Source organism: Helicobacter magdeburgensis, from assembly GCF_000765825.2.
GTDB classification, from domain to species: domain Bacteria; phylum Campylobacterota; class Campylobacteria; order Campylobacterales; family Helicobacteraceae; genus Helicobacter_C; species Helicobacter_C magdeburgensis.
On record NZ_JRPE02000005.1, the window covers coordinates 1 to 57,671 of the forward strand.

Consider the following 57,671-nt stretch of genomic DNA (forward strand, 5'->3'; position numbering starts at 1 on the left):
TTAAAGCGTCGTCGGGTGGGGGATACATAAGGGGGAGGGGTGACTTCGCGTGTAGCGAAGCAAACCCGTTTTACGCAAATTCAAACCCCTCCCCCTTATGAAAAAAGAAAAGATTTTAGTAATAACAAAGACACTTCGTTTTATTCTTTCAAACCCTCTTTAATCGCCAAACGCATATTTTCAAGCACATTTAGGCAGGTGTTAATCTCATCTTGTGAAAAACGCGAAAAAAGCAAAGATTCTAGTTTTTTGATTTTATCTTTAATAAGATTGAGTGCATTTTCACCATTTGGTGTAAGCATAAGTAGCATAGTGCGTTTATCACAAGAATCTTGTGTTTTTACAAACAAGCCCTTATTGACAAGGGAATTAGCCTCGCGTGAAATAGTCGCCTTATCCTTATGCAACTCCCTTGCGATATGGCTAATGTGAATCTTGGGATTTTCTGAGACCATAAAGAGAATGACACCTTGCTCAAAGCTAAGATTATGAGCCTTAAGCTCTTTAATGAAAAATTCCTGAAAACTCCTAGCCGTTCTACCGATGTGATGCCCGATGAGATATTGCGTATCATTCTGCAAAATTTAAGCCTTTTTAAAGTTAGATTGCGGGTATTGTAACAAATTTTGCTATAATTTGCACTTAGGCATAGTAGGTGGTTGCTTTTGTTTAACAAAAGAGGAAAGTCCGAGCTACAAAGACAGGATTCCATTTAACAAATGGCTAAGGCAACTTAAGGGAAAGTGCAACAGAAAACAACCGCTTTTGCAAAAAAGTAAGGGTGAAAAGGTGGGGTAAGAGCCTACCGATTTTGCAGCAATGCAAAATGTCAATGCAAACCCAATCCGTAGCAAGAAGAGTATGGTTATCGTCTTACACTTCAAACTCTTCGCTTGAGACATATTGTGAAATATGCCCTAGATAAATAGCCACCCACGACAGAACTCGGCTTATCGCTATGCCTAGTTTGACACATATTTAATGACTATACATTTTTTCAAGCTAGAATCCAAACTTCAAAAAAGTGAAACAAAACTTACAATGGCAATACCCGCCAAAGAAAATGCGGAAGTATTTTTGAACAATTTTTTGGGTTGTGTAGCTTTTTGTGTAAGAAGCTACCTAAAGCGGTAGTGCCGCAACACAAAAAGCAAACTCCCAAAAAAGTGGCAAAAAGACAACGCATTATATGGAACAAAATATGCTTGAACAATCAACAAGATTCCAAAGTGAAGAGGTCAATATGCAAAATATAATCGCCACAATGCAAAAGCACCAAAAGGACATAGAAAAGCAATTTAGCCAAGATTCTAATACGCAAAGCATACATAAATTTAGCGAGGATATGAAAGGGGCAAATGAGTTTATAGGAGCATTGCAAACGGCAAATGTGGCGTGTAGAAAGATTTTGAAACTAGCAAAAGATTTGGGTGCAAACAGCCTTTCACAAGATTCACAAGACTTGCAAGACATTATAGGAAACACCGCTTTTATGGGGGTCAAGCTCTTTAACACACAGCTTAGCACGACACTCAATGCGACTTCTTACACATTTTGTATTGATAATCCTATGCCACTGCTTCAAGCAGATTCAAATACACAAGCCCTTATCGCCTACATAGAGGAAAAATCACAGGAAATCACACAATTACTTCTAACCCTTAGCGATGCGTTAATAGAATCTAGCACACCTAGCACATCAAGCGAGAATTACAACTTTAATGAGTTTAATGCCAAGGCGTTTAGCCAAATGCTTAAAGGATAAAAATGCTGCGTTTTGCTCCATCTCCCACAGGTGATATGCATATAGGCAACCTGCGGGCTGCGATTTTTAACTACATTATTGCCAAACAAACTAACCAAAAGTTCCTTATCCGCATTGAAGATACAGACTTAGCAAGAAATATTGAAGGCAAGGATAAGGAGATTCTATCTCTTTTAAATCTTTTTGGCTTGTTGTGGGACAATCTAGTCTATCAAAGCCATAATTTTGACAAGCACCGCCAACTCGCACAATATCTCATAGAAAAAGATTTAGCCTTTTATTGCTACTGCTCTAAGGAGTTTTTAGAATCTAAGCGAGAAGAGGCAAAAGCACAAAAAAAGCCCTTTCGCTACGATATGCAGTGGGCGGAGCTTGAAAAGCATACAAATAAAAATCCTGTTATCCGCATTAAAGGGGCAAGTTCTACCATTAGCTTTGAAGATGCTATCAAAGGACATCTAAGCTTTGAACCCCACGAGATTGATAGCTTTGTGATTATTAAAGAAGATGGAATCCCAACTTATAACTTCGCGTGTGCGGTAGATGATATGCTTTATGATGTAAGCTTTGTGGTGCGTGGGGAAGATCATACAAGCAACACACCTCGTCAGATTCTAATCCATCGTGCTTTGGGTTATGAAAAAGTCTTAGGCTACGCACATTTGCCTATTATTTTGGGGGAAAGTGGCAGCAAGATGAGCAAACGAGATAGTGCTTCATCTGTGGCGTGGCTGCTTGAGCAGGGCTTTTTACCCCAAGCGATTATCAACTACCTCATCTCAATGGGGAATCATACGCCCCAAGAAGTGTTTAAACTGCAAGAAAGCTTTGCGTGGTTCGATATAAAAAATATCGCTAAATCGCCTGTGAAGTTTGATATTAAGCGATTAAGATTCTTAAATAGAGAGCATTTAAAAATGCTAAACGAGCAGGAATTTGCCCTGCTTGTTGATAGCAAAGATTCAAGTGTGGGGGCATTAGCAAAGCTACATTTGCAAGAGGCAAGCACACTTAATGAGATAAGAGAAAAGTTAGATAAGATTTTTGCTCCAAAGTGCATAGAGAGGGCTGAAAATGGAGAGAGTTACATAGAAGAATGTAAAATTTTATATGCGATTTTATGCGAGATGATAGAATCTAAGGACTTAAATTTACAGGATTATGAAAGCTTAAAAAATGCCCTAATGCAACGCTCAAACTTAAAGGGCAAAAAATTCTTTAAGCCTTTAAGGATTCTGCTCACCGGGCAAACGCACGGCTTAGAATTAAGCGAGATTTACCCCTATTTGCGATTTTTCTTAAAAGACATTGTGCGGTTAGATAGCAATGCCATTGCGGATTCAAATGCAGATTCAACACAAGCTATAAAAAACCAAGCCATAAAAAACTAGGAGGAGATGATGGTAGTAGGCACTCTCTTAAATGCGGTTGCTGTGATTTTGAGTATGCTTATAAATCTTTATGTGTGGGTGATTGTGATTGCCGCACTTGTAAGCTGGGTAAGACCTGATCCATACAACCCCATCGTGCAAGTGCTAAATCGCCTAACACAGCCCCTTTATGCTAGGCTACGCTCCATTATACCAACAGCGATAAATGGCATTGACTTTGCCCCACTTATTGTGGCGGTGCTACTTAAATTTATTGATTTATCTCTTGTGCAGATTTTATTAAACTACGCTAAAACTTTGCAAATTTAAGGATAAAAATGAGAAGTTTAATCTTACTGCTTTTAGCCCTTTGTATTGGCTTTGCCAAAACGGATATTACACTTGAATTTTTAGAATCTAAGCCAAAAGGCTTGGCAAGGGATTTTTACATCTGGCAATTTTTATCAAATGAGCATACTTCATTGCAAGATGCACTCAAAGCCTATGAGCTTATCCACCGCAAAACTTCAAAGCTTGATAGCCTTATGAGTGCTAAAGGAAAAGTCAGCGAACTCCCACGCAAACTTTATTGCCAACGCTTGAGCTTTGAAAGTCTAAAAAAGCAAGACAAAGATTGTATAAAATCAGGGCTAAATCTCGCTAATGTCCCCACAATGCCACAGAAAAACAAAGACTTTTTGCTCAAAACCTTTCAAAATGATCCTACATACAAAAAACGCATTGAGATTCTAAGCAAACCAAATATTCTAACAGGTATGCTAAATAGCGATGCGGCGACTTTTGCAGCCTTGTATTATGCACTAAGAGATAACCAACGCTTACAAATTATTAATCAAACCATTAAACCCCAAGCACTCAAAAAACTTGCTGATGAAAATAACAAATCTTTTAATAATATGCTACAAAAAATCATCGTTACGCACGATAACAGCTATGCAAAGTTTAAAAAATCGCTTATTGGTGCAAAAATTACAGGGGCAGATTCTTACACACTTTTTTTACTAGGGCTTAATGAGATTTTACACCAAAAGCCCAAAGCGGCATTAGAATATTTTAGACTTTCAAGTAAAAATGCCCCAACAGCTATGCAAAAAAATCGTGCTTTGTTTTGGGAATACTCCCTAAGCCACGATAACAAAGTCTTAAAGAATCTTGCTTCAAGCACAAATGTGGATCTCTACACCATTTATGCTAATCAAAAGTTAGGCGTAAAACCAAGCTACGAAGTAGTAACGGATTTGGGCAAACTCTCACCTAAAAAACCTGATTTTGACATTAAAGACCCATTCCAATGGCAACTTTTAAAAGATAATCTCTCGCAAGTTAAAAGCGATAAAGACTTAGAAGAGTTAAGCAAACATTTCACCTATGAAGATACAAGCGCACATCTAGCTTATGTTTTAAATCAGCTCAATAAATTTAAGATTCACTATTTTATCACGCCTTTTAGCGACAAGCTTAAGTGGAAAAGTGATCACGAAAAAGCCTTTACCTATGCTATTGCCAAGCAGGAAAGCACCCTTTTGCCTGCTCTTGTCTCAACTTCTTATGCGTTGGGTATGATGCAGATTATGCCTTTTAATGTGGAGCCTTTTGCCAAAAGCTTAAAACGCGACAATATCACGCTTGAAGATATGTTTAACCCCATAACCGCCCTAGAATTTGGGACATTCTATCTTAATGATTTGGGCAGGGAGTTTAAACACCCACTTTTTGTATCTTATGCTTATAATGGCGGTCCGGGCTTTTTACGTCGCACATTAAAAACAAAAAAATTCTTTTTGAAAAATCGCAACTACGAGCCGTGGCTCTCTATGGAGCTTATCCCCTATAAAGAATCCCGCGATTATGGCTTTAGAGTTTTAGCAAATTATATTGTTTATCAAGAGAGTTTTGGCAATACTATCAATCTTGAAGAATATCTCAAGCAAACACTCATCAACTAAGGAGATTCTATGATACATAAATGCTTATTTCCCGCCGCTGGGTATGGCACACGATTTTTACCCGCAACAAAAGCTATGCCAAAAGAAATGCTCCCTATTCTTACAAAGCCCCTTATTCAATATGGTGTAGAAGAAGCTTTGGAATCTGGTTGTTATGAGATAGGTATTGTTACAGGGCGGGGCAAACGCAGTATTGAAGATCATTTTGATATAAATTATGAGCTAGAACATCAAATCTCTGGCACAGATAAAGAAGAGCTACTCTCCAGCATTAGAAAACTCACAAGCTCTTGCACCTTTTCTTACACAAGACAAAATGAAATGAAAGGCTTAGGACACGCTATTTTGACAGGCGAAACACTCATTGGCAATGAAGCTTTTGCCGTAATCCTTGCTGATGACTTGTGTCATAATGCAAAAGGTGCGGGTGTGCTTAGCCAAATGGTAGCTTTATATAAAAAATATCGTTGCTCCATTGTGGCCATTGAAGAAGTGGATAAGAATGAAGTGGATAAATACGGCATTATCCAAGGCGAAGAGATAGAATCTGGCGTGTATCGTGTAAGCGATATGATAGAAAAACCAAGCGTTGATAAAGCCCCTAGCAATCTTGCCATTATTGGTCGCTATATTTTAACGCCTGATATTTTTGATATTCTGCGTGTTACAAAGCCGGGTAAAAAAGGGGAGATTCAAATCACTGATGCCCTTTTAGAGCAAGCCAAGCAAGGCAGAGTATTAGCCTATAAATTTCAAGGCAAACGCTATGACTGCGGAAGTATTGATGGCTATGTAAAAGCAACAATTGATTTTTATGAGCATTTTAAGCACTAGAAGCCATTAAATGTTTAATATTAGCTTTTATGTTGTTTGTTGGTTAGTGTTTTTTCTGCTATGCTTACCTGTTATCTTTGCTGGGCTTTTGGCTGTTGCACTTGAGAATGATAAGACAGAGATAAAAGAAAGTCGCCTAAATGCTCTTTCTCAAGAACTCAATGAGTTTGCAAATGACAAAGCTAAACTTAAGCCATTGCTTGATGAATTTTTACGCTCTTTTAAGACTTATCCAAAGAATGGCGAAGAGTATGGCTTGTGGATTGAGCTTATCTCTGCCTTTGCCGTAAATATGAATCTTATGGAGGTTGATGAAGTAGTAAATTTTCAAGATAGCCTTGAATCTGCCAACCCTGAAAGCAAAGCAAATATCAAAGAGGCGATTGGCAGAGCCTTACAAAAACGCGAAAGCAAATAAGCACAAACAAAAGGATAAGAAATGGATTTTTTACAAATACACAAAACTCCCAAGATTCAAGGAAGCATTAGCATTTCTGGTGCGAAAAACTCCGCCCTGCCCATACTTGCAGCCACACTTCTTAGTAAAAACGAAGTAGCAATCAGCAATCTGCCTGATGTAGCTGATGTCAAAACCCTAGCTAAACTTTTAGAACACCTAGGCGTGAATCTTGAGTGGCTTAATCCCAACACGCTCAAAGCTCAAGCCCAAAACATCGTGCATACTAAAGCCATTTATGATATTGTGAGAAAAATGCGTGCATCTATTCTTGTGCTTGGACCGCTTTTAGCACGATTTGGACATTGCGAGGTGAGTTTGCCCGGTGGCTGTGCTATCGGTGCGCGTCCTGTGGATTTGCATATCAAGGCTATGGAGAAAATGGGTGCAACAATTCAAATTAAGGGCGGATATATCATCGCTGAAGCCAAAGGCGGACTAAAAGGGGCTGATATTTTATTTGATAAAATCACCGTTACAGGCAGTGAAAATGTCATTATGGCAGCAGCCTTGGCTCAAGGCACAACGCGTATTATTAATGCTGCTAAAGAGCCTGAAGTCGTGCAACTATGCGAGATTCTAGCCCAAAGTGGCATTAAGATTACAGGGATTGGGACAAATGAGCTAGTTATTGAAGGTAATGGCGGAGAATTGCTTGATTTTAACCCTATTGAAGTTATCCCTGATAGAATTGAAGCTGGGACTTATCTATGTGCCGCGGCAATCACAAACTCTTCTATCACGCTTGAAAGGGTGCAAAATACCCACCTTGGAGCCATCACGGATAAACTAGAAGAAATTGGCTTTAGCTTTAATAAGCACGATACATCACTTACCATACTTCCAGCACAAAAGCTAAAGCCTTTTGAGATTATTACCACTGAATATCCCGGATTCCCAACTGATATGCAAGCGCAATTTATGGCTCTAGCGACACAATGTGAAGGCACAAGCGTGACTGAAGAGCGATTATTTGAAAATCGCTTTATGCACGTGAGTGAATTGCAACGCTTAGGAGCGGATATTTCACTCAAGGGCAATCACGCCACGATAAAGGGCATTAGCCCCCTTGTTGGAGCTGATGTAATGGCAACAGACTTAAGGGCAAGCTCTGCCCTCATCGTTGCTGCCCTTGTGAGTGAGGGGGTAACAAATATCCACAGAATCTACCACCTTGATAGAGGCTATGAACAAATTGAAAAAAAGCTTCTTAATCTAGGTGTCAATATCACACGCCTAAAAGGCTAGTTCTAGGTCTATGGGGAAAATCTAAGGGGGACAAGTGATAAAAAATGTGATAAAAAGAATCTTTTTAGCCTTAAGCGTAGTCTTTGCTTTCACAACACTTGCAGCACAGAGTGAAGCAAATGAGCTAGAATTAAGAATCTCCTACACAGGGAGCAAAGATTCACCTATCACCATAAAGACACAATACTGCAAAGGCACAACGCTCAAATGTGGCAAACAAATTAAAATCGCACCAAATGGCGTTGTGATTTTCCGTGCAAATTACATTAATGATAAATACAATGGGCTTGTCCGCTCATACTACTTAAATGGCAAACTTAAAGAATCACGAGAGTATATTGAAGGCAAGGAGACAAATACTCGCACACTTTATTATGAATCTGGCAAGATTGAAAGCTCACAAATGTATGTGGATAATAAACGCGAGGGTGAGGGCAAAAAATACTATGAATCTGGCAAAGTAAAAGAGCAGTTTTTTTATAAAAATGATATGCGTGAGGGCGTAAGGCAGGAATTTGACAAGTATGAAAAGCTCACTTTTGAGACAATGTATAAACAAGGCAGGAAGCAGTGGGTAAAACAATATGATACAAAAGGCAATGTCATTAATGAAACAAGCTGCCGCTGGAATCCGTGCTACTAAAAGGAGGGAAAATGACAAAGGGCAAAATAATAACAAAAGCTTGTAGCTTTCTTATCTTTTGCTATGTGTTAGGGTTTTTGACCGCCTGCCAACAAGAGCCAACACCGCAAGAAGCCACAATCTCAACCCCCGCAAAAACGCTCACTCAAAAACAAAACGAAAATGCAAAGTCTAAGCAAAAGCAGCCCACTCAAAAACCTACTCAAACTTCTGCTAAAAATGCCATCAAAGATTCTATCTCAAACCCTGCCCAAAACCCCACAAATGAGTCAAACACAAGCACTCCAAGCAGTCAAAAAGAGCAAGATTTTATGGCTTCCACAGAGCCTTTATCTCCACAAAAAAGCCAAACCCACAAAAAAGCCTACACACAAGAAATGCTTGAAAATATCACAGGAGAAGAAAAAAACGAGCAAATACAAGAAGATGGACGCACATATAACGCCCAAATCACTTACAAAAATGGCACAAAAATCAAGCACGGCAAAGAGATTCTATACTACCTTGATGGCGGTGTCGCACAGAGGGCATTTTATGTTGATGGCAAAAGAGAGGGGTTATTTCAAATGTTTAGCCAAAAAGGTGTGCTGATTTATGAAGCCCATTATCGTAATGGGCTACTTCACGGACCTTGCAGACTTTTTGATGTAACAAGTGGCAAGATTAAAAGTGAGATGAACTTTGCCTATGGTTTGCAAGAAGGGCAGATGAATATTTATGATATAAAAAGTGGCAAACTTTGGCATCAGCTCCACTACAAACAAGGCAAAAAAGAAGGCAGGGCAGTAGAGTTTGATGAATCTGGCAAGATTGTGCGTGAAGTGTTTTACAGCCAAGATATGGAAATAAAGCGTTAAAACAAAATATGCTAGAATGCAGAGATTGCTACAAAAATTATCACAATATATGAAGGATTTTATGATGAGTATGTTTATTTCCACACGAGATGATAATAAAGATTTAGGCGTTACTTTTCAACACGCAATGCTTAATCCAAATGCCCCACAAGGCGGACTTTATACATTTTCTAAACTTCCTTTGTTTAGTCAAGAAATGCTACAAAGTTTTCAAAATCTCTCATATAAACAATTATGCGAAAGGCTCTTTTTTTCTTTGAATCTCAATCTTAACCCAAATCTTTTGCAACAAGCCCTGCAAAGCTATGATAACTTTGATGATCCTACAAATCCCGCCCCACTCCACACTTTAAGCAAAAATCTCTTTATGCTCAATCTCCATTCTGGTCCCACACGAGCTTTTAAGGATATGGCGTTACAACCCTTTGGTGTTTTACTCTCTTCCTTTGCCAAAACAAATAAAACCCCTTTTATGATTCTAGCTGCTACAAGTGGTGATACCGGTCCTGCGACACTGCAAAGCTTTGCGAATAAAGAGTATATAAAAGTTGTATGTCTCTACCCAAGTGGCGGCACAAGCGATGTGCAAAGACTGCAAATGACAACACAAGAATCTAAAAATTGCAAGGTTATTGGCATTAAGGGGGATTTTGATGATGCCCAAAGTGCGTTAAAAAATCTCCTAGCCAACAAAGATTTTATCCACAAGCTTAACAATCTTGGAATCTCGCTCTCCGCCGCTAATTCTGTGAATATAGGACGCATTGTTTTTCAAATTGTGTATCATTTTTGGGCATATATGAGTGCGGTAAAAAATGGCAGTATCACCTTTGGAGAGAAGCTATCCATTGTCGTGCCTAGTGGGAATTTTGGCAATATTTTAGGGGCATTTTTTGCTAAAAAAATGGGCTTACCCATACACAAGCTTGTGGTTGCCTCTAATGTCAATAATATCTTAAGCGATTTTATAAATATGGGTGTATATGATATTTCTTTTCGTCATCTTATCAAGTCAAAATCTCCAGCAATGGATATTCTAAAAAGCTCAAATGTAGAGCGAATGCTGTATTTTTACTTTGGGGCTAAACGCACAAAGGAGCTAATGGAGAATCTTGCAACACAGGGTAAATATAGCCTTTTAGATTCTGAACTTGCTCTTGTGAGAGAAGATTTTAGTGCGATGAGTTGCGATGATACACAATGTCTGCAAAGTATCGCAGAATGCTTTAAAAATGGCTATGTGCTTGACCCACACACGGCTATTGGCTATTATGTAGCAAAGACATTGCAGGAAAAAGGCGTGATAAATAAAAGCATTATTTTAGCCACAGCGGAATGGAGTAAATTCGCCCCGAGTGTAAGTGCTGCTCTAACACAAGAGCAGATTCTAGAATCTTCCCAAAATATTTGTGATGAAGAAGCCATTAAAACAATCTGTGCCAAAGCTAACTGCACAATCTCAAAACAAATCACAGATCTTTTTAGCAAAGATGAAGTGCAAAAAGATGTGCTTGATGTGGCAGAGCTAGAATCTTGCATTATAGAGTGGCTAAAGACATTCTAAGGCACACAAGGAATTAATACAAATATGCTAGAATCCGCACATTTTAAAAGAGCCAAAAGGAGTGAAAATGGACTTTGTTAGCGTGATTATGGGGAGTAAGAGCGATTGGAATGTGATGAGTGAATGTATAGAAGTATTTAAAAAATTTGATGTGGCTTATGAAGTGATTATAAGCTCGGCTCATCGCTCACCGGAACGCACAAAAGAATATGTCAAAGACGCACAATCTCGTGGCGCACAAGTTTTTATCGGTGCAGCGGGAATGGCAGCCCATCTAGCCGGGGCGATTGCCTCTCAAACTTGTAAGCCTGTGATTGGTGTGCCTTTAAGCGGTGGGGCAATGGACGGACTTGATGCCTTGCTTTCAACGGTGCAAATGCCTAGCTCTATGCCTGTGGCAACGGTGAGTATTGGTAAAGCTGGGGCGATTAATGCGGCGTATTTAGCTATGCAGATTCTAAGTCTTAAAAATGATGAGCTAGCTGGGAAACTCATTGAAGATCGCGTGATGAAAGCCAAAAAGGTAGAGCTAGATTCAGCAGAGATTGAAGTGAGAATCTAAGGGGGATTTATGGAAAATACGACAACTTGGCTAGAACTCCACGAGTTTATTAAGCTCTCTGGGCTTGATGAAACAAAGATTATGGACTTAATCAATGAGGGGAGCATTAAAAGCAAGGAGGAGGAAAATAAGATTTTTGTTGATGCAACTTCTGGGACTTCCGCCCTTGTGAAAAAAGTAGAATCTGGGCTAGTCTCTGCGGATATGAATGGCAAGGAACTTGATCCCGTCTTTGTAGAAAAGACAATCTCCACTATCCTTGGACTGCACGATAAGGTTATTTCAGCAAAAGATGAAACCATCAGTGCCTTTAAAAATGAAAACTCGTTTTTAAAAGATGCCCTGATTTCTATGCAGGAAGTGTATGATGATGATAAAAAAACAATGGAGACTTTGCGTTTGGAATTAGAGCGTTCAAGGGAAGAGATTGAATTTATGAAACGCAAATATCGCTTGATGTGGGGCAAAGTCTCCAATATGACAGAGACAAAATGATAGCACAAGAGATGTGTTTTGACTGCTTACAAAGGCAGATTAAAAACTTTTCAAAAATGCTTCCAACGCATAATTTACAACCCTTGCAAGAATGCGTTGAAAAAAAACTTGCATCTCTTAAACAAAGCTATATCACACCAAATAAGCAAGATAATCTTCTCACACCCCCACAAATTGCTATTGATATTTATAAAGATTTATCCACCACGCTACAAAATGATGACCCATACGCACATATCAAACAAGAGAGCATACAAAAAGCCTTTCATATCTGCCAAGAGCTTATCTCACGCTACCCTGCCCCAAAGCTTGAGCCACAAATACATAATGAAAAAATAGTATGGAGTAAAGATTCTATCTTTACTCGGCTAGATTGGGCGGTTAGAATGGCGATTTTAGGAAATGTTATTGACTATGGCTCACAGCATAGCTTTAGCTTTGACAATGCAGATTTTGATTTTAAATCTTTGGACTTTGGGGCGTATGACTTAAAGCCTTTTATCTCAAAATTAGAATCTGCTAAAAGTCTTTTATATATTGCGGATAATGCGGGGGAAAATATCTTTGATGCTCTACTTATTGTCACGCTTAAAGCTATTTATCCACATCTTAGCATAAGCTATGCGGTGCGTGGCAGGGCGATTATCAATGATTTGACATTGCAGGATATGCTTCACCCATTAGCACAGCCTTTATTAGAATCTTGTGAAGTTTTAAGCTCAGGTGTGAGAAGTCCGGGCTTTGTGTATGCTGATGCGAATTCTCAAACCCAAAGCCTTTATGATTCTGCGGATATGATTCTAGCCAAAGGTATGGGGAATTTTGAATGTTTAGAATCTTATAAAGATGAGCGACTTTTCTTACTTTTTAAAATCAAATGCGATGTCGTGGCAAAGTTTTGCAACAAAGCCAAAGGCACGATGATGTTTTTACACAATACACATTATATAAAGGAGTGATATGCTTAGTTTTTCAGATATTTTATTACAATTGCAGGAGTTTTGGAAAAATCAAGGCTGCCTTATCGTGCAACCCTATGATATTCCCGCAGGAGCTGGGACATTCCACCCTGCTACTTTATTAAGAAGCCTAGATTCAAAGCCGTGGAGTGTAGCCTATGTCGCCCCATCTCGCCGCCCCACAGATGGACGCTATGGGGAAAATCCCAACCGCCTAGGGAGCTACTATCAATTTCAAGTGCTTATAAAGCCTAGCCCCGATAATATACAAGAGCTGTATTTACATAGTCTTGAATCTTTGGGACTAGATATAAAGGCTCACGATGTGCGTTTTGTAGAAGATAATTGGGAATCCCCAACACTTGGAGCGTGGGGGCTAGGCTGGGAAGTATGGCTAGATGGTATGGAAGTAACGCAATTTACATATTTTCAGCAAGTGGGCGGTATCCCCTGTCGCCCTGTGGCAGTGGAGATTACCTATGGTGTGGAAAGACTAGCAATGTATATTCAAGGCAAGGAAAATATTTTTGACATTGTGTGGAATACTAATCCGCCAATGCTCTATGCCGATGTGCATTTGCAAGGGGAATATGAGTTTTCAAAATATCACTTTGAAGTGGCAGATACGCAAATGCTTTTTAGCATTTTTAATCAATACGCTAATGAAGTCAAAAACTGCTTGGAGCAGAAAATCCCCCTTGTAGCCTATGACTACACAATGCTTGCAAGCCATTGCTTTAATGTCCTTGATGCAAGAAAAGCCATCTCGGTAGCTCAAAGGCAAAACTACATTTTGCAAATTAGAGAACTCACTAAATCCTGTGCCTTGCTGTATAAAGAAATGGAGAGTGAAAGGGAGCATAGAATCACAAAGGCAAAAGGGCAGTAATGCGTTTTATCCTTGCTTTTTTTCTTACTTTCAATGCCCTTACACATCTGCTTTATGCGGAAAATCTCGTGCGGGATTTTGAGCTTTATAAATTAAATGAAGGCGATAAAAATGCACCGACCTTATTGCTTATGGGTGGGATTCACGGCGATGAGCCCGGGGCGTATTATTCCACAGATTTATTTTTGCGACATTATAAGATAACAAAGGGGAGTGTGTGGGTTGTGCCTGTGGTGAATCCGCACGGAATGTTTGCCAATATGCGTGGCGTATATGGCGATATGAATCGCAAGTTTGCCGCTTTGAGCCAAAATGACCCAGATTATGAGAGTATCCAAAACATCAAAAAGCTCCTTGCCAACCCGGAAATTGACATCTCTATGCACTTGCACGATGGGAGTGGGTATTGGCGTCCTACTTATCAAAGCAATCTTTTGAATCCACATAAATGGGGCAACTGCTCGGTTGTGGATCAAATACGCATTGATGGAAAATATGGAGAATTAGAATCTTTTGTGGCTCAAATGGTGGCTGATATTAATCTGCGGATTTTAAATCCCATTCATCGCTTCCACGTGCATAATACCCAAACAAAAGCCAAAAATGATGTTGAGCAACTCAAAGCTCTCACTTTCTTTTCACTCTCTTTAAATAAACCCGCCCTTACAAATGAGACAAGCAAAGAGCTTGATGTGCCAACGCGTGTGTTTTATCATCTTTTAGCTATTGAATCTTTACTAGGGCAGTTAGGCATTACTTTTGAGCGGGATTTTGAGCTGAATGTCGCTACGATTAAAACACTGCTTAACACAGAATCTTTATACGCAAAGATTGAAGATTCTATCTTTTTGCCCCTAGATTCTTTGCGTCCTTCACTGACCTATTTTCCCCTGCCAAAGCAGGGCAACCTAAAACAGCTAAAGATTGAAAGCCAAAGTCATCTGCTCGGTATAGTGCCAAACAAAAATGGCAAGCTCAATTTACACTATGGCTCACGCAAACTTAGCACACTTTCTCCGCAATGGTATGAGTTTGAGCATTCGCTTCAAAATGTCAAAATCAAGGTTGATGGAGAGCTACAATCCGTGCCGATAGGCTCAATAGTCTATGCTAAGCAAAGTGTTGAGTTTGAGCCTTTAGCCAATCATAGAGTAAATGTTATCGGCTATGTCTTGCCTAATGATAATAATCCCCTGCCTAATGAAAGCGGTGTAACAATCTACAAAAAAGACTTTAAACCCCAATATAGCCTTGATACCAATGCTTCACATTTTCGTGCGGAGTTTTACCGCAATAATGCCTTTAGCGGTATGATTATCATCTCTTTTGCCAAGCCTAGAGAGAAAAGAGTTTCAACCTTTCAGCAAGTGCTTTATACTCCAGCAGTGCATTCCAAAACTGCTAAAGCCACGCAAACAGCAAAAATTGCAGATTCAAAACAAACCCAAGCAAAGACAACGGATTCAAAAACAACAGATTCACAAGCGACTTTAAAACCTAAGCCAAAACCCACAGAATCTGAATCTACAAACACAGCCCCCACAATACTTGCTGTCAAATCAAATCTCGGGCTAAATTTAAGAACAAAGCCTAGCACAAATTCTGCCATCATCGCCAAATTGCCAAAATATACACAGGTAAAAGTTTTGCAGCAAGTAGGCAAATGGAGCAAAGTTTCAGTAGATTCTATTCCACAAACAAAGCCCACGCAAACATTACAGGGCTATGTGATAAGCCAAGCTCTAAGCAACACGCTTTTGCCCCCACAAGAGCAAAGCCAAGCCCAAAACATAGAATCTACACCACAAAAAGCCCCAAAAACGCCACAAAATAAAGAGCAAGATTCCACGCCAAATCTGCCACAAAAAAAGACAGAATCTTATGCAAAAGTTATCGTCAATACCGCTATGATAAGGGCAAAGCCCAGCACAGATTCTATCATCATCGCTAAAGCACCAAAGGGACGAAAAATGCAGATTCTATCCTTTGAAAAGGATAAGGATAATACACAATGGGCGAAAATTTATTACATCTTTGAATCTCAAAGTGGCAGAAGAGAGATACAAGGCTATGTAGCAAAGCGACTTTTAGAGCCAATCCCGTAAGGATAAGGGTATGGATTTTATCATTAATGAAAATACTTTTCTTATCTCCGATAGCCACTTTGGACATAAAGCAGTGTTGCAAAGAGAGCCTTCACGCCTAAAAAGTGCTAGGGCAAATGGCTATGATGATTTTTATGCGTTTCATAGGGATTTATGGAATAAGGCGGTGGGGAAAAAGGATAGAATCTTACATTTGGGGGATTTGTGTTATCCGGGTGGGTTTCACTACTTAAAAGAACTGCTGGGTAAAAAACAGCTCCTTGTCGGCAATAATGACGTTACGCGTTTTACCAAGCTTAAAACACTTAAAAGTTGGCAGGTGCAAAGGGGCTTAAATTTGCAGATTCCAAATGCTAAGGCAATACGCAAAAAACTCTATGAAAAATACGGCAAGATGATGATAAAAGATGATGTATATCTCAATGCCATTATTGCTGATTGTGGTGGAGAGCGGATTATGTTTTCGCATTTTCCGGTATTTCACCGCAAGGCACACGATAGGTTTGCTAAGAGTAGAGAAAGCCTAGATACGCTTTTTGCCCTAGCAGATTGTAGCTTAAATATCCACGGACATATCCATTCACGCGATACCAATTATTCCTTTTGCTTTAATGTGAGCTGTGAGCGTTTGGGCTTTGAGCCAAAGACTTTAGGCGAGATTCTAAGATTATGGCGGGAAAAAAATAGAATCTAATGGCGGAATAGAATGAAAAAAGTAGGGCTTAAAGGCAAAACTCAAAGGATAAAAGAATGATTTATTTTTACGCACTTATCGCCAATGGCACAAAGCAGATTCCAAGATCATTCCATAATGCCTTTACAAAACTACAAGAATACAATGTCCTTGAAACACAAGGGAATATCCATAAGCTTAAAAGTGATTTTGTCATCGGCAGTGTGGATATTTCACAAAGTGGCAAGGTTTTTCTTAAAAGCTTTAAAAACACAGATTCTGCGGATTTTGTGCTTGAAAAAGGTAAATTTTATAAACTCAAAAAGGGCGATATTATCCTAGCTAAAAGGGGCAAGGCAAAGCAAAAAGGGCAAAAAAGCAAAGCAAAGCAAAAAGCAAATCTTATCACGCTTTTATACGCCACAAAGCCCTACACTATTGCCGTGCTTGTAATGAAAAAGGGGCAGATTCTTGCCCTAGAGTTAGAATCTAGGGGCAAAAAGGGGCGTTACCTTGAGCTAAAACTCTCACAAAAATCACTCAAAGCCCTGCCAAAGCATTGCGTCATAAAAGTGGAAGTGGCAAGTGGCAATATAGTTGAAGTCTTTGGTGTGCTAGAAGATGCAAATATTGATGAAAAAATCGCCCTAAGCACTTATAATCGCACCTATGACTTTAGCCCTAGCTCTAATGAGTTTGCCTTGTCTTTTGGCGATGAAGTGCATAAGGCTATGTATCCCAATCGTGTAGATTTAAGCCATTTGCCCTTTTGTGTGATAGATCCCATTGATGCAAAAGACCACGATGATGCGATTTATTTTGATGTAAAATCCCGCACACTCTATGTGGCAATAGCCGATGTCAGCGAGTATGTGAGCTTTAATAGTGAGCTTGATAAGGAGGCTAAAAAAAGAGGCTTTAGCCTGTATTTTCCACACAAAGTTTTGCCTATGCTTCCCTTTGCCCTAAGCAGTGGAATCTGTTCTTTAAAGCAAAATGGATTGCGTTTAGCAATGGTGTGGGAAATAAGCTTAAACACAAAAGCAGAAGTGAAAAAAAGCAAGCTTTTTGAAGCCCTTATACAATCTCACGCTAATGTCAGCTATGAAGAAATAGAATCTTTTTTACAAAATAAGTCCGCTAAATCCACGCAACTGCCCGATTCTATTACGCAATGGCTCAAAGCCTATGTGCCATTTGTGAAAAAGTGCAGAAAAAACCGCTTAAATGTGGGCTTTGATTTTAAAAGTGAAGAGATAAAATTAAAGCTTAATGAATCTATGGAAATTCTCTCGTGGCAGCAAAGCACTCAAAGTTTAGCCCATAGCATTATTGAAGAATCTATGCTTTTAGCTAATGTGGAGAGTGCTAAAATGCTAGATTCAGGTATTTTTAGAATCCACCCTCCGCCAAAGCTAGAGCGAATAGATGAACTAAGGTGGGATTTAGAATCTATGGGCTATGAAGTGCCAAGGACACAAGATATACATACGCTAATTACGCAGATTCAAGCTCAAGCGGACAAAAAAGATAAAGCCAAAATATCTCAAAATAACAATCAAAGAGCAATAATAGATGGGCTTATCATTAAATCTCTAAGCAAAGCGACTTATAGCTCAAAGCCTTTAGCACATTTTGGTTTAGGATTTGAATCTTACACGCATTTTACTTCGCCTATCCGCCGATATAGTGATCTTATTGTGCATAGAATCCTAAAAGCAATTTTACATAAAGATAAAAATCTGCCATTTTTGCTTGAATCTTGCAATGCCATTACCCACGAACTCAACCTGAAAGAAAAGCAAATAGCCCAGATTGAATCGTATTTTTATCATTTTAAGATGTTGCGATATGCTAAAAGACTACTAGATAAAGGGCTTAGATGCGAGATTCTAGTCAGCAGAGATGAAGGAGAAGGTGTGGCTCTTAATGTCATTCCGCAAGTGAAAATCACGCTTGATAGATTTGTGCCTCGTTTTAGCGTGGTGGAAGTGGAGATTATGGAAGTGGATTTGCTCACTATGAGCGTTTATGCAAAGGTGCTAGATTCACAAACACAAGAACTTATGTCGCAAAACACATCTCAAAAATGTGGCAAAAAATCGCACAAAGGAAAAAAATGAATAAAGCCCAACTTGACACACTATTAAAAGAAAATCCACCTCGTGCGAGTTTTTTATATGGAGATAGCTTTATGGTGGGCTATTATGGTAAGAAAATCGCTCAAAGCTTAAAGAGTGAAGAAAAAACAACCTTTTATTTTGATGAATATAATAATGTCAGCGTCAATACTTTGCTTTCACAAGGCTCACTTTTTGGCACAAGCTCCCTTGTGGTGCTAAAGATTCATCACAAACTTAGCAAGGCGGATGTTGAACTCTTTTTACACTCTTTGAGTGCTAATACACATAATGCCTTGATTGTAGAATATTATCAAGCACAAAATAAGTCTAGTGGCGATTATATGCGTGATTGCAAGGGTATTGCGGGGTATTTTCATCACCCTAAAATGCCAAAAAATAGCGTTGTTGAAGTGCGATTTTTTGAGTCAAATATGAGAGAATGTATAGGCTTTTTACAGGAAAGAAGCAAAGAGCTTGGACTAAAGATTGATGATAGAATCTTAACTCAAATTCTAAATATACAAAATAATGACATTGCTTTAAGCCTGAATGAGCTAGAGAAATTTAGCATTTATGCGGGAAAAAGCATTGATATGAGTGAAGTTAATCTATTATGCGATGGTGTAGGGAGCTTTAGCATAGAGGAGCTGTGCTGTGCGGTTATGGATAAAAAGCCCTTTATTCATATATTGCAAAATATTTATGAAGAGGGTGTGAATGAAATAATGATGATTGGGGAGATTCAGCGATTTTTTTACCAACTTTTTTTATTTTTTGCTTACGCAAAGAGCTATGGGAGTATCAATGCAAGGGAGATTCTAGGCTACAATCCCCCAACACACATTATTGAGCGTTTATCACGCTACTGCATACGCTTTAAAGAGACAGAATATATTCACATTTTTGAGTTACTTTCACTCTGGCGATATGAAGTCAGCAAGGGCAAATCTAAGCAATCTATGGGTGCTTTAATCAAAATTCAAGAATTGATACGCTAAAATCCGCCCCCTATACCTTGCTCTTTTGGCTCATTTAAGCTACAAAAGGGCGGTTACACCAAAAGGAGACATAATGAAATTCTACGAGACGATGTTTATTCTCAAACCGACACTTGTTGAAGAAGAAATCAAGGCAAGAATTGATTTTTTCAAAGAAGTTATTACAAAAAATGGTGGCGAGATTGAAACCTGCCTTGATATGGGTATGCGGAATCTTGCTTATGAAATCAAAAAAAATAAACGCGGATATTATTTTGTTATCTACTTCAAAGCAGAGCCTAGCTTGATTTTGGAGCTTGAGCGAAATTACCGCATTAATGAAGAAATTTTGCGATTTATTGTGATTAAGTATGAGAGCAAAAAAGAGCAGAGTGCGTGGCAATCGCTTGTCAATAAGGCAAATAATAAGCCTGAAGCAAAAGCTACAAAGCCAAAAAAAGAGGAAACCCCAAAGGCAGACACACAGGAAACTCCACAAGCCTAATACACAAAAGGACGCTAGATGTATAACAAGGTAATTATGATGGGAAATCTCACACGAGATGTAGAGCTACGATACTTGCCTAGCGGAAGTGCTCTAGCGACCATTGGATTGGCAAGCAATAGGAGATATAAAAAGCAAGATGGTTCGCAGGGCGAAGAAGTATGCTTTGTTGATGTGAAGCTTTTTGGGCGAAGTGCAGAAGTGGCAAATCAATACCTAAGAAAAGGAAGCAAGATTCTCATTGAAGGGCGATTAAGCTTTGAATCTTGGACTGACCAAAGTGGAGCTAAAAAAAGCAAACACACTATCACAGCTGAAAGTATGCAAATGCTAGATTCTAAATCTATGGGCGAAAGTGGAGCTTATAGCGAGAATGGAGGGGGATATAATAATGCCTACTCCGCAAATCCTGCAAACACCACAAACAATGGTGGATATAATAATCCAAATACAGGATACAATCCTCAAGGCTATAATCAGCCACAAACTTATGGCGGTGGGAGAGAAGCAGCGGGAGGCTATTCTCAAAATATCCCTGAAATCAATATTGACGATGAAGACCTCCCATTTTAAGCGTCATTTCTCATAATTTCTAAAAGGAGACCCAATGGAAAAGAAAAAATACTCAAAACGATACTGCCGATACACTGAAGCGAAGCTTGAGTTTATTGACTACAAAGATGTGGAGATGCTTAAGCATTCACTTTCAGAGCGATACAAGATTATGCCAAGACGCTTGACAGGCAACACAAAAAGATGGCAAGAGCGTGTGGAAGTGGCTATCAAACGTGCAAGACATATGGCACTTATTCCATATATTGTAGATAGAAAAAAGGTGGTTGAAAATCCTTTTAAAATCTAATTTGCCGATGTGAAAGGGCTTTGAATCTTTCACATAGCTGCTTTTGGCAGCATAATCTCTTCATTTTTCTCGCATAACTTTAGCCTTCTCTTATAGCAAAGGTTTTATAATACTTACTTTGCATTCTCTTAGATTCCAAGGCTTAACAATGAACAAATTTGTCTCGCTACACCTGATACTTTTTGTCTGTATTTTTGGCATTTTTTTATGGATTGTAGATTCTTCTAGGATAAGTCAAGAGGTGCTTGATTTATTCCCAGATAACGATAACAGAGCCTTGATTGAAGCCCACAGACATTTTGCAAACTCAAAATATATTCCCTTAGCTTTGCGTGGATTTAATGAATCTTCAAAAAAGCGATTTGAGACACTTCTCTCACAGGTTGAAAAAATTCCCAATGTCGCTTCCATCTTGCAATTCCGCCCCTCACAGCAGCAACAACTCTATGACTTTTTAACCAACCCTAGCTCATATCTCCTTACCCCAGATTCAAACTCACAGGTAGATTTAGATTTTACTCAAATTTTTGCCCCTATATTGCACACATTCCAAACTTCGCAAACGCCACAAATTTTACAAGATTCACGCTCACCCCTTCTTGCCAAAGACTATGAATTTTACGCCCTTGTGGAATTGCGTAGCCTTGAGGATACAGAGCTTAAAAGCACACTCCAAAGCTTCAAAGAGTTAGAATCTAGCTATACGGATATGCGATATTTTTCCACTGATTTTATGCGAGTGGAGAATCTAGGCTTAATTTTACAAGAGGTGAATTTTCTTTTAGGCTTTGCATCGCTTGTATTTATTGTGCTGTATTTTGTGATTCTCCGCATACCACTTTTGACTTTTCACACCATTTGCACACTTATTCTTGCCAATATCATTGCCATTTTGCTCGTGCTGTGCGTGTATCCAAAGGTTACGATTATGGCATTAAGCTTTGGTATGGGGATTTCAAATATTGCCATTGACTATATGATGCACCATCACTTTTTTGGGCTTTATGCGGGGAAAAAAGCAATATTTAATCGTGCTGTGTTTTATGGCTATATCACCACAATGCTAGGCTTTGGGGCGTGTTTGTTTATCCCTTTTCCACTTTTAGCTCAACTTGCCTTGTATGCGATGATTTCTTTAAGCATTGCTTATATGAGTTTTGCTTTTATCTATCCGCATTTGGGCTTAAATCCCCCTAGGCTTTTTGCTTTTATTAGTCATTTAAGAAAGCCTTGCATACCCTCTTTTGTGTTTTTGCTCCTAGCCTTTCTTGGCTTTATTTACGCCGCTTGGCATACAAGGCTTGATTTTGATCTCTCTAAGCTTGACTATCACAACACGCAAATGCTTGAACAAAAAGCATTTTTTGAAAGACTTCACAACGATACACCACAAGTTTTGCTACAAGCTAGAGAGCCTCAAGGGCTTATGCTCTTTGTGCGAGGACTTCTTAGCGAAGGGCTAAATCTAACTTTTAACAAAAAGCAGGGAGAAACGCAAGAAAAGCATTTTTATCTTTTGGCAAATATGACACAAGAGCAGATAAAGCACGCCACTTCACTCCTTGAAGCATTAAAAACAAATTCAAATAGCAACCTTAAGCTATGGAATACAGAAGAGCAAAAGCAGATTCTAGAATCTGATCTTATGCTTGAAACACGCTCTTTGCAAAGCATTATGGATAATCTTGCAGATTCTATTTATAAGCCTATGATGTTTGTTTTGAGCCTTGCCCTAGGGCTTATGCTTCTCTCTCTAGCCCTTAGTTTAAGAAAAGATTTTTTTCACACAGCGGGATTTGTGCTTTTTCCTTTGAGCGTGGCACTTTGCGTTATTGCAAGTCATAGTGAATTTAATATGATGCACCTTTTTGCATTGCTTATCCTTGTGGTGGTAAGTGTAGATTATGGAATCTATGCGATAAAAGAAGGAGAAAACCCACGCACAAACCACGCTATTATTTTTTCAGCCTTAACTACCGGGGCGAGTTTTGGGATTCTAATCCTATCACAAACCAAGGCACTTAATTCCTTTGGGGAAGTGATTTTTAGCGGTATGTGCTGTATGTTAATTCTGCTTGTGTTTGGAAGATTTGGAGAAAGATTCTAGCCTAAGAATCAAGGTTAGAATCTTAAGACATTATCTATCTTTGAGTTTTAGCTCACCGATGAGTTTGGCATAGCGAGTGTATTGTGTTTTCTTAAGGTAGGCTAGAAGTGATTTTCTCTGTCCTACAAGCTTCAAAAGCCCTAAGCGGCTTGAATGATCTTTTGGATTTGCTTTCAAATGCTCTGTCAAATCCGCAATTCTCTGTGAAAGCAGTGCGATTTGCACTTCACTTGAGCCCGTATCCTTACCATCTCTTGCAAATTTTGCAATGATTTCCTTTTTTTTCGCCGTATCTAAAGCCATAATGACCTCCTTGATTGGTATAAAATAAAGCGTGGATTCTAGCACAAATTGCTAAAGATTGGCTAAAAGCGTATCAAATCAGTCAAAATATGCGCCTAATCAACACCAAAGGCAAACAACACCTGCGATTCGTGGATATAGCCAAATATTGGACTTTTTGCGCCATTGGGGAAATAAAACACCCCAAGCCAAGCAGAATCTTGCGCACTATCTTTACTCCTAAATAGCCTCTCTCCCGCATAATACAATCTCGCACCAGCTTCGTTACTAGCCCCTCCACCAAAATCCTTTGCTACACGCTCGCGCTTAATTTGCGTGATGATTGTGCCATTAGGGGATTGGCGTAGGTTGATATAGCTATCTGCAGATTTATATTTCAAACGCAAAGACCCTAAATCTTCATAAGCCAAAGACGAGATAGAAATACCGCTCAAAATCTCCACACGTTCTATATTTGCATAAATCTCGTGTCCAGCATCGCCCTCACCATAGAATCTATAATCCTTAAGCCGCACTTTTGCCCTAGCTGCCACGACACCAAAAATCTTTTTATCTAGCCCAAGCTCTCCTTGCAGTGCCAAGTCTCTAGCATTCAAGATAAGCACGGATCTATTTTCCCTATGCTTTGTGAAATCTATCTTCTTCAACTCATCTACACCCATAAGACTATAATACAAAAATGGTAGTGCCAAATTCTTATCAGGATAGAATCTTAAGCTTATTTGACTCCCCTCCATTTCGCCCTCATAGCCTTTCTCAAGCACACCGGTAAGCTCCACCTCTCCGCCAAAGCTCACTTCTTCTACATCATCAGTCCCGCTAAATGTGAGAGAATCATAGCTCATTGTGCCACTATCACTTAATAGCCCTGGTATGTGTTAGCTTCCTAGGGAAGCCAAAAGCTACCGCCGCTAGCAAACTCATAATCACAAAAATTCTTAGCATTACTTACTAGCTACACCTATTCTTCAATATAATTCTTTAATTTTCTGCCCACTTTTGGGTGTTTGAGCTTTTTAATCGCACTAGATTCTATTTGTCGCACACGCTCACGGGTAACATTGAGTTCCTTGCCGATCTCTTCTAATGTCCTATCACTCTCATCATCAAGCAGTCCAAAACGCATACGGATAACCGCCTTTTCCCTATCATTAAGCTGTTCTAGCACATCATCAATCTGCACCTTCAAATCCTCTTTAAGGATATAGTCCATAGGACCAACAGAGCTTTTATCCTCTACAAAATCCCCAAACTTCCCATCATCATCACTCCCAATAGGCGCATCAAGGCTTACTGGCTCTTTTGTAATCTTAATCACATTTTTGACTTTATCAATAGGCAATCCCACTTCTTTGGCAATATACTCAATATCTGGCTCTTTGCCCGTTTCCTGTATATGCTTACGCATAATCTTGTGGATTCTATTGATCGTTTCTATCATATGGATAGGGATTCTAATTGTGCGTGCCTGATCGGCTATGGCACGAGAGATAGCTTGGCGAATCCACCAAGTCGCATAAGTAGAAAACTTAAAGCCCTTTTTATACTCAAACTTATCCACAGCTTTCATAAGCCCAATATTCCCCTCCTGAATCAAGTCCAAAAAAGGCAACCCACGATTTGTATAACGCTTGGCAATACTCACAACAAGGCGGAGATTTGACTTTGCCATTTTTGCTTTTGCTTTATCGGAAATGGACTTTCCGCGTTTGATTTGCTCTAAAATCTCTTTTAACTTTTCTGGCTCTAGGTTAAACCCCCCCTCACTTGCCTCTTTTGTTTGAAAAAGTTTCTTAAGCTCCATATACACGCTAACCATAGTCGTCTCTGGCACCATCGCGGCAATCTCATCGCGACTCATCACGGTAATATTAGCAAGAATCTTTTGATGATTTTCCACAAGTGTGTCATTAAATAATGGCAGTTTATATTCCAAACGCTTTAATTCACGCTCAAAGCCATCGCCACTTTTTAAGCTATTCTCCATAGCTCTTACAAGCTCATTAATAAGCTTACTTGTAGGTCCCAAATCTAAAAGCTTCATTTTCAAAATATGCTTTTTGTGGGAGAGCAACAAAATATGCCCTAATTCATCTTCGCTTTCACTAATGGGCGTCTCAAGCACTTTGAGCCAATCCTTCTTAGCCTTATCAAGTGCTTTAAAACTCTCCATTACCTTTTCAATTCTCTTTTGATCTTTTTTGGAATTTGCCTTGCGTGAGTTCTCCTCCTCTTCAACAGCATCAAACTCCTCTTCTTCCTCTTCGCCCTCTTCTTCCTCATCATCAAAGCTTTTAAATAACTCTTTTACGCGTCTCTCTCTATTAATCAACGCATCTTTATAGTCATAAATAAAATCAATCAAATACGGCACAGAGCAAATCGCGTCAAGTATAGTATTCTCACCTAGCTCTATATTTTTACTTAAGCTTACTTCCTCTTCTTTTGTTAATAATGGAATCTGCCCCATTTCACGCAGATACATTCTTACAGGGCTATCACTTCTACTCCACTCTAACAGCTCCTTGTCTTTCATAAAATCAAATTCGTCTTCAAGCTCCTCATTGAGTAGTTTCTTTCTATCAGCTTGGCGTTGAATCTGCTCTTTGGTATTGAGCATTTTTGCTACTTCAGATGAGCTCAAAAGTTGTTTTTTATACTTTTTACTTAAATCTTTTATTTTTTTGACTTGTGCTGCTGTGGGGGCTTTGAGCATAATCTGTGCGATTTTCTCATAAGTAATATAATCGCTATCCTCTTCTTTAAAAAGATTTTCTAGTTCTGCATTAACTTCTTTTGATTTTTTGCCTATTTTTTCGGATTTTTCTGACATTTATTGTATCCTTAGCAGTGAAATAGTGGAAAATAAAATCGGCAATTGTATTTAAAATTGCATAAATCTTTGATTAAGACTTTTATCTCCCCAATCCTAAAGATTAGGGATTAGGGATTATTTGGGGTTGATTTCTTCGCGTCTTTGGAGATATTCCCAACGCGCTTCTACATCTTTTTGGAGTTGTGTGATGATATGCTCATTTTCAGGTTTGAAAAGATGTTTGAATCGCCCTTGTGCGCCAAGATAATCACGCACAGGAATAACATTTCTTGGGCGGTATGTAATATGAAGCTCCACACCATTAACAATTTCAAAAAGAGGAAACACGAGAGAATCCACAGCCAAATCACTCACTTCAACCGTCTTATTAGATTCAAACCGCCACTCTGTGGTGCAAGCACTCATCGCATTAATAAAAGTAGGACCCTCTGTGTCAATAGCTCGTTTAATTTTTTTATTCATATCTTTCCACTTATTAGGTGCGACTTGAGCGACATACGGAGAGCCGTGAGCTGCCATAATAAAAAGCAGGTCTTTTTTCTTTTCTTTCTTGCCATAGCTTGAGCTTCCAGCAGGGGTTGTTGAAGTGCTTGAACCAAGCGGGGTAGAGCCACTTCTCTGCCCACCGGTATTCGCATAAACTTCATTATCAAGGCAGATATAAGTCATATCGTGCCCTCTTTCAAAGCAACCGCTAATCCATTGAAACCCAATATCATAAGTCGCCCCATCACCACCAAAAGCAACAAATTTTGGCTTTTCACCGGTATATCGCCCCTTGCGTGCCAAAGCCTTATACATAGCTTCAGCTCCAGCTACTGCCGTAGAGCCATTCTCAAATCCTATGTGAATCCACGGCACATCCCAGCTTGTATGCGGATATACCGCACTTGAAACTTCCAAGCACCCTGTTGAGTTTCCTAAAATAATAGGTCCATCAACAGCACTTAGCACTTCACGCACAATCATTCCGTGCGCACAGCCCGGACAAAGTAAATGCGCACCTTCAAATTTTTTTGATGATTTTTGAAATTCTTTTAGATTCTTGACTTCTTTTACCATTGCATTCTCCTTTTAAAAAAAGCTCATCTTAGGTCCGCGTAAGCCCAGCATTTGCTGAAGTGGGTGGGTAAGCTTACCAGCCTTCGCATTTGCACTAAGCTCAGTAAAAATCTCTTCTAAATGTGCTTGTGTCAAATCGCGTCCGCCAAGCCCATAGATATAGTTTGACATTATAGGGTGTGCCCCAGCTGAAAGGGCTGCTGCGGAAAATTCATTAAACAACATTCCAAGCGTTCCAGCAGGCAAACTTCTATCCAAACACGCCACCGCTTTAAGATTCTTCATCGCTTCGCCAACTTCTTTAAATGGAAAAGGACGCAAAGAGCGGATAGATAGCACACCAGCTTTTATGCCCTTTTGCTCACGCACCTTTTTTGCCGCCACACGCGCAGATTCTACACTTGTGCCAAGTGCGACAATCGCCACCTCCGCATCTTCAAGGAAATAACTCTCAACAAGGCTATACTTACGCCCACTTAGCTTTTCAAACTCCCTAAACACTTCATTAATGACAATATGCGAATCCATAATGCCCTTATGTAGCTGTGCCTTATGCTCAAAATGCCAATCTTCTTCAGTTTGCGCACCATAGGTAATAGGATTAGAAAAATTCAGCATAGGATTATGTGAAACATACTCGCCAATAAATTTATATGCCACCTCATCGCTAAAAGGTCGCACAGATTGTGCTGTGTGAGAGCAGATAAAGCCATCTTGATTTACAATTACCGGCACTCTCACACGCATATCTTCAGCAATTTTAAACGCCATAAGGTTGAAGTCATACGCCTCTTGAGGATTGTATGTGCAGAGATTTATCCAGCCTGTATCGCGGCTAAGATACATATCAGAATGATCGCCATTAACATTAAGCGGTGCAGCTAAGGCGCGATTAACTAGATTTAGCACGATAGGCAAACGCATACCTGAAGCTTGATAGAGCACTTCTACCATCAAAGCAAAGCCTTGAGAGCTAGTCGCTGTGGCTACACGCCCACCAGCAGCCGCAGCCCCCACACACGCACTCATCGCAGCGTGTTCAGATTCCACCATTACAAACTCACCATCAATATAGCCATTACTCACAAAACTCCCATAATTTTGCACAATAGGTGTTGAAGGCGTGATAGGATAGGCTGCCACGACATCAATTTGAGCTTGACGCAACGCTTGGGAAGCAGCCATATTCCCATCCCATACTTCAATATCTCTTACTTCCATTACTTTTGCCATATTCTCCTCCTATGCTTCTGTCTTTTTAGGTTGCTTTTGGGGCCACTCTCTTAATGCCTCATCGTTATCCTTGTGATCATTAAACATAAGCAAAGACTTAGGATTTGTAGGACATACATCTACACAAACACCACAACCCTTGCAATGCACATAATCTACCCCTGCAAGCTTATCGTTGCTTGTCAAAATCGCTGCATCAGGGCAAAATACCCAGCAATTAAAGCAATTAATGCAAATCTCGCTATTATGCACAGGCTTTTCCACACGCCAATGTGCCACACTATCAGTAAATGAGCTATCGCCACTATAAGTTCTCTCACATTTATAAAGCTCCATCGCCCCATCTACACCCTTTTTAAAAGGAAAAAGCACAGAGCCTATTTCAAATTGATCCCAATCTTTTAACTTTTCCATAAAATCTCCTTTATGTTATTTGACTTCCTCATAAGCTCGCCTAATCGCCACCTTATTTGCATCAATCACCTTTTGGGGAAGCTTCTTGCCAAGCACTTTTGAAAAAGATTCTAAAAAATAATCAATCTCAAGCATACCTGAAACTTTCATCAATGCCCCAAGCATAGGTGCATTTGGCACGGATTTACCAATGGCATCAATAGAGATTTGAATACAATCAAGTGTGTAAAGCTCCTTTGTCGCAAGTTCTGGCTTTTTCTCTATAAGCTCTTCCTTGCTTAAACGCGTAGTGATGATGTATTTTGTAGAAGGCTTATCATACAAGCAAATATTTGTGATAAACACCAAGCCCGGGTCAATCACCAAAATATAATCCGGATTCATAAATTTCTCGTGATTTAAAATCGGTTCAGAATCTATCCTGTTATAAGCTGTCATTGACGCACCGCGTTTAGCAGAGCCATAAAACGCAAATGCTTGTACTTCCTTGCCTGTTCCTGCAATCACATCGGCTAGACCCTTCGCACCTGTTACAGCACCTTGCCCAGCACGAGAATGCCATCTAATTTCAAGCATCTTTATATCTCCTTCCATTGTTGGATTTTGTGCGGGGATTCTAGCACAGCAATGCTAAATAAGCGTATCATTTTGAAACATTTTAATTTTATATAAAGAAAAAAGGGGGAGATTCTACACATTTTTGTAAAGAAAAACTTTACCAAAATTTAGGCAGTTTTTTGCTACAAACACAACTTTTCACGCTAAGATTTTAGGCTATAATACCGCCTTGATAATCTTTATCATCTCACAACATTAAGGAATCTTATGACTAACACAGCACAGAGAGAATCTCACACGATAGAATCTAAAAAACGCGTTTTTTCAGGCATTCAGCCCACTGGCAATATCCACCTTGGCAACTATCTAGGGGCAATCAAGCAATGGGTAAGCTCACAAGATGAGTATGAAAACATCTTTTGTATTGTCAATTCCCACGCCATTACCACGCGTCAAAACCCTGCCGAATTGAAACAAAAAACCTTTGAACTCGCTGGAATCTTACTTGCCTGTGGGATTGATACAAGCAAATCAAGCCTTTTTATCCAAAGTCAAATTGATGAGCACCCGGCATTAGCGTGGATTCTAGACTGCCATATCCCTATGGGCGATATGAATCGTATGACGCAATTTAAGGATAAGTCAAACAAGAATCCAAAAAATATTAATGTCGGTTTGTTTAACTATCCAGCCCTTATGGCAGCGGATATTCTGCTCTATCAAGCCCATAATGTGCCTGTGGGCGAAGACCAAAAACAGCACCTAGAGCTAACGCGTAATGTCGCTATCCGCTTTAACCGCGAATACGGCGAGTGCTTTAGGATTCCAGAGCCTATAATCCCTAAAGTTGGTGCTAGGATTATGGGGCTAGATGACCCACATTCTAAAATGAGTAAATCCGCCAAAGGCGAAAATCACGCAATTTTCCTGCTTGATAGCCCAGATATAATCACACGAAAAATCAAAAAAGCCATTACAGATTCACAAACTGAAATTGTCTTTGATGAAAGTCGCACAGGGCTTTATAATCTTTTGTGTATATATGAGATTTTCACGCAAAAAAGCCGCCACGATATAGAATCTGAATTTGTAGGTAAGGGCTATGGACATCTTAAATCCGCCATTGCCGAAGTGTTGGTAGAATCTTTGCGTCCTATTCAAGAATCTTATGCCAAAATCAGCCAAGATAAAGCCTATATCCAAAGCGTGCTTGATAGCAGTGCAGATTCTATCCGCCCCATTGCCAAGGCTACTTATGATAAAGCCAAACAACTCATTGGGTTGGTATAATAGTAGAATCTGTAAAGTCTGTGAAATACTTATCAAGCTTATATTGAAGGAGCAAAATGTCAAAACTCGCTCAACCTAAAAGAATGCTACTCCACGAATATCTGTGGTTTATCCTACTTGGCATTATCGCTACAAGGCTTGTGTATTCTAGCCACACAGGCACAAGCTTGTCTTTTATACTCGCCCTTATGCTTCTTGTGCTGCTCAACACACGCATAACAGCCTTTGTCGTGCGGTTTGGATTCTATATTGTGCTGATGAATGTGCTTTTTGTGAGCTTAAGGGATATTTCGCCACTTATCAACCCACAAGGCAAGGTAGATTCCCTGCTTTATGGGCTTGACACTTGGCTTTGTGGGGAATATCTAGGCAAAAGCCTATTTTCCTACTCGCATTCTCACTTATCACTTTTGCTTGATGATTTTTTTAGCTTTTTTTATTTGCTTTTTTTATTTGAACTGCTGTATTTTTTCATCTATTATCTGCTCTATAAGCCTTCAGCAAGGTTTTTCATAGGTATTATGAGCGTATATGCTATTGGCTTTTTGGGCTATATTTTTCTCCCAGCTATCGGTCCTTACGCTTTTTTACAAGATGAGCTAACCGCTCCGCAAGGCTATTTTTTCTACCCGCTCCTTGCTAAGTATTACACGCTAGGCAGCAACCTAACTGATGTCTTTCCAAGTCTGCATTGTGGAATCTCGCTCTTTATCCTGCTATATAACTTCGCCTTTTCACGCACGCAGTTTAGAATCTGGCTTTTGCCAAGCGTGTTTTTGTGGATTTCTACCATTTATCTGCATTATCATTATGCGATTGACTGCCTTGCGGGATTCATTCTAGCCATTATTTGTATTTTACCTTTCTATCTTAGCACACATCTTAACACAAGGGGGAGAAAATGAATATTTTACATTTTAGCGACAAGGACGCTTTAAAGCTTTCACTAAGCGGTGGCAAGGGGGCAAGTCTAGCTAAAGTCTTTCAAGCGGGATTTGCTGTGCCACAGGGCTTTATCATCACTACTAGAGCTTATGAAGCATTTTTATCAAACGCCAATGAGATTCCATCTTTTCCAAACAATGACTTAGCCCTTTTGGAATCTAAAGCTAATCAATACAAAGAGCATTTACTCACGCTTCCCCTGCCGCCCTCTTGTCTCAAAGAGCTTGAATCTGCCCTCTCTCACTTTAGCCCGCATCAAGCCTTTAGCGTTCGCTCTTCTTCCACACTTGAAGATTTAAATGCCGGAGCATTTGCCGGAGCACACGATACATTTTTAAACTGCGTTGGACTAGAGACAATCGCACAAAAAATCAAAGAATGCTTTGTCTCGCTCTGGCATACCCGTGCTATTGCGTATCGCTGTGAGCTTGGATTCTCCCATAAGGACGCATTAATGGCGGTAGTGGTGCAAACAATGGTGCCAAGTCAAAAATCAGGTGTGAGCTTCTCTATAAACCCCATTACTTGCAACCTTAATGAAGTGCTGATTAACGCCAATTATGGCTTAGGGGAAAGTGTCGTAGGTGGGGAGTTTGATGTTGATGAATATCGCTTTAACACCTTAGAGCAAAAAATAGAATCTAGCCATATTGCTCATAAAACCAAAGGCATTTTTCCCACACACTGCACACAAGATTGCATTGCTCCACAGGATAAAGCTTCACCCCAAAGCCCACAGGATTTAAAAGATTCACAAGATTCTACGCAAGGCACAAGAGAGCGTCATATAGATTCTGCCTTTGCTGATACAGCAGTGCTAAGTGAAAAAGAAATTACGCAAGTTGCTTCACTCAACCTTGCCTTACAGCGATTTTATGGCTTTCCACAAGATATAGAATGGGCGATTGTAGATAACAATCTCTACCTTTTGCAATCTCGCCCCATTACGACTATCCCGCCGCGTTGGAGCAGAGATGAGTCTGCGGAGCGATACCCAAAGGCATTAAGCCCTTTCACTTGGGATTATGTAGATAGGGCGTTTCACATCTCGCTTGATTATTCTTTTAAGCTTTTGGGGCTTCCGCCTATGCAGGGCAAGTGGTTTGCTATGTTTGATAACTATATTTATGGCAATCAAAATGCAGTAAGCTTGTATATGGGGCAAAATACACTGCCCTTTACTGATTTAGATTCACTCATACAAGCCCTGCCCTCACTCACAAATAAGCTAGAATCTATAAAAGCCCTGCCAAAGCTATGGCATCGCGATTTAGCCACCTATCTCCAAGAGCTAGGCGCATTAAAAGCACAGGATTTAAGCAATGCAAGTTTGCAAGAAGTATGGGAGTTTATAGGGCAAATCGTGCGAGTTGGCACAGAGTATTTTAAGCCAAATATCGCTATTTCCATTACTCAAGCTATGCTCTATAAGATTCTATTTGCCCTGCTTAAGCTTATTGATAGCACAAACGCCCAAAGCCTTTTTACACTGCTTACCACCACGGATAACACCAAAACAAGCCTCGTGAATGATGAGCTGTTTAAACTCGCCTGTATGATAAAAAATAATCAAAGTCTGTATGATTTGCTCCATAGCACAGATTCTAAAAGCATTATAGAGCAGAATCTATTGCGGGATTTTGGGGCATTTTCTCAAAGCTTAGAGACATTTTTACACAATCACGGACATCGCGAAGTGGAGTTTGACGCCTATATTCCCACTTGGGGTGAAGCCCCAAATGTCGTGCTTGATACACTTAAACTTCTTAGCACTTCACCCCAGCCCAAAACAAGTGATATTGTGGCAAAAAAATATCAAGCTAAAAAACAGATTCTATCTCTTGTGGGAAGCCAAAGCGTGGAGCTTGAGCTGTTTTTGTATGAATTTTTAGAGCTTGTTGAAACTTATACGATTTTAGATGATGAGGAGCATTATCAAACAACGCGACTTACCCCTATTGTGCGTAAAGGCGTGTATGCCTTAGGTGAGCGGCTTAAGGCTTTAGGTATTGTGAGTGAAAATTTTGATGTATTTTTTGCTAACATCGCCTCGCTAGAATCCTTTGTCAAAGGCGAAATCTCACAAGAACAACTCAAAAGCCATATCATTCAAAATAAACAAACCTATTTAGAAAATGCCGCTAAAACGCCAAAATGGGAGCTAGATTCCACACAAGATTGCTTAGATTCTACTGCAGATAACCGCTCACATATAGAATCTAGCGATACTCTGCAAGGCATTCCAGCAAGTGCTGGGGTGGCAGAAGGGGAAGTGTTTATCGTGCGTGGGAGCGAAGACTTTGGTAAATTTATCCCACAGAGCATTCTTATAGCCCAAAGCACAAATCCCGCTTGGACGCCGCTTTTTTATAATGCCAAAGCAGTGGTAACCCAAAGTGGTGGCGCACTCTCGCACGGAGCGGTTACGGCTAGAGAGATGAAAATCCCCGCCGTTATGGCTGTGCCAAATGTAATGCAGATTCTCAAAAATGGCGATAGAATCCGCGTGAATGGTAATAATGGCAAGGTGGAGATTCTAATCCGCTAGAGAGATTTTCACAGGCACAAAAGACAAGAATCTAAGAAGTAACACAAAGTCATTTTACTTACTTGTGCTATAATCCGCACATTTTGATAAAGGGAGCAAAAATGAGTAGAGTAAGCGTAGATAAGGCTAAAGTGGCGGAGTTTTTTAGATTCTGCGATGAAAATGAAGTGGAGTTTATAGACTTTAGATTCAGCGACATTAAGGGCGTGTGGCATCACGTAAGCTTTTCACGAAGTGCGATTGATGAAGGAAGCTTTGAAGGTGTGCCTTTTGATGGTAGCTCAATCCCGGCGTGGCAGAGTGTGGATAAATCGGATATGATTCTTATACCCGATCCGGTGCGATATTTTATTGATCCTTTTACTGCGGATACAACGGTGGTGGTGTTTTGCGATATTTGGGATATTTATAAAAATGAGCCGTATGAAAAATGCCCTAGAAGCATTGTAAAAAGGGCGATGAAGTTTTTACAAGAGAGTGGAATTGGCGATGTGGCGTATTATGGACCGGAGAATGAGTTTTTCGTCTTTGATTCTATAAAGATAAAAGATGCGGTGAATTGCCAATACTATGAGATAGATTCTGAAGAGGGTGAGTGGAATCGTGCTAGAGAGTTTGAAGGTGGCGTGAATATGGGACATCGCCCCGGGACTAAGGGTGGCTACTTCCCTGTGGCTCCGGTGGATACGATGGTAGATTTGCGTGCAGAAATGGTAAAGGTGCTAAATCAAGTGGGGTTAGAAACCTTTGTGGTGCATCACGAAGTGGCACAAGGGCAAGGGGAGATTGGCGTAAAATTTGGCGATATGCTAGAAGCGGCTGATAATGTCCAAAAGCTTAAATATGTTGTCAAAATGGTAGCACATTTAAATGGCAAAACTGCAACCTTTATGCCAAAACCTTTGTATGGCGATAATGGCAGCGGAATGCACGTGCATATCAGCATTTGGAAAGATAATAAGAATCTCTTTGCTGGAGATTCTTATCAGGGCTTAAGCCAAATGGCATTGCATTTTCTAGGTGGTGTGTTAAAGCACGCAAGGGCATTAGCGGCTTTCACAAATCCTAGCACAAACTCCTACAAACGCCTAATTCCGGGCTTTGAAGCCCCTAGCATTTTGACTTATTCTGCACAAAATCGCTCTGCAAGTATTAGAATCCCTTACAACAGCGGCGAGAAAGCCAAAAGAATGGAGTTTAGATTCCCCGATAGCTCAAGCAATCCTTATCTTGCCTTTGCAAGCTTGCTTATGGCTGGGATTGATGGGATTAAAAACGCCATTGAACCCGGTGAGCCAATGGAGATAAATCTTTTTGAGCTAACATTAGATGAAATTAGAGAAAAGGGCATTAAGCAGTTGCCGCATACACTCCGCCACGCTATTGAAGAAATGCTTGTAGATAGGGCATATTTGAAAGAGGGCGGAGTGTTTAGCGAAGAGTTTATCCAAACTTATAAGGCTTATAAGTTTGAGACAGAAATCTGGCCTTGGGAAGCCCGCCCCCACCCATTTGAGTTTTTAACGACTTATAGTTGCTAGAATATAGAATCTTAGGTGTCTGACACTTGAGATTCTATTGAATTCTGTATAGTTGAGTTTTTTGCGTGTCTTGTTGGAGAAAGCCACTCTATCATCACGCCCAAGCTTTAGCTAGAAACTGCAATAACTTTATTCAACCTGCTTGGATTTGGTGCATTGGGTTTGTTGATATAGCCCTGTTGTGCAATAATACTGCTCTCCATTACAAGTTGCTACATAAGTCTCAGCTACATCAAAAAAGCTTCTTTGTGAGATGACAATATCTTTGGGATTGCAGCCTGTGGCACTTGCAGCGTGTCTTTTGAGATTTGCACAGCCTGTTAAAACACCTATCAACATAAGAACAACACATACATTTTTCATTTGAAACCCCTAAGTTATTTTGCTTCCATTTTAACACAATGCAATCTTATTTTAAAAGCTTTATTTATTTTCCTATATATCAAGTAACTTTTCTATCCAACGCACATTTATGAAGCAGTCTTTTTACCGCGTAGGGCGTTTAGCATTCAGCAAAGCTAGAAGTGCCACGCCCACATCACCAAAGACAGCTAGCCACATATTCGCCACACCCACAACCCCTAGCACAATCAAAAAAAGCTTACTCACAAGGGCAAAGCTGATATTCTGCCAAGTGATTTTGCGTGTGTGTTGAGCGATTTTCAAAGCATTCACCAAGCTCTGTAAGGAATTTTGCTGCAAAATAATATCCGCACTCTCTTTACTTATATCATTCCCACCCTCGCCCGTGTTGATACTCACACCCACATCACTCCGCCTTAGCACGATAGAGTCATTTATCCCATCGCCAACAAAGGCAGTTTTGCCACTCCAACGTCCCATAAGCTCCACAAGCTTTTGTGCTTTTTCCTGTGGCAAAAGATTCCCATACGCGTGGGTAATGCCAAGCTCCTTTGCCACTCTATCCACCTGCGTTTGATTATCTCCACTTAAAATCGCAAAATGCTCCACACCACATCGCCTAAGGGCTTGTATAGATTCCACACTATCATTTTTAAGCCTATCGCCAACGCTTACACACCCTGCATACACGCCATTATACGCCACATACACCATTGTAAGCTCAATATCCTGCGGAGTAAATTGAATACCCTTTTCTTTCATTAGCCTTTCATTCCCAGCTAGAATCTCCCCCTTTTCACATCGCACAACCACACCCCTCCCGCTTAGCTCCTCATAAGATTTTATCCGCCACGCATTGTTTTGTGATGGAGCAAGTTTTGCAATACTTTGAGCGATGGGGTGAGTGGATTGACTTTCCGCACACACAGCCAAAGAGATAAGAAAATCCTTATCATACTCCCCACTTGGCACAACTTCTAACACTTCAAAATTCCCCAAAGTCAAAGTCCCCGTCTTATCAAAGATAATGTTTTTCACTTGCGATAAAGATTCTAAATGGATTGAACCTTTAAAAAGCACACCTAGCTTACTTGCATAACCAATAGAGGCAAAATACCCCAAAGGCACGGCGATGACTAACGCACACGGACAGCTTATCATCAGCACCACCAACGCACGATAGATCCACTCGTGCCATAAGGTAGAATCGCCCCCAAGCACAAGTGGCGGCACAAAAGCAATCAGCAAGGCTAAAACAAAGATAATAGGCGTGTAGATTCTAGCAAAGCTTGTAATGGCTTTTTGCGTTTTTGCCTTATTGGCACTTGCTTCTTGTGTGAGTTTAGCAATCTTAGCAATGTGAGAATCTTCAAATACCCTTTCCACACGCACTTCTAAAACCGCGCTTGTATTTATCGCCCCGGCAATGACATTCTGCCCAGATTCCACGCTGATTGGCACACTCTCGCCATTAATTGAACGCATATCAAGGTAGCTTTTCCCCTGCAACACCACACCATCAGTTGGAATCTTCTCTCCCACTCTCACCACTATACAATCCCCCACCTTCAATTCACTTGGGTGCAAATCGGTTAAAATCTCGCCATTTTCTGTATTTGCAGCTTTTTTATGTGCGATTGTGGGGATAACTTGTAAAAGAGCTTTTATAGAATCTTTAGACTTCTGCACGGCTCTAGATTCTAAAAATTCTCCTAAGCGAAAGAACAACATAACCGCCACCGCCTCGCTTATCTCGCCCAAGCAAAATGCCGCAATTGTGGCAAAAAGCATAAGAAAATTTTCATCAAAAATGACTTTGTTTTTAAGATTATTGAGCGTATTTAAAAAAATAGGCTTTCCAGCGATGAGATACAAAAAAGCCAAAATCCCATAGATATAGGGGGCATTCTGCTCCCCAAAAGTTGTCAAGTGCAACGCCCCCATACATAAGCCAAAAATCCCTATAAGTGTGAATATAAACACAGATTCTAAAAATACAAAGCCCTTTTGTGATTGTGGCGTTTGCGTGGAATCTACAAATGTAGAATCTTGGGGCGAAGTAAGCCTAGCTTGTGGCTCAATGGCGTAAATTGTGGATTTAGCAAGGCTTAAATCACTTGTTGAAAGATAGAGTGTGTTGGTGTTAAAATCAACATTTGCCTTACTCACTTGTGGCAGGGCGTTTAGAGAGTCTTCTATGCGTGAAGCACAGCTTGGACAATCAAGCCCAGAGATTGAAAGCGTATAATCTTTATATGGGGTTTGCAAAGTCTCTTGAGATTGTATATCGTGGTGCTTTGGCTTCATTTCACCCTCCATATATCACAGCATTTTGAGCTGATTTGAAATAAGGCATTATTCCATATATTTGTAAATATACATATAGGGGGTATATGTATAAAGATTTAAATCAGTCATAGAAGCCACTTCAAATAATATATAAAATCCACAAAATCAAATAGCCCAAACTTTATCTCTTTTACTTTTTCTCTCAACGCACTCTCTTGCTCCCTATCCCTTTTCACATTAGCATTTTGCACATAGCCTACAATGGCATTACCATTAGGATTTGTATCCTGTGAAAACTCCATTAACATAATCTTTGTAAAACCATTAATAGATTTTGGTGCAAGTAGTATCGCCCCATAGTCCCTTCTTGCATTTTCCCCCTCACTATTTAGAATCTTTGTATAAAGCACAGGGGATTTTAGGCTTGGATTTTCATAGATTTTTACCGCACCTATCTGGCTTACTAGCTCTAGCGTTACTTGCTGTGATTTATCTATTGTTTCGTGCAATTCTTTTATGCGATGATTTATCGCTTGATACAAACAGGTTAAAAGCTCATCGCCATCTTTTGCCTTAACGCATTTCATATTACGCTCTTTTAGCCATTGTAGTTGCTCTTTTTTAAGCCTAGATTTTTGCTCATTGCTCCACGCAAAATCCATCGCATATTCAAACATCGCATTTAAGCTCACATCATCACGCAGAGTATAAAAGCTATTGCAAATGCCTTTTTCAATCTTACTCAAACCCTGCTTCTCACAATCAAAGCTCCCTCTAAATCGCGGATAGATTCCACTGAGAGTGCCTGCCCTACTCTCATCACTTGGTGTCTCACAAGTGCTAGAATCTAACCCTTTGCTAGAGTGAAAATAAATCCCTTTAGAATCTTTGCTAAGAGTAAATCTCATATTTTTCTCACACTTGATCCGCTCTGCTCCTTCTGTATGGCCACACACAAGATCAAAATACTCTCTCTTAGGCTCTGCCTTATTGCCATTTATGAGAATCTCCACTTCACCCGGGAACGCCCCACTATCACAAATGAGATCTTCGGTAGGATTAGCGGGGTCAAGAATTTGACGCATTGCTAAACCAAGCGTGCATATCGCACTTTTATCTTCATAATTATATTCATTTATTTGGTAGCAGTCATAGATTTGTAACGCACTTTGCTTATAGCACCAGCCGATTTTATTAAGTGGATCGCACAGGCTCACCTCTCCCCATACGCCCTCCCACTCACTGCGTTTAGAAAAACTATCAGCATCTCTGCTAATAAAATTGCGTGGCTCCACTATATCAGCTGTGCTAACTCCACTACATAACACAACTATCACCAAACATTTTACTAGTATCTTATACATTACAACCTCCCTTTAGAATCTGTTTGCAGCTTTGCATTGTAGCTAAATTTATAGAATCAACACAAAATTTTCTTACATACACTTCACAATCACGCTTTAATGCTACAATACCGAGGAGATTATTACAAGGAGATTCTATGCGAAGTGATATTGTAAAAAAGGGACATAATCGCGCCCCACACAGAAGTTTGCTAAGGGCAACAGGGCTAAAAGATGAAGATTTTAGCAAACCCTTTATCGGCGTGGCAAATAGCTATATTGACATTATTCCGGGGCATTTTTTCCTAAACAAATACGCTAAGATTGTCAAAGATGAGATACGCAAGGCAGGGGGCGTGCCTTTTGAGTTTAACACCATTGGCGTAGATGATGGTATTGCTATGGGGCATAGCGGTATGCTCTACTCTCTGCCAAGTCGAGAGCTGATTGCTGATTGCATAGAATCTGTGATGAACGCCCACGCGTTAGATGCGATGATTTGCCTACCAAACTGCGATAAAATCGTGCCCGGAATGCTTATGGGGGCGTTGCGTGTGAATGTGCCTACAATCTTTGTGAGTGGCGGTCCTATGAAAGCAGGGCGTTTGAGTGATGGCACAATTTTGGATCTAAACTCCGCGTTTGAAGCGGTAGGTGCGTATGAAAGCGGTAAGATTGATGAAAAAAGACTGCACGAGATAGAGTGCCAAGCCTGTCCTAGTGGGGGGAGTTGTAGCGGAATGTTTACGGCAAACTCTATGAATACACTTTGTGAAGCTATGGGCGTGGCGTTGCCTGGCAATGGCACAATCCCGGCTTTAACGCCAGAGCGAGAAGAGTTGCTACGAAAGGGGGCTAGACGCATTGTAGAGATTGCCCTAGATTCTAGCCTAAGTGAAAAGTTTAGATTCCGCAATATTTTGAATGCAAAAGCCGTGCATAACGCCTTTGTCGTGGATATGGCAATGGGGGGCAGCACGAATACGATTTTACATATGTTAGCCATTGCTAAGGAAGCGGAAGTGGATTTTAACCTAGAATCTATCAATAATATTGCCGCAAATGTCGCACATATCGCTAAAATCGCCCCAGCTCTTAGCACAATCCATATGGAAGATATAAACAAAGCCGGTGGGGTTTCAGCGGTGATAAATGAAGTTTCTAAAAGAGAAAAATCGATTTTACACCTAGACGCTCTTACAATTACAGGCGAAACGCTAGGGCAACGCATAGCAAACGCAAACATTACAGACCCTGAAATTATCCGCCACAATGACAATGCCTACTCACAAGTTGGCGGATTAAAAATCCTTTTTGGTAATCTCTGCGAACAAGGTGCGGTGCTAAAAGTCGCAGCAGTAGCAGAATCTATGAAAGAATTTAGCGGCAAGGCAATTTGCTTTAACTCACAAGATGAAGCGATTAAGGGCATTGCAGGGGGCAAGATAAAGGCTGGAAGCGTGGTCGTTATCCGCTATGAAGGGCCAAAGGGGGGACCGGGAATGCAAGAGATGTTAAGCCCTACAAGTCTTATTATGGGAATGGGCTTAGGCGAGAGTGTGGCACTCATAACCGATGGGCGATTTAGCGGGGCGACAAGGGGGGCTTGTATTGGGCATATAAGCCCAGAAGCTGCTGAAGGGGGGCTTATCGCACTCATTGAAGATGGTGATGAAATAGAGATTTCTGTCTCGCGTGGGAGCTTGGAATTGAGAGTAGATTCTAAGATTCTAGAATCTAGAAAGGCAAAATGGAAGCCAATCAAAAAAGAGATAACAAGCAAATGGCTTAAACGCTACTCACTACTTGTAAGCAACGCCGCAAATGGCGCGGTTTTAAAAACGGAGCTGTAAAAGGGTAAAATACGAGAAATGGATAGCAAAAGCTTAAAGTAACAAAGGAATAAAAATGCTAAATAAAATTGAAATAAAAACATTGCAAGAGATAGAAAACAAATACTATATGCAGCCTATGCTTGAATCTATAATAAAAGATTTGAAAAATAATAAGCTTAATTTACAGGAAGTTTTTAACAATCTCTATGGATATTTGCTAAATTCTAAAGATGCAGTTGAAAAATTGCTGAAAGAACGAGTTGATAGAAATGAGATTAAAGATATAAGTCAAGCAAGAAAGAGCATAGCAGGAAGTGCTTTTTCAAACCTTATTATTTGGGTATTTTTAAAAAATAAAGAAAGCAAAAATATTGATAAAGATATTTTTATCACCAATAAAATATCACAAATCCCACATTTTCAAGAACTATTTTATATAAAGGTTGGCGAAGAAACACAAAAACCAGATGTAGATTTAGTAATTTATAGGCTAGATTCTAAACAAAATTTAGTCAGTTGTCTTATCTTATCTCTTAAAACTTCTCTAAGAGAAAGAGCTGGTCAAACATACAAATGGAAACTTCTAATGGAAATTGCCAATACAGAATCTAGCATTAAGGAAAAATACAACATCGTCTATAACCCACCTATTCAACCTTTAGTATGTTTTGCCACTGTTAATTTTTATAATGAAATCAATAATCCACAACATAGAGGTATGTTTAAATTTTTTGATTGTGCTTTTATAGGGAAAAATATACAAACAGGGGCCTTTAAGTTATCTGCTTGATTATATAAGGGAACAATTATGACCCTAGCAATACAAGAATCCATTAAAGCTATATACAATCCAAAATATGATTTTTTAGGGCAAAGCTATGCGTCAATGTATCCTAATTTACACAAATATCCAGCGACTATGCTCCCACAAAATTGGCTATGAATTATTAAAAGAGTTTAAGGCAAAGAAAACAGCTCTTTTAGACCCATATTGTGGAAGTGGCAGTAGTTTTATAAGTGGCTTAGAGTATGGTATAAAGCGATTTGTGGGCTTTGATTTAAATCCTTTAGCAATCCTTATATCAAAAGCTAAACTTAACTATACAGAAAGAGAGAGTCTCTTAAGAGAAAAGGCTAAGTTGCTTGAAAATATGGTAAAAATTATGGAAGTTAAGAAAGCTGATCTTACAAATATTGATTTTTGGATAGAGAAACAAGCACAGGTGGATTTAGCCCTTATTTTTTATCATTTAAACAACATTAAAGAACAAAACATAAAAAACTTATTTTTACTTGCATTTAGTGAAACCTTAAGAGAAGTAAGCTATACAAGAAATAATGAATTTAAACTTTTTAGAATGAAAGATTATAAAAATTACAAGCCAAATACGCATAAAATCTTTAAAGAAAAGTTAGATTCTCTTATTGATGATTATTTATCTTTTTATCAACATAAAATAAAAAATATTACGCATAATATTACAAACTCAAGTTTTACAAATACCACTGAAAAGTTTGACACTATTCTTACCAGTCCGCCCTATGGTGATAGACAACAGTAGCTTATGGACAATTTAGCACTTTTATCAATGAATATATGGGCTTTCAAAATGCAAGGAAACTTGACTCACAGCTTTTAGGCGGTAAAAAATCAAAAGAACTTTATAATAAGGGAGTAATGCAGGAGTATATACAAGAAATTGCTAAAATTGATCGCAAAAGAGCTTTAGAAGTTTCAAGTTTTTATGTGGATGTGGAACAAAGTATTGTGAATTTAATAAACGCCTTAAATATCGGTGCTAAAGTCTTTTTTGTAGTGGGTAATCGTCAGGTTAAAAAGATGCAACTCCCAACCGATCGGTTCATTGCTGAAGTTTTTTGTAAGAACGGCTTTAAGCATTTAATTACTATAAAACGCAAGATTTCAAATAAAGCTATGCCACTTAAAAACTCCCCCACAAATAAAGCTGGAATCCTATCTAATACGATGAATGAAGAATGGATAGTGGTGTGTGAGAAAACTTAGCAGTTCTACAATACTGACTGCAAAAAATATGCGATAAACTAAATGACATAGATTGGCGGGAGCTTGGATTTGTGTGTGATGGGCGATTTCTTTTCTCGCAAAGAAGTTTAGAAAATGTGATGCTAGATTCCCACACTATACAATCTAAGTTTATAAGTTAATTCTCCATGACAAAAGATTTATGCTAGAATCCACTACACCCAAACAAAAGGCTCTATGATGAAAAAATTTGCACTGCTTTATGGCATTATTGGCACATTGCTTTGGCTCTTTGTATTGGTGTATCTGCTGATAGGCTTTAAAGACTTAGCAAAAGATTCACACAAAGCCACCATAGAGACGCACTCAAGCCTAGCCCCTTTTCACAAAGCTGTAAAACAATGTATAGATAAGCACAATACCTATCCTAAAGAACTCCTGCAACTTGGCAAAGAAGAAAGCTTGGAAGTTAGCTTTATACTCAAGGCTAATACTTGCGAGATTCAATCTCTCGCATTTGATAAGCCCAAAAGCGAGTTTGCCCCACACATCACAAGAGTGCTTCACAAAGCTAAAGCCTGTATAAAAGCACAATGCCAAACACACAACTTGCAAGAAGACACACAATACACTATTCCATTTTTCTATCGCGTAATACTCGATGAGTAAAGCCTAGCTCATCTCTACTACACAAACCCTAAAGCGTATTAAATAAATCCGTTGAGAGATACCGCTCGGCTGTGTCATTGAGCATTGTTAGCACTTTTTTGTTTGGATTTTCTAAGGCAATTTTTCTAGCCATAGCCACATTTGCCCCACTTGAGATTCCAACCATAATGCCAACTCTGCCTAGCTCTTGAGCCGTTTGTATCGCCACTTCATTTTCCACACATACAATAGAATCTATAACATCACGATTAAGAATGCTAGGGATAAAATTCGCCCCAATGCCCTGAATCTTATGCGGACCGGCTTGTCCTTGACTTAATAGCGGTGAAGCCGAAGGCTCAACGCCAATAATTTGAATATGTGGAATCTTCTCTTTTAGCACCTCTCCTACACCACTTATAGTCCCACCTGTGCCAAAGCCTGCAACAAAATAGTCCAACTCCCCTTCAAAACTCTCATAAATCTCCAAAGCCGTGGTGCGTTTGTGCATTTGCTTATTAGCAAGATTATCAAACTGACTTGGCATAAAGGCATTAGGTGTAGAATCTAAAATCTCTTGAGCCTTATCTAATGCCCCTTTCATACCTTCACTTGCTGGAGTTAGCACGAGATTTGCCCCAAAAAAGCTTATCATTTTTCGCCGCTCCACACTCATAGATTCAGGCATAGTGATAGTAATTTTAAGCCCAAGACTTGCACAAATCATCGCTAGAGAAATCCCCATATTCCCACTTGTGCATTCTACAATCATCGTCCCCTTATTGACTTTACCCTGCTTCATTGCCTCATCTATCATCGCATACGCTGGGCGATCCTTGATTGAATGGCTAGGGTTTAAAAACTCGCATTTGCCATAAAGATTTGGGGCAAACCCCTTGAGATTCAAAATAGGCGTATTGCCGATAATGTCAGTGATTGAGTGAGCAATTTTCATTATAGAATCCTTTATGTAAATATCAAAAAAAAGAAAAAGTAGCACAACAAAATGAAAAAGTCAAGTTTTCTTTATACAAATCCACTTACCATTTACCTTATTTGCCATTTACCACAGCCCACATTTATTTTAAAATGAGTTTATGAAGGAATGGAATAAAAAAGGCTTGTAAGATTCCATTTTACTTTAAGGAATAAGACTTGAATCTTAATATCACTCTGCTTTGCGATCATAATATCAATACCAAGCCCCGCTCAAGTCGGCTTTTAGAACTCTTAGGCAAAATACAGAAAACTTCACACCACACATTGTGCCTAAATGTCATTTCAAAAGACTGCCAAAGCCTTGCTATTGTGGATTCTACACAAGTCACACTTTTTAGCTTCCCCCCTGATAAATCAAGCAAACAACGCACAAAGCAGGAAAATGACAGAATCTTAAGGCTTTGTAAAAAAGGGGATTTTATGCCCCTTATTTTCACACCAAACCGCAAACCTATCACTAAGATTCTTAGCTCCCTGCCCTTACAGAATCTGCTTATTGTAGAAGACATTACACTTCTGCCCTTTGCGTGCGAGTATAAAGACCATAATCCGCAGTGCAAGATTCTCATTGATTTGCGTGAATTTTACCCGCTTGAGTATGAGAATGATACGCAATGGCTTCAAGGGCTTGGGCGATTTTTTAGCTTTTTATGTGAGACTTACTTAAGCTGTGTGGATTTTGCCTTTAGCGTGAGCGATGGGCTATGTGAGCGGTATAAAAAAGATTTTTATATCCCTTGTAAAACTTTTTTATCCTTGCCGCCTTTTTATGATATTTCACCCCGCCCCACACAAGAAAGGATAAAGATTCTCTATCACGGCTTTATAAGCCCCGATAGAAGCAGTATGGAGCTTTTAGACTTAGCTAGACTTTTAGAGCAAACGCCCTTTAGCCTTCACATAATGGCTCTAAGCAATCAAAAAGGTTTTTTAGAATCTTTTACCCAACAAGCCAAAAGTATCACATCTCTGCAGATTCTGCAACCTGTGGCGATGAAGGAGATTATCCCAACAAGCCTTGAATACGACATAGGACTTATCCCCTTTAAGCCAACAACCTTTAATCTCGCCCATTGTATGCCAAATAAACTTTTTGAATATCTCCAAGCTAGACTTGCTATCCTTAGCACACCCTTGCAGGATATGAGCCATTTTCTTAACACGCATAAATGCGGGATTATCACTAATGGCTTTGAATCCAGCGATATTGTTTCAGCCCTAACAAAACATACAAAAGATGATATTGATAAACTCAAACACAACGCCCACCTTGCAGCACAAAAGTGTCATTTAGATATGAATCTAGAGATTTTAAAGAATGTGCTGGGCGATATATTGGGAATCAAAATAGAGTGAAAGGCTAAAGCCTACAATACCATTAATCACAAGCAGGGCAAAAAATGGCGGACGATGGGAAGATCGCATAATAAAAAATAGACTTAAAGGAAACAGCACCACCCCTAAGCCAAAAAGCACCCAGCCCACAAGCCCTAGTAAAAATTGTGTATCTTTCATTCCCGCGGAATCCTTTAGAGCAAATCTGTTAAGGCAGCAATGCGAGTTTTAGCACTTCTTGTATATCGCTAACGCCGATAATCTCTAGCTTTTGCTGCACCTCTTTGGGAATGTCTTTTAAATCGCGTTCATAGTTTTTTTGCGGAATGATAGCCCTTTGGATTCCAGCCTTATGTGCGGCAATAAGCTTTTCTTTCAAACCGCCAATGGCTAAAACCTTGCCTTGTAATGTCAGCTCCCCTGTCATCGCCACACTTGCATTGATTTTAGAATCTGTCAAAATGGAGGCAATCACACACGCCATAGCAATACCCGCACTTGGACCATCTTTTGGCGTAGCACCCTCTGGCACGTGTAAATGTATATCATAGCTTTGATAAATGGGCGTTTTTGAGCTAGTTTTCTTTGCAGTGCTTTTTTGCTTTAAAACCTTATTATCAAGCAGGACTTTCACCACAGAATGCGCAATATGGGCAGATTCTTTCATCACTTCGCCAAGGCTACCTGTAAGTGTCAATGCCCCCTTGCCCTTAATCTTAATAGCTTCAATCTTTAGCACATCACCGCCCACACTCGTCCAAGCAAGTCCATTCACCACACCAACGCTATGTTGCTTATCCGCTGGGGAGATTTCAAACACAATTTTATCAAGGAATTCATTTAAGTTTTTTGGCGTAATGCTTACAGATTCGCTCCCCTTAAGGATTAAAATCGCACTTTTTCGCATAATTTGTGCGATTTTATGACGCAGACTTCTCACCCCGGCTTCACGCGTATATTTTTCAATCACCTGCTTTAAGGCTATGGCTGAAATATTGAACTCATTTTGACTTAAGCCGTGTTTTTTAAGCTCTTGAGGGATAAGGTATTTTTTTGCAATCTCATACTTTTCTTGTGGCGTGTAAGAAGAAATAGCAATAAACTCCATTCTATCACGCAGGGGGGCGGGAATTGTGGATATATCATTAGCCGTGGCGATAAAAATGGCTTGGGATAAATCCACATCAAAATTTGTGTAATAATCCCTAAAAGCGTGATTTTGCTCCGGGTCTAGAATCTCAAGCAAAACGCTTGTAGGATCGCCACGATAGCTTCTGCCGACTTTATCAATCTCATCAAGCACGATGAGTGGATTCATCTCTTTTGCTTCAATAAGCCCTTGTATAATGCGTCCGGGCATTGCCCCGATATATGTTCGCCGATGTCCCCTTAGCTCATTGACATCTTCTAATCCTCCAAGAGCGATACGCACAAGCTTTCTTTTAATCGCTTTGGCAATGGAGTTTGCAAGGCTTGTTTTCCCCACACCCGGCGGTCCATAAAAGCATAAAATCGTGCCTTTCTCACTTTTCTCTTCTTTTTTATTGTCTTTTTTTTCACTTTTTTTTGTCTCTTTGGCTTGAGTAGATTCTCTTTTGGCAATCAGCTCTTTTACCGCAAAATACTCAACAATGCGTTCCTTTGGCTCTTCAAGGGAGTAATGATCCATATCTAGTTGTCTGGCTACTTTTTGAATAGAAAGCTTTTGCTTAGCATAGACGCCAAAAGGAATCTCAAGCACCCATTCAACATAGTTTTGCAAAATATTCGCATCGCCACTATCTTGGTGCATACGAGAGAGCCGCTTAATCTGCTTATGCACCTCTTTATAGGCATTTTCACCCATAAAAGGCTTTAGGGCATTAAGCTTTTGCAAATACTGCTCTATCTCCTCATCACGCGTATTATCCGTGCCTAGCTCTTTTTGAATCTGCTTTAACTGCTCTTTAAGGAAATATTCCTTATTGACTTGCTCCATTTTGTTATGGACTTTGTTTTTTATCTCTTTTTGAAGTTTTTGAGCCTGTGTTTCCTCAATAATATAATCAATAAGCCCCAAAATCCGCTCTTCCACATCATCTTTAGCAAAGAGCGTATAGGCTTGATTTTTGGAAAGTCGCATAGCTGAAGCGATGAGATCTACAATGCGGTTTGGCTCGGAGTTTTCTTCAATACTTTTGAGTAAATCTGGCGGAAAATGCCCATCAAGATTTGCTAAATGTCGCACCTTTTCACGCAAAACTTCTAAGAGTGCGTTCATTTTTATCTCATCATATTCCTTATAGTAAATCCTATCTACCTCAACGCTTAGCGGCTCTTTGCTTGATTTTATCACTTTTAGAATCTTGCCACGATACAAGCCTTTAAAAAGCAGCTTCACACGCCCATCAGGCAATGCTACCTTACGCATAATAGAGCCTATCACACCCACATCATAAAAGGCTTGATTATCATCGCTTCGTGTTGAGCTGATAAAAATAAGGCTATTGCCCTTTATGGCTTTGTCAGCTGCTTTAATATTACTCTCATCACTAATAAAAAGTGGAGCAATCATAAAAGGATAAATAAAAAGCTCATCTTCTATTACAAGGGGCATTACTATGGGAAAATCATTTTCTATATTTGTCATTCTCTCTCCTAATATATTATTACCAATTAAAAAGTCTTACATACCAAGGCACGTGCGATGGCTTTGGCTTGAATCTTGTAAGCAACTCTTCATCAATGCGTGAGAGATACTCATCTTTTGCTTCATCTTTATCTTGCTTATCATACACATTGGCAATTGCCTTATATAGCTCAATCTGCCCTAATTGAAACTTAATATATACATATTCCACATAAGGTGCATAGCGACTATTTGGATAGCTTTGCAAAAAGTTTTGTGCTTCTTTTATGCTTTGGGCGACAAACTCTTGATCCTTGCTGTAATTTTTAAAGCCATAGAAATTTGTTAGAATCTTCAAATACCGCACATAGTCTTGATTTGCCAACGAAGTGTAGCGTTTAAGATATTCATCAAAATAAAATGCAGCTAAAAGATATTCATCTTTTTCCATATGAGCCTCTCCTAAAATCAGCATAGCTTCTGGCACAAGAGGGGAATTAATATGCTCACTTTGCAAAGATGAGAAGTAGCCATCTGCTCCCTCTAAGTTGCCAAAATTAATCTCTTTGATGATGGATTCATACCAATATGACGCGGGCTTGTTATACTCCACTTCTTTTTTTGCACAGCCAAAAAATATCAAATTTGCAAGCAAAAGACACATAAACGCGTAGATTCTCATTAAAAACCTTTAAATTTTGAAAATAAAAATGTATTATACACTTTAGATTCCACTATTTAGTATAAAAACTACATAATTTTGTGTTATAATCCGTGCTTCTATCGTGGATATAGCCTAAATTTCTTGGAGAAAATGATGATTTTTGAAGTCAAATCGCCGATTCTAGGGTTTGAAAATGTAACAAAGATGAAACTTGAAAAAATTGATGAGCTGTTTATGAAGCTCTATAATGCCGAATATGAAGTGCCTCACTTTACACTTGTCAATCCTTTTTTGCTACGAGAATACGAATTTGATGTGCCTTCAAACATTAAGATTCTGCTTGATTTAAATAATGCCAAAAATATCGCTGTTGCCAATATTATGGTGATTCAAAAGCCTATTGAAAACTCCACCATAAACTTTCTAGCACCCCTTATTTTTAACTTTGATAATCTCACAATGGCACAAGTTGTCCTTGATAGCACACAATATCCAATGTATAGCTTAAGTGAATCTATCGGGCAGTATTATAATAAAGAGGAAGCTCAAAAAGGCGAAAACGCTGCTCCTGTAAGAAAGAGCTAAATTTAGATTCTATATTCCAAAACAAGCAATCATACACAAAAGCCACAAAATACATAAAGGTTACAGATGAAAAAAACACTTCTTGTTATAGGCTATGGCAATATGGCAAAAGCCATTCTTACACATAATGACTTCATCGTCTCACATTTTAATGTCCTTCTTACCGGCAGAGATTTACAAAAAGCTAAAGATTGTATCGCCAAATGTTGCATAGAAGCTCAAATCTATACGCCACAATACGCAGATTCTAAGCCCTTGCTTGATATACAAGATAGCGTTATTCTGCTTTGCACAAAGCCAAAGGGGCTAGATAGCTTTATTTTTCAAGGCAAGGCTCAATGCGTGTATAGCGTGCTAGCCGGGGTTAGCATTGAAGCTCTAGACAAACAGATGAAATCTTGCCATATCGTGCGGCTTATGCCAAATATCGCCGCTTTTAGTAAAAACTCCGCCACTGCCTTTTATCACAAGTCCTATACACAACAAGCAGATTCAAAAATTAATGCAGAAATCCTTGCATTTTTAGAATCTTTTGGCAAAGCTGTAAGTGTAGATAATGAAGCACTCATAGAATCTAGCATTGCCACAAGTGGCAGTAGCATTGCTTTCCTTGCACTCATTGCCGAATCTCTTATAGATGCAGGAATCTTAGAAGGGCTAACCCACGCCCAAAGCCAAGATTTAGTCAAGCAAACTTTTCTAGGCTTTGCCACAGAATTAGCTACAAAAAGCCCCAGCGAGTTGAAATACGCCATTTCAAGCCCGGGTGGGACGACCATTAGAGGTTTAGCCATTTTAGAAGAGCTAGGTGTGCGTGGAGCGTTTATCAAAGCCGCTCACACTGCTGCAAAACACGCACGAGATTCTAAAAAATAATGCAAGTGAGTATAGAAGCCAAAGATGGCAAGGCAAGAGCACTCACACTCACTCTTGCTCACTCTATCGTGCAAACGCCCATTTTTATGCCTGTTGGCACACAGGGCTGTGTCAAAGCCCTTGATAGCCTTGATTTAGCACAAAATCTTAATGCTAAAATTATCCTTGCAAATACCTATCATATGTATTTGCGTGTGGGGATAGAGCGATTAAAATCTTTTGGTGGGATTCATACATTTGCTAACTTTAATGGGAGCTACTTAAGCGATAGCGGTGGATTCCAAGCCTTTAGCTTAAACAAAAATGTCAAGCTTAATGAAAATGGCGTAGAGTTTAAATCCCATATTGATGGTTCTAAACATTTCTTTTCCCCCTCTTTTGTGCTAGATATTCAATACGCCCTAAATAGCGATATTATGATGGTGCTTGATGACTTAGTAGGGCTTCCAGCAAGTGAGACAAGAATCTTAGATTCAATTAAACGCACGACAGAGTGGGCAAAAGCTTCCCTAGAATACCACGAGATGAAAAAATCTCAAGGCAAAGCCCAAACAAATAATCTTTTTGCCATTATCCAAGGTGGCACTAGCCCAAAATTCCGTGAAATATCAGCCACTTCACTTGTAAATCTTGGCGAGTTTGATGGCTTTGCTATCGGCGGACTAGCTGTTGGGGAAAGCAATGAAGAGATGTATAGCACCATATCCCACACCATACCCTTTATGCCAGAATCTAAGCCGCGTTATCTTATGGGGGTTGGCACACCAGAAAACATTATAGAGGCGATTTATCGTGGAGTGGATATGTTTGATTGTGTAATGCCTACAAGGAATGCTAGAAATGCCACACTTTTTACGCACTTTGGCAAGATTAACATTAAAGGGGCGAGTTTTGCTAATGACACTTCGCCTATTGATGAGAAATGCTCCTGCTACACTTGCCAAAACTACACAAGAGCCTATCTCTGCCATCTCTTCCGCTCCCAAGAAATCACCTATCATCGCCTTGCCTCATTGCATAATCTCCACTATTATTTGAATCTTGTGCGTGAGGCAAGAGAAGCGATTTTGCAAGGAGCTTTTGCAGCCTATCGGCAAAATTTTTACCACTTAAGAGAAATGGAAGTCCCCAATGAATATTAAACAACAACGCACAGAATCTTTGCTCCAAGAAGTGCTAAGTCTTGCCCTATCCCAGCTCCAAGACACGCAGATTAATACTCTTACAATCACAGGCGTAAAATGCTCTAAGGGTAAGCAGAGTGCGGAAGTGTATATTGAAGGCACAGATATTCCACACGATGAACGCAAAGCTATTTTAGAGCAACTCAAAAAAGCTCAAGGAATCTTAAAAGAATATGTTCTCAACTCTACGCAGTGGTTTCGTAGCCCAAATTTGATTTTTAAGTTTGATGATACGCTACATTCTGCTAACAATCTAGATTCAATTTTCGCACAACTAGAGCGTGAAAAACGCTCACAAAAAGACTAAAAGGAATAATATGCTTTCAACTCAAACTGCTCAAAAGATAGAGCAGCTCGCCGCTTCTCTTTCACTCTATATTTATGACATTGATTTTTTAAAAGAAGATGAACGCCACATTTTACGCATAAGCATTACCAAAAAAGCCCCTATGCAGAATCTTAGCTCAAAAGATAGTAATGCGGTAAGCTTGCAGGACTGCCAGATTCTAAGTGAGCTACTCTCTCCGTTGCTTGATGTAGAACATATCAATATGGATAGCTATCATTTGGAAGTTAGCTCACCGGGGTTAGAGAGAATCCTAAAAAAGCCCCAGCATTACGCCTTTTCACTCGGCGAGAAGATAAGCCTTAAGCTCACAGACAAAAGCATCTTGCAAGGAATCTTAGAGAATGTCAATGACACGCATATCACGCTACTTGTGGGGAAAGAGCAAGTAAAGATTCCTTTTTCATCTATCAAAAAAGCAAAGGTTATTTTTGAATTCTAGTGATGATTTGCTTATCAAGCATTGTTGTGATATAGCGTGGGAAGCCCAAACTCTAGCCCTGCCAAATCCAAGTGTAGGGGCTGTCATCACGCGTGAAAATGGCGAGATTTTATCCCGTGGCGTGCATAGTCTAGCTGGCACGCCCCACGCTGAAGTTATGGCTATCAAACAAGCCTATTTCACGCTCACGCAAGATTCTAGGATTTTAAATCTAGAATCTAGCCTTGAACTCCATAACTTCCTTTTACATAATCACAACGGCATTTTCAAAAACTGCTCTTTATATGTGAGCCTAGAGCCTTGCAATCACTATGGCAAAACGCCCCCTTGTGCCAATCTCATAAAAGAGCTAGGCTTTGCTAAAGTTATTATCGGCACAAGAGATTCCCACACTCTTGCCTCTGGTGGAATGCAGACTTTACAAGAAGCGGGGATGCACACAAGCCTAAGCCAGATTCAAGATGAAGCACAAAAACTGCTTTTGCCCTTTGAGATTCTGCGAGAAAAGGGGCGATTTGTGCTTTTTAAAATCGCTATGCGACTTGATGGGGGCTATGTAAATGGGCAAATCTCGTGCGAAAAATCACGCATTTTTACGCATAATCAACGCAGTGTGTGTGATTATCTCTGCATATCCGGAGCCACACTTAGAAGTGATAATCCAACGCTTAATGCCAGATATGCCCTCCCCCCTTATGATAAGCACAAACAGCCCAAACTCTGCTTATTTTCCAAGCGTGAAAATAATCCAAGATTCCACATTTTCCGCAATGCAGAAGAGATTGAGAGTTTAAAAGGCTTTGTTGTGATTGAAGGGGGGCTAAATCTGCTTAGTGCGTTAAGAAAATATATTGATATGCTTTTAGTGCATAAGGCGTTTTTTTGTGTAGATTTAAATTTTACACAAAAAAGCAATGCAATGGACTTTGAGCTTTACCACACAATGAATCTAGGTAAGGATCTAGCTCTATGGCTGCACTAGAGATATACCAACTCCACGATGGCTACTGCTATAACACCGATAGCCTTATCTTGAGCCACTTTGCTAGGGCTTTTCTAAAATCTAGAATCTCACTCTTAGATGTGGGAGCTGGAAGTGGGATTCTAGGAATGCTCTGTGCTAGGGAGATTCTCAATAAAGCCAACAAAACCTCACCACAAAATCTGCCAAATGTGAATCTGCACCTTGTAGAAAAAGATATGCTAATGGCACAATGTGCGAGCTTAAACACAAGGCAGTTTGAATCCAAAATACATTCTCAAGTGCATTGCGTGGATTTCTTAGATTTTCACACTGATATAAAGTTTGATTTTGTCATCAGCAATCCGCCCTTTTATGCCAAGGGGGCGTTACAAGGCACAAATATGCGTAAAAATATGGCACGACACCAAAGCTTTCTGCCCCTTCCTACCCTACTTACACATATCAAGCGTGTGATAAAGCCAAATGGGAGCTTATGCCTATGCTATGATGCAAGGGAGTTGCAAACGCTATTTTATGAACTTAGAATCTGCGGGTTTAATGTAGATACACTCCGCTTTGTGCATTCTTTACAAGATAGAGAATCTAGCCTTGTTGTGCTAAGGGCAAAGATTCAAAGCAAATCGCCACTGCGGATTCTGCCGCCACTTTTTACACATAATAGCACCACTCAAACAGATAATACCGATGAGCTTAAAGCCATTTATGCGTGGGCAAAGACACAAAGCATTAAAATCACGCCTAATGAGCTAGAATCTCTCTACAAAAAAATCCAAAAGATATAAAAAATAGTAGGGATTAGAATCTTTGAGTGTAATTTTGCGTTATTTTAAAGGAAGCAAGGTATAATACAACCTTGCTACAATTTTAAAGGGAATGCGATGCTGTATGGAAAAATCATTAATGTAGATTCACAAGCACAAAACGCTCAAGTAGAACAAGACCTTAATAAACGCGTTTTTGACTTTCCTTTTGATGTTTGGGAAGATGAGATAAGTGAGCTAAAAAAGGGCGTTGAAGTAGAATTTGTCGTTGAGATGAAGGCTGTTACAAAAATCCACTTAAAGCCCAAACCCATTGACCCAGATGAAATTCCTGTAACAAAACCTGCTCGTGTGTGTATTGAAGAATATTTTGCTAGGGAAAATGAGATTCTAAGCGGATATAGTGATTTTGTAGAGGGGCATTTAAAACTTGATTTTATCCGTATGCGGCGGTTTTTACTCACTGCATATAATGACTTATGTGCGATGGATGCCAATATTGAAAATGATGTGCTTAAAAAGCTTAAACAAGAGGTGCTTCATCTCTCAAAAGAATATCTTAGCTATCACAAAAAGACACAATATGCACTCAACTATGCTTTTGAGATGATTTTTCTCGCCAGACAAACAGAATATAATAAAACAATCACGCACATTGATGAGATTCAAAGCTCGCTTGCCAACGCACAAGCCCAAACCAACGCATTAAGTAGCACGCTCGCAGCAGGGGAAAAAAGTCTAGGCAAACGCGATGATAAGGGCAGTAAAGAGTATGCTGAGATTGAAAAAGAAGTCAAACAAATGCGGAAGCGGTATGTGGATTTATTAAACTTCATAGGGAATCAAAAAGATGCTCTTGTGAGTGAGACAGCAAGGCTCAAGCGGTTTAGAGATGATCATTTTGAGGCTTTTAGTGCCGTTTATACACCAATGACAGATGATATTAAAACGCGTTTTATCGCTTTGCTTGATACCAAGGCGTATGACTTTGACACAACACTTTGGAGCAGGGCAAAATACAGCCAAGTTATTAAACATTTTTTTAGAAACTCTCGCATTGAAGGGAGCTTTAGCTCAAAGACATTTTTGCGTTACTTTCTGCGTGGGCTTGATAAGAGCAAACTCTCACCCAAATCAAAAGAGCTTTTTGACCTACTACATTACCTAGAAAACACTAATCGCAAAAAGCTTTTAATCGTGCGTGAAACAATGGTAAATATCCTTAAATACCGCCAAGTAATTGAAAAAATAGATTCTAGTCTGCTTATCACTATGGATAATGACCCGCTTAACGCCCTTAAAACACTTGCTCAAAATCCGCAAGATATTATTGTTATTGATGAGAAAATCGGCAATGTCAGTGCATTAGGATTCATTAAAACTTATAAAGAAATGCCAAACGCTAATCCAAAAGTCGCCTTTGTTGTGATAGTCCAAGAGCTACCGCAAAGTGAAATCATCTCTAAGGGCAAATTTATGGGTGTGGAGTTTGTCCCAGAGCAAAATATGGATATGCTCTATGACTGCATTCGTATGGCGTTGTAGAATCTTAAATTTAGATTCAAAACATCTTACCGCATAAATTAGAATCTTTCATATTTGCAAAACTCACCATTTGTGGCGTTTGTAAGGGAATGATTATAGAATAGTTTAAGCTTTTATAGTAGTATGGCAAACTTAAAATCAAAGGATTAGCTATGGGCTATAAACGCGTATTAGTAAAATTTTCAGGCGAGGCATTATCGGGTAATAGCGGATTTGGGATTGATGTGAAGATTCTAGAATATATCGCAGGTGAGATAAAAAGCCTTGTGGATAATGGCATTGAAGTAGGCATTGTTATCGGTGGTGGCAATATTATTCGCGGTGTGTCTGCCGCACAAGGGGGCATTATCCGCCGCACAAGTGGAGATTATATGGGTATGCTTGCCACTGTGATAAATGCCGTGGCAATGCAAGAAGCTTTGGAGCATTTGGGTGTAGATGTGCGGGTGCAAAGTGCTTTGGAGATTAAAGAAGTGTGTGAGAGCTATATCTACCGCCGAGCTATTAGGCATTTAGAAAAAGGGCGTGTGGTTGTCTTTGGTGCAGGGACGGGCAATCCCTTCTTTACAACTGATAGTGCGGCGACTTTGAGAGCAGTAGAGATTGGGGCTGATGTCATCATTAAGGCGACAAAGGTTGATGGCGTGTATGATAAAGACCCGCATAAATTTGATGATGCGGTGATGTTAGAATCCATTAGCTATGATGAGGCATTGCGAGATCATATCAAAGTAATGGACGATACGGCTATTGCTCTTGCTAAAGACAATAAACTGCCCATTCTTGTGTGTAATATGTTTAAAAAAGGGAATCTGCTTGATTTATTGAAATTTGATAGGGGTGTATGCTCAATTGTCAAATAAAAGCAAAGTTAAAATAAAAAAAGGATACAATCCGCAATTTTAAATCCCAAATATAAGGAACACAATGGAAGCATTACGAACAGAGCAAATCGCCGCAAGGGCGTTAAAAAGACTACAAGATGATAGATACTTACTAGCTAATCTCATTTTTGAACGCGTAAAAGAATTAGGCAATGGTGCAGAACCCCTTGTAGATATGGATGTGAAATTACACAAACTCCCTGATATTGCTATGCGTGAAATTGCTGAAGGCAAGATAGAATTTACTTCTATTGAGGATAAAGAATAGGAAGTAATTTTGGA

General features: G+C 39.6%; 58 protein-coding genes, 1 other RNA gene and 1 pseudogene (1 of these 60 running past the window's edge). 45 read left to right on the top strand and 15 right to left on the bottom strand.

Going from position 1 to position 57,671, the window contains the following annotated elements:
• Positions 1–140 precede the first annotated feature (140 nt).
• Complete coding sequence (locus LS74_RS04275; protein ID WP_034585792.1) at positions 141–581, bottom strand: MarR family winged helix-turn-helix transcriptional regulator; 441 nt, start codon at positions 579–581, stop codon at positions 141–143.
• Positions 582–643: 62 nt separating this feature from the next.
• On the opposite strand from LS74_RS04275, the gene rnpB reads away from it, so the two are divergent.
• The 23 genes from rnpB to LS74_RS04390 all read left to right on the top strand — a co-directional run bounded on the left by rnpB (position 644) and on the right by LS74_RS04390 (position 22,962).
• Positions 644–969, top strand: an RNA gene (gene rnpB / locus LS74_RS04280) — RNase P RNA component class A.
• A 232-nt stretch (positions 970–1,201) separates the two neighbouring features.
• On the top strand, positions 1,202–1,765 hold the full coding sequence (locus tag LS74_RS04285; protein ID WP_236096798.1) for a flagellar FLiS export co-chaperone: 564 nt from the start codon (positions 1,202–1,204) through the stop codon (positions 1,763–1,765).
• A gap of 2 nt (positions 1,766–1,767) precedes the next feature.
• A complete protein-coding gene (gene gltX / locus LS74_RS04290; protein WP_034585799.1) occupies positions 1,768–3,156 on the top strand; it encodes a glutamate--tRNA ligase in 1,389 nt (462 codons plus the stop codon).
• A 9-nt stretch (positions 3,157–3,165) separates the two neighbouring features.
• Positions 3,166–3,465 (top strand): YggT family protein, encoded by a 300-nt coding sequence (locus LS74_RS04295; RefSeq protein ID WP_034585802.1) that lies wholly within the window; start codon positions 3,166–3,168, stop codon positions 3,463–3,465.
• Between the two features lie 8 nt (positions 3,466–3,473).
• Positions 3,474–5,102 carry a lytic transglycosylase domain-containing protein gene (locus tag LS74_RS04300; RefSeq protein WP_034585805.1) on the top strand — a complete coding sequence of 543 codons (1,629 nt, stop codon included), beginning with the start codon at positions 3,474–3,476 and terminating at the stop codon, positions 5,100–5,102.
• 9 nt (positions 5,103–5,111) lie between these two features.
• Positions 5,112–5,936 carry a UTP--glucose-1-phosphate uridylyltransferase GalU gene (gene galU / locus LS74_RS04305; protein WP_034585808.1) on the top strand — a complete coding sequence of 275 codons (825 nt, stop codon included), beginning with the start codon at positions 5,112–5,114 and terminating at the stop codon, positions 5,934–5,936.
• Positions 5,937–5,946: 10 nt separating this feature from the next.
• Positions 5,947–6,354 (top strand): hypothetical protein, encoded by a 408-nt coding sequence (locus LS74_RS04310; protein WP_034585811.1) that lies wholly within the window; start codon positions 5,947–5,949, stop codon positions 6,352–6,354.
• A 21-nt stretch (positions 6,355–6,375) separates the two neighbouring features.
• On the top strand, positions 6,376–7,641 hold the full coding sequence (murA, locus tag LS74_RS04315) for a UDP-N-acetylglucosamine 1-carboxyvinyltransferase (protein WP_034585814.1): 1,266 nt from the start codon (positions 6,376–6,378) through the stop codon (positions 7,639–7,641).
• Positions 7,642–7,675: 34 nt separating this feature from the next.
• Positions 7,676–8,284: a toxin-antitoxin system YwqK family antitoxin gene (locus tag LS74_RS04320; protein WP_034585818.1), complete on the top strand. Its 609-nt coding sequence runs from the start codon at positions 7,676–7,678 to the stop codon at positions 8,282–8,284.
• Positions 8,285–8,295: 11 nt separating this feature from the next.
• Positions 8,296–9,141: a hypothetical protein gene (locus LS74_RS04325; protein ID WP_034585822.1), complete on the top strand. Its 846-nt coding sequence runs from the start codon at positions 8,296–8,298 to the stop codon at positions 9,139–9,141.
• Positions 9,142–9,205: 64 nt separating this feature from the next.
• Positions 9,206–10,705, top strand: a complete 1,500-nt coding sequence (gene thrC, locus LS74_RS04330; RefSeq protein ID WP_034585825.1) for a threonine synthase — start codon at positions 9,206–9,208, stop codon at positions 10,703–10,705.
• 67 nt (positions 10,706–10,772) lie between these two features.
• Positions 10,773–11,267, top strand: coding sequence for a 5-(carboxyamino)imidazole ribonucleotide mutase (gene purE / locus LS74_RS04335; protein WP_034585828.1), 495 nt, complete (start codon positions 10,773–10,775; stop codon positions 11,265–11,267).
• Positions 11,268–11,276: 9 nt separating this feature from the next.
• Entirely contained in the window at positions 11,277–11,762 is a 486-nt protein-coding gene (locus tag LS74_RS04340; protein ID WP_002957097.1) for a DUF3972 domain-containing protein, read from the top strand.
• Positions 11,759–12,721 carry a damage-control phosphatase ARMT1 family protein gene (locus tag LS74_RS04345; RefSeq protein WP_034585831.1) on the top strand — a complete coding sequence of 321 codons (963 nt, stop codon included), beginning with the start codon at positions 11,759–11,761 and terminating at the stop codon, positions 12,719–12,721. Before LS74_RS04340 ends, LS74_RS04345 begins: the two co-directional genes overlap by 4 nt.
• Position 12,722: 1 nt before the next feature.
• Positions 12,723–13,610 carry a glycine--tRNA ligase subunit alpha gene (gene glyQ / locus LS74_RS04350; RefSeq protein WP_034585834.1) on the top strand — a complete coding sequence of 296 codons (888 nt, stop codon included), beginning with the start codon at positions 12,723–12,725 and terminating at the stop codon, positions 13,608–13,610.
• A complete protein-coding gene (locus LS74_RS04355; RefSeq protein ID WP_034585837.1) occupies positions 13,610–15,715 on the top strand; it encodes a M99 family carboxypeptidase catalytic domain-containing protein in 2,106 nt (701 codons plus the stop codon). Before glyQ ends, LS74_RS04355 begins: the two co-directional genes overlap by 1 nt.
• A gap of 10 nt (positions 15,716–15,725) precedes the next feature.
• Positions 15,726–16,409, top strand: coding sequence for a metallophosphoesterase (locus LS74_RS04360; protein WP_034585841.1), 684 nt, complete (start codon positions 15,726–15,728; stop codon positions 16,407–16,409).
• 56 nt (positions 16,410–16,465) lie between these two features.
• Positions 16,466–18,511, top strand: a complete 2,046-nt coding sequence (locus LS74_RS04365) for an RNB domain-containing ribonuclease (RefSeq protein WP_034585845.1) — start codon at positions 16,466–16,468, stop codon at positions 18,509–18,511.
• Entirely contained in the window at positions 18,508–19,509 is a 1,002-nt protein-coding gene (holA, locus tag LS74_RS04370) for a DNA polymerase III subunit delta (RefSeq protein WP_034585848.1), read from the top strand. Before LS74_RS04365 ends, holA begins: the two co-directional genes overlap by 4 nt.
• 73 nt (positions 19,510–19,582) lie before the next feature.
• Entirely contained in the window at positions 19,583–19,993 is a 411-nt protein-coding gene (gene rpsF, locus LS74_RS04375) for a 30S ribosomal protein S6 (protein ID WP_138128842.1), read from the top strand.
• A gap of 18 nt (positions 19,994–20,011) precedes the next feature.
• Positions 20,012–20,566, top strand: coding sequence for a single-stranded DNA-binding protein (locus tag LS74_RS04380; protein ID WP_138128844.1), 555 nt, complete (start codon positions 20,012–20,014; stop codon positions 20,564–20,566).
• Between the two features lie 34 nt (positions 20,567–20,600).
• Positions 20,601–20,855: a 30S ribosomal protein S18 gene (gene rpsR, locus LS74_RS04385; RefSeq protein WP_034587961.1), complete on the top strand. Its 255-nt coding sequence runs from the start codon at positions 20,601–20,603 to the stop codon at positions 20,853–20,855.
• A 148-nt stretch (positions 20,856–21,003) separates the two neighbouring features.
• Positions 21,004–22,962 (top strand): MMPL family transporter, encoded by a 1,959-nt coding sequence (locus LS74_RS04390; RefSeq protein WP_034587963.1) that lies wholly within the window; start codon positions 21,004–21,006, stop codon positions 22,960–22,962.
• A gap of 30 nt (positions 22,963–22,992) precedes the next feature.
• Here the strand turns inward: LS74_RS04390 and rpsO are convergent, their stop codons facing one another.
• From rpsO to LS74_RS04425, 7 genes are all read right to left on the bottom strand, one after another.
• Positions 22,993–23,265: a 30S ribosomal protein S15 gene (rpsO, locus tag LS74_RS04395; protein WP_034587966.1), complete on the bottom strand. Its 273-nt coding sequence runs from the start codon at positions 23,263–23,265 to the stop codon at positions 22,993–22,995.
• A gap of 95 nt (positions 23,266–23,360) precedes the next feature.
• On the bottom strand, positions 23,361–24,110 hold the full coding sequence (locus LS74_RS04400) for a hypothetical protein (RefSeq protein WP_034587969.1): 750 nt from the start codon (positions 24,108–24,110) through the stop codon (positions 23,361–23,363).
• Between the two features lie 116 nt (positions 24,111–24,226).
• Entirely contained in the window at positions 24,227–26,098 is a 1,872-nt protein-coding gene (rpoD, locus tag LS74_RS04405) for an RNA polymerase sigma factor RpoD (RefSeq protein WP_034587971.1), read from the bottom strand.
• Positions 26,099–26,215: 117 nt separating this feature from the next.
• Complete coding sequence (locus LS74_RS04410) at positions 26,216–27,163, bottom strand: thiamine pyrophosphate-dependent enzyme (RefSeq protein ID WP_034587973.1); 948 nt, start codon at positions 27,161–27,163, stop codon at positions 26,216–26,218.
• A 12-nt stretch (positions 27,164–27,175) separates the two neighbouring features.
• Entirely contained in the window at positions 27,176–28,396 is a 1,221-nt protein-coding gene (locus tag LS74_RS04415) for a 2-oxoacid:ferredoxin oxidoreductase subunit alpha (RefSeq protein WP_034587976.1), read from the bottom strand.
• A gap of 9 nt (positions 28,397–28,405) precedes the next feature.
• Entirely contained in the window at positions 28,406–28,810 is a 405-nt protein-coding gene (locus LS74_RS04420; RefSeq protein ID WP_002957114.1) for a 4Fe-4S dicluster domain-containing protein, read from the bottom strand.
• A gap of 15 nt (positions 28,811–28,825) precedes the next feature.
• Positions 28,826–29,386, bottom strand: a complete 561-nt coding sequence (locus tag LS74_RS04425) for a pyruvate flavodoxin oxidoreductase subunit gamma (protein WP_034589386.1) — start codon at positions 29,384–29,386, stop codon at positions 28,826–28,828.
• 249 nt (positions 29,387–29,635) lie between these two features.
• On the opposite strand from LS74_RS04425, the gene trpS reads away from it, so the two are divergent.
• The 4 genes from trpS to glnA all read left to right on the top strand — a co-directional run bounded on the left by trpS (position 29,636) and on the right by glnA (position 35,692).
• Positions 29,636–30,658: a tryptophan--tRNA ligase gene (trpS, locus tag LS74_RS04430; RefSeq protein WP_034589384.1), complete on the top strand. Its 1,023-nt coding sequence runs from the start codon at positions 29,636–29,638 to the stop codon at positions 30,656–30,658.
• Between the two features lie 56 nt (positions 30,659–30,714).
• Positions 30,715–31,563 (top strand): phosphatase PAP2 family protein, encoded by an 849-nt coding sequence (locus LS74_RS04435; protein WP_138128846.1) that lies wholly within the window; start codon positions 30,715–30,717, stop codon positions 31,561–31,563.
• A complete protein-coding gene (locus LS74_RS04440; RefSeq protein WP_034589302.1) occupies positions 31,560–34,151 on the top strand; it encodes a PEP/pyruvate-binding domain-containing protein in 2,592 nt (863 codons plus the stop codon). The genes LS74_RS04435 and LS74_RS04440 overlap by 4 nt, the downstream gene beginning before the upstream one ends.
• 101 nt (positions 34,152–34,252) lie before the next feature.
• Positions 34,253–35,692: a type I glutamate--ammonia ligase gene (gene glnA / locus LS74_RS04445; RefSeq protein ID WP_138128848.1), complete on the top strand. Its 1,440-nt coding sequence runs from the start codon at positions 34,253–34,255 to the stop codon at positions 35,690–35,692.
• A 129-nt stretch (positions 35,693–35,821) separates the two neighbouring features.
• On the opposite strand, the gene LS74_RS04450 is transcribed toward glnA, so the two are convergent.
• The 3 genes from LS74_RS04450 to LS74_RS04460 form a co-directional block, all read right to left on the bottom strand.
• Positions 35,822–36,055 (bottom strand): hypothetical protein, encoded by a 234-nt coding sequence (locus LS74_RS04450; RefSeq protein WP_034586212.1) that lies wholly within the window; start codon positions 36,053–36,055, stop codon positions 35,822–35,824.
• A 123-nt stretch (positions 36,056–36,178) separates the two neighbouring features.
• Entirely contained in the window at positions 36,179–38,362 is a 2,184-nt protein-coding gene (locus LS74_RS04455) for a heavy metal translocating P-type ATPase (RefSeq protein ID WP_138128850.1), read from the bottom strand.
• Positions 38,363–38,469: 107 nt separating this feature from the next.
• The gene (locus LS74_RS04460; RefSeq protein WP_236096799.1) at positions 38,470–39,708 is read right to left on the bottom strand and encodes a lysozyme inhibitor LprI family protein; all 1,239 of its coding nucleotides are present in this window, start codon (positions 39,706–39,708) and stop codon (positions 38,470–38,472) included.
• A 137-nt stretch (positions 39,709–39,845) separates the two neighbouring features.
• On the opposite strand from LS74_RS04460, the gene ilvD reads away from it, so the two are divergent.
• From ilvD to LS74_RS04485, 6 genes and pseudogenes are all read left to right on the top strand, one after another.
• Positions 39,846–41,540 carry a dihydroxy-acid dehydratase gene (gene ilvD / locus LS74_RS04465; RefSeq protein ID WP_034586215.1) on the top strand — a complete coding sequence of 565 codons (1,695 nt, stop codon included), beginning with the start codon at positions 39,846–39,848 and terminating at the stop codon, positions 41,538–41,540.
• Between the two features lie 55 nt (positions 41,541–41,595).
• Positions 41,596–42,312 (top strand): BsaWI family type II restriction enzyme, encoded by a 717-nt coding sequence (locus LS74_RS04470; protein WP_236096800.1) that lies wholly within the window; start codon positions 41,596–41,598, stop codon positions 42,310–42,312.
• An 88-nt stretch (positions 42,313–42,400) separates the two neighbouring features.
• Complete coding sequence (locus LS74_RS11255) at positions 42,401–43,084, top strand: TRM11 family methyltransferase (RefSeq protein WP_236096801.1); 684 nt, start codon at positions 42,401–42,403, stop codon at positions 43,082–43,084.
• A gap of 35 nt (positions 43,085–43,119) precedes the next feature.
• On the top strand, positions 43,120–43,548 hold the full coding sequence (locus LS74_RS11260; protein ID WP_236096802.1) for a hypothetical protein: 429 nt from the start codon (positions 43,120–43,122) through the stop codon (positions 43,546–43,548).
• A 17-nt stretch (positions 43,549–43,565) separates the two neighbouring features.
• Positions 43,566–43,709, top strand: a pseudogene (locus LS74_RS04480) (class I SAM-dependent methyltransferase); the annotation flags it as partial.
• Between the two features lie 58 nt (positions 43,710–43,767).
• A complete protein-coding gene (locus LS74_RS04485) occupies positions 43,768–44,196 on the top strand; it encodes a hypothetical protein (RefSeq protein WP_034586218.1) in 429 nt (142 codons plus the stop codon).
• Positions 44,197–44,224: 28 nt separating this feature from the next.
• On the opposite strand, the gene cysK is transcribed toward LS74_RS04485, so the two are convergent.
• Positions 44,225–45,130 carry a cysteine synthase A gene (gene cysK, locus LS74_RS04490; protein ID WP_034586220.1) on the bottom strand — a complete coding sequence of 302 codons (906 nt, stop codon included), beginning with the start codon at positions 45,128–45,130 and terminating at the stop codon, positions 44,225–44,227.
• Positions 45,131–45,330: 200 nt separating this feature from the next.
• Here cysK and LS74_RS04495 point away from each other — a divergent pair, with 200 nt between their 5' ends.
• Positions 45,331–46,530, top strand: a complete 1,200-nt coding sequence (locus LS74_RS04495; RefSeq protein WP_034586223.1) for a glycosyltransferase family protein — start codon at positions 45,331–45,333, stop codon at positions 46,528–46,530.
• Here the strand turns inward: LS74_RS04495 and LS74_RS04500 are convergent.
• From LS74_RS04500 to LS74_RS04510, 3 genes are read right to left on the bottom strand one after another with little or no spacing between them, the layout of a single operon-like run.
• A complete protein-coding gene (locus LS74_RS04500; protein WP_034586227.1) occupies positions 46,486–46,689 on the bottom strand; it encodes a hypothetical protein in 204 nt (67 codons plus the stop codon). The two genes, LS74_RS04495 and LS74_RS04500, sit on opposite strands and share 45 nt — an antisense overlap.
• A 28-nt stretch (positions 46,690–46,717) precedes the next feature.
• The gene (gene lon / locus LS74_RS04505; RefSeq protein ID WP_034586230.1) at positions 46,718–49,138 is read right to left on the bottom strand and encodes an endopeptidase La; all 2,421 of its coding nucleotides are present in this window, start codon (positions 49,136–49,138) and stop codon (positions 46,718–46,720) included.
• Between the two features lie 19 nt (positions 49,139–49,157).
• A complete protein-coding gene (locus LS74_RS04510; RefSeq protein WP_201274705.1) occupies positions 49,158–49,799 on the bottom strand; it encodes an outer membrane protein assembly factor BamD in 642 nt (213 codons plus the stop codon).
• A gap of 135 nt (positions 49,800–49,934) precedes the next feature.
• Between LS74_RS04510 and fliW the strand changes: the two genes are divergently transcribed.
• The 11 genes from fliW to LS74_RS04565 all read left to right on the top strand — a co-directional run.
• Positions 49,935–50,366 carry a flagellar assembly protein FliW gene (gene fliW, locus LS74_RS04515; protein ID WP_034586233.1) on the top strand — a complete coding sequence of 144 codons (432 nt, stop codon included), beginning with the start codon at positions 49,935–49,937 and terminating at the stop codon, positions 50,364–50,366.
• 66 nt (positions 50,367–50,432) lie between these two features.
• Positions 50,433–51,242: a pyrroline-5-carboxylate reductase gene (locus tag LS74_RS04520; RefSeq protein ID WP_034586236.1), complete on the top strand. Its 810-nt coding sequence runs from the start codon at positions 50,433–50,435 to the stop codon at positions 51,240–51,242.
• On the top strand, positions 51,242–52,384 hold the full coding sequence (gene tgt, locus LS74_RS04525; RefSeq protein ID WP_115722070.1) for a tRNA guanosine(34) transglycosylase Tgt: 1,143 nt from the start codon (positions 51,242–51,244) through the stop codon (positions 52,382–52,384). Before LS74_RS04520 ends, tgt begins: the two co-directional genes overlap by 1 nt.
• Positions 52,374–52,733: a 30S ribosome-binding factor RbfA gene (gene rbfA, locus LS74_RS04530; protein WP_034586697.1), complete on the top strand. Its 360-nt coding sequence runs from the start codon at positions 52,374–52,376 to the stop codon at positions 52,731–52,733. Before tgt ends, rbfA begins: the two co-directional genes overlap by 11 nt.
• Before the next feature lie 10 nt (positions 52,734–52,743).
• The gene (locus LS74_RS04535; protein WP_034586700.1) at positions 52,744–53,214 is read left to right on the top strand and encodes a ribosome maturation factor RimP; all 471 of its coding nucleotides are present in this window, start codon (positions 52,744–52,746) and stop codon (positions 53,212–53,214) included.
• Positions 53,204–54,196 carry a bifunctional diaminohydroxyphosphoribosylaminopyrimidine deaminase/5-amino-6-(5-phosphoribosylamino)uracil reductase RibD gene (gene ribD / locus LS74_RS04540; RefSeq protein ID WP_034586703.1) on the top strand — a complete coding sequence of 331 codons (993 nt, stop codon included), beginning with the start codon at positions 53,204–53,206 and terminating at the stop codon, positions 54,194–54,196. Before LS74_RS04535 ends, ribD begins: the two co-directional genes overlap by 11 nt.
• On the top strand, positions 54,184–54,981 hold the full coding sequence (locus LS74_RS04545; RefSeq protein ID WP_034586707.1) for a tRNA1(Val) (adenine(37)-N6)-methyltransferase: 798 nt from the start codon (positions 54,184–54,186) through the stop codon (positions 54,979–54,981). The genes ribD and LS74_RS04545 overlap by 13 nt, the downstream gene beginning before the upstream one ends.
• A gap of 96 nt (positions 54,982–55,077) precedes the next feature.
• Positions 55,078–56,505, top strand: a complete 1,428-nt coding sequence (locus LS74_RS04550) for a response regulator (protein ID WP_034586711.1) — start codon at positions 55,078–55,080, stop codon at positions 56,503–56,505.
• Between the two features lie 152 nt (positions 56,506–56,657).
• Positions 56,658–57,368 carry a UMP kinase gene (pyrH, locus tag LS74_RS04555; protein WP_034586713.1) on the top strand — a complete coding sequence of 237 codons (711 nt, stop codon included), beginning with the start codon at positions 56,658–56,660 and terminating at the stop codon, positions 57,366–57,368.
• Between the two features lie 64 nt (positions 57,369–57,432).
• Entirely contained in the window at positions 57,433–57,657 is a 225-nt protein-coding gene (locus LS74_RS04560; RefSeq protein WP_034586716.1) for a DNA-directed RNA polymerase subunit omega, read from the top strand.
• Between the two features lie 9 nt (positions 57,658–57,666).
• On the top strand, positions 57,667–57,671 hold the 5' end (the start) of the coding sequence (locus LS74_RS04565; protein WP_034586719.1) for a RelA/SpoT family protein. Its footprint extends 2,146 nt past the window's final position; only the first 5 of its 2,151 coding nucleotides appear in the window; it begins with the start codon at positions 57,667–57,669; the stop codon falls past the right edge of the window.

Bases quoted from the DNA above. Each gene is read 5' to 3' on its own strand.
- LS74_RS04285 (WP_236096798.1), top strand. From the start codon at position 1,202: ATGCTTGAACAATCAACAAGATTCCAAAGTGAAGAGGTCAATATGCAA.
- gltX (WP_034585799.1), top strand. From the start codon at position 1,768: ATGCTGCGTTTTGCTCCATCTCCCACAGGTGATATGCATATAGGCAAC.
- LS74_RS04295 (WP_034585802.1), top strand. From the start codon at position 3,166: ATGGTAGTAGGCACTCTCTTAAATGCGGTTGCTGTGATTTTGAGTATG.
- LS74_RS04300 (WP_034585805.1), top strand. From the start codon at position 3,474: ATGAGAAGTTTAATCTTACTGCTTTTAGCCCTTTGTATTGGCTTTGCC.
- galU (WP_034585808.1), top strand. From the start codon at position 5,112: ATGATACATAAATGCTTATTTCCCGCCGCTGGGTATGGCACACGATTT.
- LS74_RS04310 (WP_034585811.1), top strand. From the start codon at position 5,947: ATGTTTAATATTAGCTTTTATGTTGTTTGTTGGTTAGTGTTTTTTCTG.
- murA (WP_034585814.1), top strand. From the start codon at position 6,376: ATGGATTTTTTACAAATACACAAAACTCCCAAGATTCAAGGAAGCATT.
- LS74_RS04325 (WP_034585822.1), top strand. From the start codon at position 8,296: ATGACAAAGGGCAAAATAATAACAAAAGCTTGTAGCTTTCTTATCTTT.
- thrC (WP_034585825.1), top strand. From the start codon at position 9,206: ATGAGTATGTTTATTTCCACACGAGATGATAATAAAGATTTAGGCGTT.
- purE (WP_034585828.1), top strand. From the start codon at position 10,773: ATGGACTTTGTTAGCGTGATTATGGGGAGTAAGAGCGATTGGAATGTG.
- LS74_RS04340 (WP_002957097.1), top strand. From the start codon at position 11,277: ATGGAAAATACGACAACTTGGCTAGAACTCCACGAGTTTATTAAGCTC.
- LS74_RS04345 (WP_034585831.1), top strand. From the start codon at position 11,759: ATGATAGCACAAGAGATGTGTTTTGACTGCTTACAAAGGCAGATTAAA.
- glyQ (WP_034585834.1), top strand. From the start codon at position 12,723: ATGCTTAGTTTTTCAGATATTTTATTACAATTGCAGGAGTTTTGGAAA.
- LS74_RS04355 (WP_034585837.1), top strand. From the start codon at position 13,610: ATGCGTTTTATCCTTGCTTTTTTTCTTACTTTCAATGCCCTTACACAT.
- LS74_RS04360 (WP_034585841.1), top strand. From the start codon at position 15,726: ATGGATTTTATCATTAATGAAAATACTTTTCTTATCTCCGATAGCCAC.
- LS74_RS04365 (WP_034585845.1), top strand. From the start codon at position 16,466: ATGATTTATTTTTACGCACTTATCGCCAATGGCACAAAGCAGATTCCA.
- holA (WP_034585848.1), top strand. From the start codon at position 18,508: ATGAATAAAGCCCAACTTGACACACTATTAAAAGAAAATCCACCTCGT.
- rpsF (WP_138128842.1), top strand. From the start codon at position 19,583: ATGAAATTCTACGAGACGATGTTTATTCTCAAACCGACACTTGTTGAA.
- LS74_RS04380 (WP_138128844.1), top strand. From the start codon at position 20,012: ATGTATAACAAGGTAATTATGATGGGAAATCTCACACGAGATGTAGAG.
- rpsR (WP_034587961.1), top strand. From the start codon at position 20,601: ATGGAAAAGAAAAAATACTCAAAACGATACTGCCGATACACTGAAGCG.
- LS74_RS04390 (WP_034587963.1), top strand. From the start codon at position 21,004: ATGAACAAATTTGTCTCGCTACACCTGATACTTTTTGTCTGTATTTTT.
- rpsO (WP_034587966.1), bottom strand. From the start codon at position 23,265: ATGGCTTTAGATACGGCGAAAAAAAAGGAAATCATTGCAAAATTTGCA.
- LS74_RS04400 (WP_034587969.1), bottom strand. From the start codon at position 24,110: ATGAGCTATGATTCTCTCACATTTAGCGGGACTGATGATGTAGAAGAA.
- rpoD (WP_034587971.1), bottom strand. From the start codon at position 26,098: ATGTCAGAAAAATCCGAAAAAATAGGCAAAAAATCAAAAGAAGTTAAT.
- LS74_RS04410 (WP_034587973.1), bottom strand. From the start codon at position 27,163: ATGGTAAAAGAAGTCAAGAATCTAAAAGAATTTCAAAAATCATCAAAA.
- LS74_RS04415 (WP_034587976.1), bottom strand. From the start codon at position 28,396: ATGGCAAAAGTAATGGAAGTAAGAGATATTGAAGTATGGGATGGGAAT.
- LS74_RS04420 (WP_002957114.1), bottom strand. From the start codon at position 28,810: ATGGAAAAGTTAAAAGATTGGGATCAATTTGAAATAGGCTCTGTGCTT.
- LS74_RS04425 (WP_034589386.1), bottom strand. From the start codon at position 29,386: ATGCTTGAAATTAGATGGCATTCTCGTGCTGGGCAAGGTGCTGTAACA.
- trpS (WP_034589384.1), top strand. From the start codon at position 29,636: ATGACTAACACAGCACAGAGAGAATCTCACACGATAGAATCTAAAAAA.
- LS74_RS04435 (WP_138128846.1), top strand. From the start codon at position 30,715: ATGTCAAAACTCGCTCAACCTAAAAGAATGCTACTCCACGAATATCTG.
- LS74_RS04440 (WP_034589302.1), top strand. From the start codon at position 31,560: ATGAATATTTTACATTTTAGCGACAAGGACGCTTTAAAGCTTTCACTA.
- glnA (WP_138128848.1), top strand. From the start codon at position 34,253: ATGAGTAGAGTAAGCGTAGATAAGGCTAAAGTGGCGGAGTTTTTTAGA.
- LS74_RS04450 (WP_034586212.1), bottom strand. From the start codon at position 36,055: ATGAAAAATGTATGTGTTGTTCTTATGTTGATAGGTGTTTTAACAGGC.
- LS74_RS04455 (WP_138128850.1), bottom strand. From the start codon at position 38,362: ATGAAGCCAAAGCACCACGATATACAATCTCAAGAGACTTTGCAAACC.
- LS74_RS04460 (WP_236096799.1), bottom strand. From the start codon at position 39,708: ATGTATAAGATACTAGTAAAATGTTTGGTGATAGTTGTGTTATGTAGT.
- ilvD (WP_034586215.1), top strand. From the start codon at position 39,846: ATGCGAAGTGATATTGTAAAAAAGGGACATAATCGCGCCCCACACAGA.
- LS74_RS04470 (WP_236096800.1), top strand. From the start codon at position 41,596: ATGCTAAATAAAATTGAAATAAAAACATTGCAAGAGATAGAAAACAAA.
- LS74_RS11255 (WP_236096801.1), top strand. From the start codon at position 42,401: ATGCGTCAATGTATCCTAATTTACACAAATATCCAGCGACTATGCTCC.
- LS74_RS11260 (WP_236096802.1), top strand. From the start codon at position 43,120: ATGGGCTTTCAAAATGCAAGGAAACTTGACTCACAGCTTTTAGGCGGT.
- LS74_RS04485 (WP_034586218.1), top strand. From the start codon at position 43,768: ATGAAAAAATTTGCACTGCTTTATGGCATTATTGGCACATTGCTTTGG.
- cysK (WP_034586220.1), bottom strand. From the start codon at position 45,130: ATGAAAATTGCTCACTCAATCACTGACATTATCGGCAATACGCCTATT.
- LS74_RS04500 (WP_034586227.1), bottom strand. From the start codon at position 46,689: ATGAAAGATACACAATTTTTACTAGGGCTTGTGGGCTGGGTGCTTTTT.
- lon (WP_034586230.1), bottom strand. From the start codon at position 49,138: ATGACAAATATAGAAAATGATTTTCCCATAGTAATGCCCCTTGTAATA.
- LS74_RS04510 (WP_201274705.1), bottom strand. From the start codon at position 49,799: ATGAGAATCTACGCGTTTATGTGTCTTTTGCTTGCAAATTTGATATTT.
- fliW (WP_034586233.1), top strand. From the start codon at position 49,935: ATGATTTTTGAAGTCAAATCGCCGATTCTAGGGTTTGAAAATGTAACA.
- LS74_RS04520 (WP_034586236.1), top strand. From the start codon at position 50,433: ATGAAAAAAACACTTCTTGTTATAGGCTATGGCAATATGGCAAAAGCC.
- tgt (WP_115722070.1), top strand. From the start codon at position 51,242: ATGCAAGTGAGTATAGAAGCCAAAGATGGCAAGGCAAGAGCACTCACA.
- rbfA (WP_034586697.1), top strand. From the start codon at position 52,374: ATGAATATTAAACAACAACGCACAGAATCTTTGCTCCAAGAAGTGCTA.
- LS74_RS04535 (WP_034586700.1), top strand. From the start codon at position 52,744: ATGCTTTCAACTCAAACTGCTCAAAAGATAGAGCAGCTCGCCGCTTCT.
- LS74_RS04545 (WP_034586707.1), top strand. From the start codon at position 54,184: ATGGCTGCACTAGAGATATACCAACTCCACGATGGCTACTGCTATAAC.
- LS74_RS04550 (WP_034586711.1), top strand. From the start codon at position 55,078: ATGCTGTATGGAAAAATCATTAATGTAGATTCACAAGCACAAAACGCT.
- pyrH (WP_034586713.1), top strand. From the start codon at position 56,658: ATGGGCTATAAACGCGTATTAGTAAAATTTTCAGGCGAGGCATTATCG.
- LS74_RS04560 (WP_034586716.1), top strand. From the start codon at position 57,433: ATGGAAGCATTACGAACAGAGCAAATCGCCGCAAGGGCGTTAAAAAGA.